Annotated in this window: 47 protein-coding genes and 1 tRNA gene (2 of these 48 running past the window's edge); 37 read left to right on the top strand and 11 right to left on the bottom strand. The window is 61.4% G+C overall.

Features of this window, described 5'->3' with window-relative positions:
• Both BUB29_RS04860 and BUB29_RS04865 read left to right on the top strand, forming a co-directional pair.
• Window positions 1-1,875: the 3' portion of a carbon starvation CstA family protein gene (locus tag BUB29_RS04860; protein WP_033523506.1), read on the top strand. It extends 540 nt beyond the left edge of the window; the window shows 1,875 of its 2,415 coding nt (coding positions 541-2,415); its start codon lies beyond the left edge, outside the window; it ends in the stop codon at window positions 1,873-1,875.
• Window positions 1,876-1,954: 79 nt separating this feature from the next.
• The gene (locus tag BUB29_RS04865; protein ID WP_051915108.1) at window positions 1,955-2,176 is read left to right on the top strand and encodes a YbdD/YjiX family protein; all 222 of its coding nucleotides are present in this window, start codon (window positions 1,955-1,957) and stop codon (window positions 2,174-2,176) included.
• A gap of 23 nt (window positions 2,177-2,199) precedes the next feature.
• On the opposite strand, the gene BUB29_RS04870 is transcribed toward BUB29_RS04865, so the two are convergent.
• Both BUB29_RS04870 and BUB29_RS04875 read right to left on the bottom strand, forming a co-directional pair.
• The gene (locus BUB29_RS04870) at window positions 2,200-2,862 is read right to left on the bottom strand and encodes a response regulator transcription factor (protein WP_033523563.1); all 663 of its coding nucleotides are present in this window, start codon (window positions 2,860-2,862) and stop codon (window positions 2,200-2,202) included.
• Window positions 2,863-2,908: 46 nt separating this feature from the next.
• The gene (locus tag BUB29_RS04875; protein WP_143155151.1) at window positions 2,909-4,150 is read right to left on the bottom strand and encodes a sensor histidine kinase; all 1,242 of its coding nucleotides are present in this window, start codon (window positions 4,148-4,150) and stop codon (window positions 2,909-2,911) included.
• Between the two features lie 126 nt (window positions 4,151-4,276).
• Between BUB29_RS04875 and BUB29_RS04880 the strand changes: the two genes are divergently transcribed.
• From BUB29_RS04880 to BUB29_RS04890, 3 genes are read left to right on the top strand one after another with little or no spacing between them, the layout of a single operon-like run.
• Window positions 4,277-5,239 (top strand): ABC transporter ATP-binding protein, encoded by a 963-nt coding sequence (locus BUB29_RS04880; RefSeq protein ID WP_173552609.1) that lies wholly within the window; start codon window positions 4,277-4,279, stop codon window positions 5,237-5,239.
• Window positions 5,240-5,250: 11 nt separating this feature from the next.
• Complete coding sequence (locus BUB29_RS04885) at window positions 5,251-6,486, top strand: ABC transporter permease (protein WP_033523507.1); 1,236 nt, start codon at window positions 5,251-5,253, stop codon at window positions 6,484-6,486.
• A complete protein-coding gene (locus BUB29_RS04890; protein WP_033523508.1) occupies window positions 6,473-7,732 on the top strand; it encodes an ABC transporter permease in 1,260 nt (419 codons plus the stop codon). The genes BUB29_RS04885 and BUB29_RS04890 overlap by 14 nt, the downstream gene beginning before the upstream one ends.
• Before the next feature lie 67 nt (window positions 7,733-7,799).
• On the opposite strand, the gene BUB29_RS04895 is transcribed toward BUB29_RS04890, so the two are convergent.
• Both BUB29_RS04895 and BUB29_RS04900 read right to left on the bottom strand, forming a co-directional pair.
• Window positions 7,800-9,161 carry a nucleobase:cation symporter-2 family protein gene (locus tag BUB29_RS04895; RefSeq protein WP_033523509.1) on the bottom strand — a complete coding sequence of 454 codons (1,362 nt, stop codon included), beginning with the start codon at window positions 9,159-9,161 and terminating at the stop codon, window positions 7,800-7,802.
• A 93-nt stretch (window positions 9,162-9,254) separates the two neighbouring features.
• On the bottom strand, window positions 9,255-9,836 hold the full coding sequence (locus tag BUB29_RS04900) for a xanthine phosphoribosyltransferase (protein WP_033523510.1): 582 nt from the start codon (window positions 9,834-9,836) through the stop codon (window positions 9,255-9,257).
• 165 nt (window positions 9,837-10,001) lie between these two features.
• Between BUB29_RS04900 and BUB29_RS04905 the strand changes: the two genes are divergently transcribed.
• The 13 genes from BUB29_RS04905 to mltG all read left to right on the top strand — a co-directional run bounded on the left by BUB29_RS04905 (window position 10,002) and on the right by mltG (window position 25,776).
• A complete protein-coding gene (locus tag BUB29_RS04905; protein ID WP_033523511.1) occupies window positions 10,002-12,611 on the top strand; it encodes an ATP-dependent helicase in 2,610 nt (869 codons plus the stop codon).
• Window positions 12,612-12,726: 115 nt separating this feature from the next.
• Window positions 12,727-14,571, top strand: a complete 1,845-nt coding sequence (locus tag BUB29_RS04910; protein ID WP_033523512.1) for an ABC transporter ATP-binding protein — start codon at window positions 12,727-12,729, stop codon at window positions 14,569-14,571.
• Between the two features lie 12 nt (window positions 14,572-14,583).
• Entirely contained in the window at window positions 14,584-16,395 is a 1,812-nt protein-coding gene (locus tag BUB29_RS04915; protein ID WP_033523514.1) for an ABC transporter ATP-binding protein, read from the top strand.
• Between the two features lie 199 nt (window positions 16,396-16,594).
• A complete protein-coding gene (locus BUB29_RS04920; protein ID WP_033523515.1) occupies window positions 16,595-16,996 on the top strand; it encodes a DUF4418 family protein in 402 nt (133 codons plus the stop codon).
• Window positions 16,993-18,210, top strand: coding sequence for an ABC transporter permease (locus BUB29_RS04925; RefSeq protein WP_033523516.1), 1,218 nt, complete (start codon window positions 16,993-16,995; stop codon window positions 18,208-18,210). Before BUB29_RS04920 ends, BUB29_RS04925 begins: the two co-directional genes overlap by 4 nt.
• 1 nt (window position 18,211) lies before the next feature.
• On the top strand, window positions 18,212-18,988 hold the full coding sequence (locus tag BUB29_RS04930; protein ID WP_033523518.1) for an ABC transporter ATP-binding protein: 777 nt from the start codon (window positions 18,212-18,214) through the stop codon (window positions 18,986-18,988).
• Window positions 18,989-19,171: 183 nt separating this feature from the next.
• Window positions 19,172-19,798 carry a 30S ribosomal protein S4 gene (gene rpsD / locus BUB29_RS04935; RefSeq protein ID WP_033523519.1) on the top strand — a complete coding sequence of 209 codons (627 nt, stop codon included), beginning with the start codon at window positions 19,172-19,174 and terminating at the stop codon, window positions 19,796-19,798.
• A gap of 154 nt (window positions 19,799-19,952) precedes the next feature.
• Entirely contained in the window at window positions 19,953-20,627 is a 675-nt protein-coding gene (locus BUB29_RS04940; RefSeq protein ID WP_033523520.1) for a histidine phosphatase family protein, read from the top strand.
• A 117-nt stretch (window positions 20,628-20,744) separates the two neighbouring features.
• Window positions 20,745-21,125 carry a DUF948 domain-containing protein gene (locus BUB29_RS04945; protein ID WP_033523522.1) on the top strand — a complete coding sequence of 127 codons (381 nt, stop codon included), beginning with the start codon at window positions 20,745-20,747 and terminating at the stop codon, window positions 21,123-21,125.
• A complete protein-coding gene (locus BUB29_RS04950; protein WP_033523523.1) occupies window positions 21,125-21,361 on the top strand; it encodes a hypothetical protein in 237 nt (78 codons plus the stop codon). Before BUB29_RS04945 ends, BUB29_RS04950 begins: the two co-directional genes overlap by 1 nt.
• 81 nt (window positions 21,362-21,442) lie before the next feature.
• A complete protein-coding gene (alaS, locus tag BUB29_RS04955) occupies window positions 21,443-24,121 on the top strand; it encodes an alanine--tRNA ligase (protein WP_033523524.1) in 2,679 nt (892 codons plus the stop codon).
• Window positions 24,122-24,131: 10 nt separating this feature from the next.
• Window positions 24,132-24,584, top strand: coding sequence for a Holliday junction resolvase RuvX (gene ruvX, locus BUB29_RS04960; protein WP_033523525.1), 453 nt, complete (start codon window positions 24,132-24,134; stop codon window positions 24,582-24,584).
• A 13-nt stretch (window positions 24,585-24,597) separates the two neighbouring features.
• Window positions 24,598-25,776: an endolytic transglycosylase MltG gene (mltG, locus tag BUB29_RS04965; RefSeq protein ID WP_033523526.1), complete on the top strand. Its 1,179-nt coding sequence runs from the start codon at window positions 24,598-24,600 to the stop codon at window positions 25,774-25,776.
• Window positions 25,777-25,923: 147 nt separating this feature from the next.
• Here mltG and BUB29_RS04970 read toward each other — a convergent pair whose 3' ends face one another.
• The gene (locus tag BUB29_RS04970; protein ID WP_033523527.1) at window positions 25,924-26,427 is read right to left on the bottom strand and encodes a hypothetical protein; all 504 of its coding nucleotides are present in this window, start codon (window positions 26,425-26,427) and stop codon (window positions 25,924-25,926) included.
• A gap of 43 nt (window positions 26,428-26,470) precedes the next feature.
• Between BUB29_RS04970 and aroC the strand changes: the two genes are divergently transcribed.
• Genes aroC through BUB29_RS04985 form a run of 3 tightly spaced genes read left to right on the top strand, consistent with a single transcriptional unit; the run spans window position 26,471 to window position 29,766 of the window.
• Window positions 26,471-27,661, top strand: a complete 1,191-nt coding sequence (gene aroC / locus BUB29_RS04975; protein WP_033523528.1) for a chorismate synthase — start codon at window positions 26,471-26,473, stop codon at window positions 27,659-27,661.
• 14 nt (window positions 27,662-27,675) lie between these two features.
• On the top strand, window positions 27,676-29,289 hold the full coding sequence (locus tag BUB29_RS04980; protein WP_033523529.1) for a bifunctional shikimate kinase/3-dehydroquinate synthase: 1,614 nt from the start codon (window positions 27,676-27,678) through the stop codon (window positions 29,287-29,289).
• Between the two features lie 33 nt (window positions 29,290-29,322).
• Window positions 29,323-29,766 carry a type II 3-dehydroquinate dehydratase gene (locus BUB29_RS04985; RefSeq protein ID WP_033523530.1) on the top strand — a complete coding sequence of 148 codons (444 nt, stop codon included), beginning with the start codon at window positions 29,323-29,325 and terminating at the stop codon, window positions 29,764-29,766.
• A gap of 134 nt (window positions 29,767-29,900) precedes the next feature.
• Here BUB29_RS04985 and BUB29_RS09820 read toward each other — a convergent pair whose 3' ends face one another.
• Window positions 29,901-30,044: a hypothetical protein gene (locus BUB29_RS09820; RefSeq protein ID WP_156098206.1), complete on the bottom strand. Its 144-nt coding sequence runs from the start codon at window positions 30,042-30,044 to the stop codon at window positions 29,901-29,903.
• A 98-nt stretch (window positions 30,045-30,142) separates the two neighbouring features.
• Here BUB29_RS09820 and BUB29_RS04990 point away from each other — a divergent pair, with 98 nt between their 5' ends.
• The 9 genes from BUB29_RS04990 to BUB29_RS05030 all read left to right on the top strand — a co-directional run bounded on the left by BUB29_RS04990 (window position 30,143) and on the right by BUB29_RS05030 (window position 45,230).
• Complete coding sequence (locus BUB29_RS04990) at window positions 30,143-31,531, top strand: DUF2142 domain-containing protein (protein ID WP_033523531.1); 1,389 nt, start codon at window positions 30,143-30,145, stop codon at window positions 31,529-31,531.
• Between the two features lie 355 nt (window positions 31,532-31,886).
• Entirely contained in the window at window positions 31,887-37,142 is a 5,256-nt protein-coding gene (pulA, locus tag BUB29_RS04995) for a type I pullulanase (RefSeq protein WP_033523532.1), read from the top strand.
• A 187-nt stretch (window positions 37,143-37,329) separates the two neighbouring features.
• Window positions 37,330-38,991, top strand: a complete 1,662-nt coding sequence (locus BUB29_RS05000) for a CTP synthase (protein WP_033523533.1) — start codon at window positions 37,330-37,332, stop codon at window positions 38,989-38,991.
• Window positions 38,992-39,188: 197 nt separating this feature from the next.
• Entirely contained in the window at window positions 39,189-40,643 is a 1,455-nt protein-coding gene (gene sufB, locus BUB29_RS05005) for a Fe-S cluster assembly protein SufB (protein ID WP_193349157.1), read from the top strand.
• A 3-nt stretch (window positions 40,644-40,646) separates the two neighbouring features.
• Window positions 40,647-41,870: a Fe-S cluster assembly protein SufD gene (gene sufD, locus BUB29_RS05010; RefSeq protein ID WP_033523535.1), complete on the top strand. Its 1,224-nt coding sequence runs from the start codon at window positions 40,647-40,649 to the stop codon at window positions 41,868-41,870.
• 21 nt (window positions 41,871-41,891) lie between these two features.
• Complete coding sequence (gene sufC / locus BUB29_RS05015) at window positions 41,892-42,671, top strand: Fe-S cluster assembly ATPase SufC (RefSeq protein ID WP_033523536.1); 780 nt, start codon at window positions 41,892-41,894, stop codon at window positions 42,669-42,671.
• A gap of 42 nt (window positions 42,672-42,713) precedes the next feature.
• Window positions 42,714-43,985, top strand: coding sequence for a SufS family cysteine desulfurase (locus BUB29_RS05020; RefSeq protein ID WP_033523537.1), 1,272 nt, complete (start codon window positions 42,714-42,716; stop codon window positions 43,983-43,985).
• 31 nt (window positions 43,986-44,016) lie between these two features.
• Complete coding sequence (sufU, locus tag BUB29_RS05025; protein WP_033523538.1) at window positions 44,017-44,574, top strand: Fe-S cluster assembly sulfur transfer protein SufU; 558 nt, start codon at window positions 44,017-44,019, stop codon at window positions 44,572-44,574.
• Between the two features lie 71 nt (window positions 44,575-44,645).
• Window positions 44,646-45,230 carry a metal-sulfur cluster assembly factor gene (locus BUB29_RS05030; protein ID WP_033523539.1) on the top strand — a complete coding sequence of 195 codons (585 nt, stop codon included), beginning with the start codon at window positions 44,646-44,648 and terminating at the stop codon, window positions 45,228-45,230.
• 126 nt (window positions 45,231-45,356) lie between these two features.
• On the opposite strand, the gene glgC is transcribed toward BUB29_RS05030, so the two are convergent.
• The 3 genes from glgC to BUB29_RS05045 all read right to left on the bottom strand — a co-directional run bounded on the left by glgC (window position 45,357) and on the right by BUB29_RS05045 (window position 47,787).
• Window positions 45,357-46,604: a glucose-1-phosphate adenylyltransferase gene (gene glgC, locus BUB29_RS05035; protein ID WP_033523540.1), complete on the bottom strand. Its 1,248-nt coding sequence runs from the start codon at window positions 46,602-46,604 to the stop codon at window positions 45,357-45,359.
• A gap of 166 nt (window positions 46,605-46,770) precedes the next feature.
• Window positions 46,771-47,643, bottom strand: coding sequence for a TrmH family RNA methyltransferase (locus tag BUB29_RS05040; protein WP_033523541.1), 873 nt, complete (start codon window positions 47,641-47,643; stop codon window positions 46,771-46,773).
• Window positions 47,644-47,699: 56 nt separating this feature from the next.
• Window positions 47,700-47,787, bottom strand: a tRNA-Leu gene (locus tag BUB29_RS05045).
• Window positions 47,788-47,896: 109 nt separating this feature from the next.
• Between BUB29_RS05045 and BUB29_RS05050 the strand changes: the two genes are divergently transcribed.
• The 6 genes from BUB29_RS05050 (at window position 47,897) to era (ending at window position 53,240) form a co-directional block, all read left to right on the top strand.
• Window positions 47,897-48,694: a 16S rRNA (uracil(1498)-N(3))-methyltransferase gene (locus BUB29_RS05050; RefSeq protein ID WP_033523542.1), complete on the top strand. Its 798-nt coding sequence runs from the start codon at window positions 47,897-47,899 to the stop codon at window positions 48,692-48,694.
• Between the two features lie 81 nt (window positions 48,695-48,775).
• Window positions 48,776-49,114 carry a histidine triad nucleotide-binding protein gene (locus BUB29_RS05055; protein WP_033523543.1) on the top strand — a complete coding sequence of 113 codons (339 nt, stop codon included), beginning with the start codon at window positions 48,776-48,778 and terminating at the stop codon, window positions 49,112-49,114.
• A gap of 13 nt (window positions 49,115-49,127) precedes the next feature.
• The gene (locus BUB29_RS05060) at window positions 49,128-50,270 is read left to right on the top strand and encodes a PhoH family protein (RefSeq protein WP_033523544.1); all 1,143 of its coding nucleotides are present in this window, start codon (window positions 49,128-49,130) and stop codon (window positions 50,268-50,270) included.
• Window positions 50,260-50,805, top strand: a complete 546-nt coding sequence (gene ybeY / locus BUB29_RS05065) for an rRNA maturation RNase YbeY (RefSeq protein WP_033523545.1) — start codon at window positions 50,260-50,262, stop codon at window positions 50,803-50,805. Before BUB29_RS05060 ends, ybeY begins: the two co-directional genes overlap by 11 nt.
• A 43-nt stretch (window positions 50,806-50,848) precedes the next feature.
• Window positions 50,849-52,261 carry a hemolysin family protein gene (locus tag BUB29_RS05070; RefSeq protein ID WP_033523546.1) on the top strand — a complete coding sequence of 471 codons (1,413 nt, stop codon included), beginning with the start codon at window positions 50,849-50,851 and terminating at the stop codon, window positions 52,259-52,261.
• A gap of 1 nt (window position 52,262) precedes the next feature.
• A complete protein-coding gene (gene era, locus BUB29_RS05075) occupies window positions 52,263-53,240 on the top strand; it encodes a GTPase Era (RefSeq protein ID WP_033523548.1) in 978 nt (325 codons plus the stop codon).
• Window positions 53,241-53,495: 255 nt separating this feature from the next.
• Here the strand turns inward: era and BUB29_RS05080 are convergent, their stop codons facing one another.
• Window positions 53,496-55,001, bottom strand: coding sequence for a substrate-binding domain-containing protein (locus BUB29_RS05080; RefSeq protein WP_234356050.1), 1,506 nt, complete (start codon window positions 54,999-55,001; stop codon window positions 53,496-53,498).
• A 224-nt stretch (window positions 55,002-55,225) separates the two neighbouring features.
• Complete coding sequence (locus tag BUB29_RS05085) at window positions 55,226-56,446, bottom strand: NADP-dependent isocitrate dehydrogenase (protein WP_033523550.1); 1,221 nt, start codon at window positions 56,444-56,446, stop codon at window positions 55,226-55,228.
• Between the two features lie 126 nt (window positions 56,447-56,572).
• On the opposite strand from BUB29_RS05085, the gene BUB29_RS05090 reads away from it, so the two are divergent.
• Window positions 56,573-57,671: the 5' portion of a GuaB3 family IMP dehydrogenase-related protein gene (locus BUB29_RS05090; protein WP_033523551.1), read on the top strand. Its footprint extends 26 nt past the window's final position; the window shows 1,099 of its 1,125 coding nt (coding positions 1-1,099); its start codon is at window positions 56,573-56,575; its stop codon lies off the right edge, out of view.

The following is a 57,671-nucleotide window of genomic DNA, read 5'->3' on the forward strand; positions in this document are numbered from 1 at the left end:
CTCATGCTGTGGATCTCCGCCAAGCGTCGCGGCCGCTCCTTCGGCCAGATGGCCACCGATGAGATGGGCAAGTTCGGCGGCACCATCCTGTCCGTATTCCTCGTGGTCATGACCGCCATCGCCATGGCGTTCCTCGCCCTGGTCGCCGTCAAGGCTATGGCATCCTCGCCGTGGGCCGTGTTCTCCATCGGCATGACCATCCCGATCGCCCTGATCATGGGCTGCTATCAGCGCTTCCTGCGCCCCGGCCGCGTGATCGAAACCACCATCCTCGGCTTCGTGCTGCTCGTCATCGACATCGTCGCCGGCGGCTACATCGCCGATTCCCCGACGCTCGCCCCGATCTTCACCCTGACCGGCAAGCAGCTCGTCATCGCGCTGGTGATCTACTCCTTCGCCGCCGCAGCACTGCCGCACTGGCTGCTCGTCACCCCGCGCGACTACCTGTCCACCCTGATGAAGATCGGCACCCTGCTGCTGCTCGTCGTCGGCATCATCGTCGCCAACCCGATGGTCAAGGTGCCTGCACTCACTGAACTCGCAGGCCTGTCCAACGGCCCGACCTTCTCCGGCAACCTGTTCCCGTTCCTGTTCATCACCATCGCCTGCGGCGCCCTCTCCGGCTTCCACGGCGCGGTGAGCTCCGGCCTGACCCCGAAGGCTTTGGAGAAGGAGAACCAGATCCGCATGATCGGCTACGGCTCCATGCTGGTCGAATCCTTCACCGCCATCATCGCCTTGATCGCCGCGATCACCGTCTCCCAAGGCGTGTATTTCTCCACCAACATGTCCGCCCTGCAGATCAGCAAGGCCTCCGGCGTGACCGTGTCCGCCACCTCCACCCCGAAGGAGCAGGCCGACGCCGCGGTGAAGGCCGTGAACTCCATGAAGGTCAGCAACATCAAGGGCGAGCAGATGCAGGTCACCTGGGATTCCGTCGATGAGAACGGCAATGCCAAGACCTACGAAGGCTCCGCGGCTCTGGAGAAGGCGGCCTCCGACATCGGCGAGAAGACCATCGTCTCCCGCACGGGCGGTGCGACCACCTTCGCCATGGGCATGGCGAGCTTCCTGAAGTCCTTCCTCGGCGGGCACAACGCCATGGCCTTCTGGTACCACTTCGCCATCATGTTCGAAGCCCTGTTCATCCTCACCACCGTCGACAACGGCACCCGCGTGGCCCGCTACCAGATCGGCGAACTGCTTGGCAACGTCCGCAAGCTCGAAAAGTTCGCGGATCCGACCTGGAAGGTCGGCAACGTGATCACCACGCTGATCGCCGTGGCCCTGTGGGGTTCCATGCTGTGGATGGGCGTGGCCGACACGAACGGCGGCATCAACGCCATGGTCCCGATCTTCGGCATTTCCAACCAGCTACTCGCCGCGGCCTGCTTCGTGCTCGTGACCGTGTGCGTCGCCAAGCTCGGTTACAAGAAGTACCTGTGGATTCCGATCGTCCCGCTCGTGTGGGATGTGGCCGTGACCTTCACCGCGGACTTCCAGAAGATCTTCGGACCGTTGAGCTACTTCACCGTCGCCGCGAACTACAAGACGCAGATCGCCAGCGGCACGCTGAGCGGCGAGGCCCTGACCAACGCCAAGGCCGCGCTGTCCAACGCGTACCTTGACGGTTTCCTCTCCGTGTTCTTCCTCATCATGATGGGCGTGTTCGTGATCGTCGGCGTGGTCGAGGTCGTGAGGATCCTCGCCCGCGGCAAGTTCGGCGTGGAAATCACCAGCGAGGAACCGTTCATGGAATCCGAATGGTTCGCCCCGACCAGCCTGATCGCCACCAAGCTGGAGAAGAAGGTGCAGCGCGAATACAGCGCCAAGCTGCAGGAGCTGCGCCAGCAGGGCGCTCAGGCCACCGCCTGATAGCGCATCGCAACGATTGGTCATCGTCGGTCCGAACGGTCGTACGTTCGGACCGACGATTTTCATTAAGGAGACGACAATGGCAAAGGGATTGGCCGGTGCGATCGCCGGCAGGATCCGCGCCGCATGGCGTGGCATCGTCTGGTACATGCGCGAAATCAGCGGCGAAGCGAGATACGACCACTATCTGGAGCATTTCGCACAGGAGCATCCGGGGGAGAAGCCCCTGAGTGAAACGGAGTTCCTGCGCGCTCGCGAGGAATACGACAAGCATCATCCCAACACCAGCTGCTGCTGTTGAACACGGCCGGCGTGGGGCGGCCATCACCTGCCGGAATTCAGCCAGACGATGGCCAGCTGCGTGCGATTGCCGAGGGCGAGCTTGTCGAGGATATCGCTGATGCGGTTGCGTACCGTCCCCTCGCTTAGGAACAGTCGCGCGGCGATCTGACGGTTGTCCAATCCCTGCGCGACCAGTGCGGCGATATCACATTCCCTGTCGCTTAACGAATCGAGCGCCCGCGCCAGTCCGGCATCCACATGACGTCCGTTCGCCGCCTCGCCTCGCGCAGGTGCGGGGGAGGTCAGCTTGTCCAGCACGTCGGCGCCCAGCACGATCTGGCCCGCCATCACCGCCTGCACCGCCGGGCATACCGAGGCGACGTCCTGTTTGACGAGATAGCCGCGTGCGCCAAGCGCCATGGCCTGCGAAATGTAGTGTCGATCGGCGAACGTGGTGAGGAAGAGGATGCGCGCGGCTTTGTCGAAATCCAGAATACGGCGTGCGGTTTCGATACCATCCGTGCCGGGCATCTGAATATCGATGAGCATCACATCCGGCCGTTGCGCAGGCCCCGACGTGTAATGCGCGTAGGCTTCATCGCCATCGGTGGCGGTCCACGGCACATCGGCCGTACCCGTGGCGCACAATATCGTCCTCAACGACGAGCAGACGATGGGATCGTCATCGGCAATCGCGACTTTCATCATATGGTCCTCCCATACGCAGATTCTAGCCTTGCGCCCCGCCCGGTCAGACTTCGGACGGCGCTGAATCACGCTTGGGAATGGAAGCGAATACGCGCCAACCCGGTCCGTTCGGTCCGTATGTGCATGTGCCGCCCAACGCCCGCACCCGGGCCTCGATATCCGCAAGCCCCATACCTCGCGAAATTTCAGGATCGGCGGATCCGGTTGTTCTCGGCCTGCCGCCGTCATCCTGCACCGCGATCTGCCAGAACGCGGGGAAATCCCGCAACACCACTTCGGCGTGGCTGGCGGTGCCGTGATGCACCGTATTCGCCAACGCCTCACGGATCAATGCGACGCAGCAACGTGCCACAGGTGCCGGTACAGCCGTGACATCGTTCGTGACCCGCACGTCCAAAGCGGACGAACATCGGGCCGCCTCCTCGACCATGGACGGGAAGTCGGTCCCCTCATCGGCCAGATCATGCACGGACTGGCGCATCATCGTCATCGTCTCATGCAGGGTGCCGCCGATCTCCTCCAGCGATCGGACCGCTTCCATGTCGCCGCGTGCCTGCGACACGATCTTCGACGCTTCGGTCTGCATGATGGCGCGGGTGAGCAGATGCCCCACATTGTCATGGATGTCGCGTGCGATGCGGGTGCGCTCATCCAACGTCGCCATGCGCGTGGCGATATCACGCTCCTCGGCGGAGGATGTCAGACGGGCCGCCATGTCCCGTGCCATGGCGCGACGTGCATCCCGCGCGTGGCGCGAGGAGCGTGAGGCGTGCGCAAGTTCACGTCTCGTATGACCGAGCAGGAAGGCGATGACGCTGAACAGGCACGCCATATAGGCCAGCGGTGCCTCCCGAGATGGGGAAACACCCATGCCGAGCGGCATGCCAGCCGCAGCCATCGCAATCAGACGAACACATGCCGGCAGCCATGCCAGCGTGGCGCACAAGGCGATCATGGTGCGAATCCGCGACGAAGCGGGGAGCCGCGTGCCATGCGTGTCGGATTCGTCATGGGATGAATCATGGCGTGAAGTACGTGCGCAGGTATACGCCGTTCCGGGCAGCGCGACCAGCAGGGAGGGGAACGCCGCCACCATAAGAGCGCAGCAGACCGAGGGCAGCCATGTCAGCTCGCTGCTGGACGACGCCAACCATTGCGTCAAACCGGCGCAGCATACGGCCAGCAGCAGTCCGGTGACGATGGCGGCCGGTACTCCGCCGCAGCACGCCGCCGCCAGCGCCACGGCCATGGCCGTGACCATCAGCTGCTCCACGATTTCCTTCACAGGGCCGAGTCTACTTCACCCGCGCCCGTGACAAATGTCACCATGCCGGGCGTTCCCGTGACCATGTTCACCGGTGTCGCACGCCATACGCCTGCAAGAATGGAAACACACGAGAAAGGAACCCACATGAGCGTCAACAGCGCGGTGCGCGTGGAACACCTGATCAAACGGTATGGCGATACACTCGCCCTCGACTATTTCGACCTCGACGTGCACGAGGGGGAGATCTTCGGCCTGCTCGGCCCCAACGGTTCAGGCAAAACCACCGCGATCAACTGTATCCTCGCCCTGCTTACCTACAGCGAAGGCTCCATCAGCGTATTCGGCGAGCCGCTGACACCCACCAGCTACGACCTGAAACGCCGTATCGGCATTGTCCCGCAGAACGTCGCCGTATTCGACGAACTCACCGTGGCCGAGAACATCGACTATTTCTGCTCGCTGTACGTGCCCGACCGCAAACGCAGGAGGAAACTGGTCGACGAAGCCATCGAGTTCGTCGGATTGGAGGAATTCCGCACATTCCGCCCCAAAAAGCTTTCCGGAGGTCTCCTGCGCAGGCTCAACATCGCATGCGGCATCGCCCATCGACCCGAGCTCATCTTCTTCGACGAGCCCACGGTCGCCGTCGACCCCCAAAGCCGCAACGCCATCCTCGAAGGCATCCAGCGGCTTAACAGGGAGGGTGCGACCGTCGTATACACCAGCCATTACATGGAGGAAGTGGAGCAGATCTGCGACCGCGTCCTCATCATGGACCATGGCAGGCATCTCGCGCTCGGCACCAGCGAGGAGCTCAAAGGCATGATCGAGCTGGGCGAACGCATCACCGTGGAAACGCTCGATCTGGGCGAACATGGCAGGAGCGCGGAGCAGGTGCTCGACCATATCAGGAATCTCGGATTCGTCATCGAAGCCGTCTACGACGGGCGTGAACTGTCCATCCGCTGCAGGCGCGGCGCGCATAATCTGCTCGACGTGCTCGATGTTCTCAAAGCCGAGAACGTGAGCATCGGCCATCTCACCTCGCGTCCGCCCACGCTCAACGACGTGTTCCTGGAACTGACCGGAACCGCCTTGCGCGACTGAAGGAGACCGCCATGTGGAACAGTTTCCTGATCTGCCTCAAAACGAACATACGAGCCAAAGCGGCGTTGTTCTGGCTGTTCGCCTTCCCGTTGATCCTCGCGACCTTGTTCAATGCGATGTTCGGTCATATCGCCGAATCCTACGAACTCGGCTCCCTGAACGTCGCCGTCGTGAAGGACGACGCATGGAGCAAGGCGGCGGGAGCGCATCTCTTCGTCGACGGCATCGCCGGACTGACCGATGGCAACGGCGGCGATGGCGAAAACGGTGGCGGCAAGGGCCTCATCACCACACGTGACGCCGCGAGCGCAAACGAAGCCGTGAAGCTTATGCGGAAGGGCACCGTGGACGGCACCATCAACGCGACCGCCGACGGCAAACTCCACCTGTCCATCAGTAAGCGGACGGCAGGCAAGGCCGACCCATCCATGGGAACCAGCTCGACGCAGATCACGCTGACCGTGCTGCGCAACCTCATCGCACGCTACAACGCCACCGACACCACCATCAGGCGCATCCTCGCCACGAATCCGCAGTCACTCACCGACCCGTCGACGCTCTCTGAACTCGGCGCCTACGATGATTACACGCGCGAGACGACCCTGACTCATTTCAAGCCTGATGCGACGGCGCGATACTTCTATGCGCTGTTCGGCATGGTAAGCCTCATGGCCATGTCGTTCGCCATCAACAGCATCACCGCCACGCAGGCTAACCTGTCGGCGCTCGGCGTCAGGCAGTCCATCAGTCCGCTGCCCAAATGGAAGCAGGTCGCGTCCGTGTTCCTCGTCAGCTGGATATGCTCGTTCGCCAGCCTGTTCGTGCTCCTGCTGTACATCCGGTACGTATGCCATATCGGCATGGGCGGGCGTGAGGCGATGGCGGTGCTCGGCATAGCGGTGGCGGCCTTCATGTCCAGCGGACTCGGTCTGTTCCTCGGCGCGATCCCCAAACTCGATGCCGGAACCAAAACGGGCATCTCCATCGCGCTGTCATGCTTCCTGTCGTTGTTCGCCGGCTTGTACGGCGTCTTCGCCATGGACCTTTCCGATTTCATCGACCGGAACATGCCGGTACTGAGCGTGCTGAACCCCGCCAAGCAGGTGACGAACCTGTTCTACGACCTCATGTACTTCGACAGCTACCGTCCGTTCTTCCAAGCGGTCGGCATCCTCACCGCGTTCGGTGCGGCATCCCTCGCCATCGCGGCCCTGCTCCTCAGGAGGCAACGCTATGACTACCTTTAAAGCCGGCTGGCGCATCGTATTCGCGCATAAGCTGTATCTGGCCATCTACATCGTCTGGCTGTACGCGATGATGGTGATGATGAGCGCCGCGGTGGTGAACAACAGCGTGCATCAAAGCGATGATGGCATCTTCTCCGAAGCCAAGGCATCGGTTGCCGTGGTGAACCGTGACGATACCGAGGCGGGGCATGAACTGGCCTCATCGTTGCGTGGGTATTTCGCCGTGTCGAACACGGTGATCGACTTGCAGGACCGTCCCACCGTTCTGCAGAACGCCGTCGCCACCGACCATGTCGATCTCATCGCTATCGTGCCGGAAGGGTACGCCTCCGATTTCATCAAGGCGTGCGAGCAGGGAACCGCGGTACCGAAAATCGGAACGGTCACCAGCTACTCGTCCGGTGCCGGCACCATGGGACGGATGGAAATCGATTCCTTCCTGAGCAATATGCGCATATCCATGACCGCCGCGAAAACGTTCGATGGTTCCGGCATGGCCAAGGCCGCGAAGCGCACGGTTGAAGACAAGCGCGCGGCCGCCGCGTCGGGGGAGAACAAGGTCGCCGTGGTGAAAGGCGATGAAGGGAAGGGCGTCGTGCCCGGACTCACCGGTTTCGCGTTCACCGTGAAACTGGTCGCCTATCTGGCCTTCACTGCCGTCACCGTGATCATCGCCGTCGTACTGTCCGCGTTCGGTGGTGCGGAACGCCGCCGTAGGCTGGATGTCACCGCGACATCGCCCAGGCGTATCGGATTGCAGCAGATACTGCTATGCGTGACGTTCTCGATGGCGGTGTGGGCGTTGTACATGCTGGTGATCTGCTGTCTGATGGCGGCGTGCGGCATGGATCTGAGAGTGATATCGGCGGGCGGTTACGCCATGGTGGCGATGGCGGTGTTCTCGGTGATCCTCGTATCCGCATGCTTCGGGTATCTGCTCTCCGCCTTTGGCATGAGCGAGAACGCGGTGAACGGTGTGGCCAATGTGGTAGGCCTCGCCATCATGTTCACCTCCGGCATGGCATTCTCCGTGTCGCTCATGCCGCAGGCGATGATCACGATCGGCAAGCTGCTGCCGGGCTGGTGGTACTGCGTGTCCATCGACAAGGCGCTCGGTGTCGGTACGGCATCCTCCGTCGACGTGGCGGGTTGGGCGTACGACACCGGATTGGTGCTGCTGTTCGGCGTCGCGTTCGTCTGCCTGGGATTGGGATTCAGCCGTCTGCGTTCCGAACGTGGCGAATAGACGTTCGATAATACGAAAAAAGGTGACCCGCCGCTGAGCGGATCACCTTTTTTCGTATGGAACGAGATCAGGCCTCGTCGTTCTGCTTCTCGGCCGGAGCGCTCAGGAAGTGCTCTTCGCCGGGCAGCACCGCGTTCAGGATCACGGCGACCACGAAGGCCACGGCGATGCAGTTCGACGCGAAGATCGACTTGAACAGGTCGGGGAAGTTCACGAAGATGTCGCTCACCTGGGTGAAGCCGATGCCGATGGTCAGCGACAGGGCCGCGATGGTGATGTTGCGCTGCGTGTACCCGGCTTCGGAGATCATCTGGAAGCCCGAAAGGATGATGTTGCCGAACATCATGATCGTGCAACCGCCGAGCACGGCCTGCGGCAGCGAGTTGAACACTTCGGCGATGGCCGGCACGAAGCTCGCGATGATCAGGATCAGACCGCCGGAAAGAATCACCTTGCGGTTGACCACTTTGGTCATGGCGACCAGACCGATGTTCTGCGCGAAGCTGGTCAGCGGCAGGCAGCCGAACAGGCCGGACACGGAGGAGATCAGGCCGTCGCCGGCGATGGCACCGGCGGTTTCACGCTCGGTGGGCAGACGGTTCAGACCCACCTTGGTCAACGCCGCGGTGTCGCCCAGCACCTCGACGGAGGACACCACGTACAGCAGCGCCAGCGAGATGATGGAACCGGGGTCGAACACCGGCTTGAACGGCATGAACTGCGGCAGGGAAAGAATGGCCAGATGCTGGAATCCGGAGAAATCGACCTTGCCCATGCAAATGGCGACCACATAGCCGACCACCAGACCGAACAGCACGGACAGCTGCTTGGCGGTGCCTTTCATCAGCAGCTGGAACGCCAGACAGGCGACCAGCGAGATCAGACCGAGCGTGAGGTTCTGCCAGGAGCCGAAGTCCTTGGCGCCGCTGCCGCCTCCGAAGCTGGTGGCGCCGACGGTGAGCAGGGAGAAACCGATCGAGGTGACGACGATCGCGGAGACGATCGGCGGCACGAAACGACGCCAATACTTGGCGGTCAGGCCGAGCACGAGTTCCAGCAGGCCGCCGACGAGGACGGCTCCGACGACCGCGCCGTAACCCTTGGAGGAGCAAATGGCGCAGGCGGCGGCGACGTAGGTGAAGGAGATGCCGGTCACCATGGGCAGTCGCGAACCGATGCGCCACGCGCCGTACAGCTGCAGGCAGGTGCCGAGGCCGGCGACCAGCAGGCCCGCCTGGATGACCGCCGCCGACTGCGCGGAATCCATCTTCGCCGCGGACGTGACGATGAAGATCGGGGCGAGGTTCGCCACGAACATCGCCATCACATGCTGCAGGCCGAACGGAATTCCCTTCCAGAACGACACCGGGGCATCCAAGGAGGTCAACGCCTCCATGGAAATGCCGCTTTTCTCTTTCTTCTCAGCCATTGTTTCCTCTCTTTTTTGACTTATGGCTTATGGGAAAACTGTGTTCGCCGCATCACCGGCCAGCACGCCGGTGGTTTTGGCGATGCCGGTACGTCAGTGACGGAATGTGATCTCACCGGTTGCGGGATCCATGGCATCGACGATGGCGAGTGAATCGACATCGTAGCCTTCGGCACGCAGCGCGTCGCCGCCACCCTGGAATCCCTTCTCCACGGCGATGCCGATGCCGGTCACGCTCGCGCCTGCCTCACGGCACAGGCCGATCAGACCGTGCAGCGCCTTGCCGTTCGCCAGAAAATCATCGATGAGCAGCACGTGCTCGCCGGCGTTCAAATACTTTTTCGACACAATGACGGGGAACTCCTTCTGCTTAGTGAAGGAATAGACGGAGGTGACGTACTGGTCGCCGTCAAGGTTGATGGACTGCGCCTTCTTGGCGAACACCACCGGCACATTGCCGAAATGCTGGGCGGCGACGCAGGCGATGCCGATGCCGGAAGCCTCGATGGTCAGGATCTTGTCGATCTTCTTGCCTGCGAAATGCTCGGCCCATGCCGCTCCCATACGGTCGAACAGGCGCACATCGCATTGGTGGTTAAGAAACGCGTCCACCTTGAGCACGTCGCCTTCCTTGACTGTTCCCTCGCTCTGAATGCGCTCTTCGAGTTCCTGCATTGATGCCTCATTTCTATCCCGGGTAGTGTGTATGCGTCGAAAGACGCCCAGTAGCTGCCACAGCTTACGCTTTTGGAATGACCAATCGCCTCGCCATGACCGTGTGATGTGGTAGTAAGGAATGCGCATAACGACGTAACCGAGTGGGATGGAGAGGAATCGGGAGTGGAACAGGAACCGGAGCTGATCGCACGTACCGCCGACGAACTCGTAGGCGATCTCAACAAGCAACAGTCCGAAGCGGTGCAGTACCGTGGTGCCGCACTGCTGATCGGCGCCGGCGCAGGATCGGGCAAGACGCGTGTGCTTACACGCCGCATCGCTTGGATTCTTAGCCAGTTCGGCGCCTGGCCAAGCCAGATTCTCGCCATCACCTTCACCAATAAGGCTGCCGCCGAGATGCGCGAGCGTCTTACCGCGCTGATCGGTCCGGTTGCGCAGCGCATGTGGGTGTCCACGTTCCATTCCGCCTGCGTGCGCATTCTGCGCCGCGATGGCAAGGCGCTTGGTCTGAAATCCGGTTTCTCCATCTATGATTCCGCCGATTCGGAGCGCTTGGTCAAGATCATCGCCACCGAGTTCAACGTGGATGTCAAGCGGTATACGCCGCGTTCGATCCTCGGACGTATCTCCGACTACAAGAACCAGCTTATCGGGTGGAGGGTGCAGCTGGCCGCGTATGCTCCGGATTTCAAACCGGGAAGCAGAAACTACAGAATCAGCAAGTTCGACAATGTCGAAGAACTGTATGCCATTATCTACGCTGAATACGAGCACCGTCTCGCCATGGCGAACGCCGTCGATTTCGACGACCTGATCGTTCGCACCGTGGAACTGCTGCGCGACCATCCCGATGTGGCCGAGTACTACCATCACAAGTTCCGTTACATTCTGGTGGACGAGTATCAGGACACCAACCACGCCCAGTATGTGCTGGTCCGCGAACTGGGAGGAGTGGATTCCTCGGAGGCGCCACAGCCGACCGCCGTCGCCGCGGGCCGTCAAGGGCCGGCCTGGATCACCGTGGTGGGCGATTCCGACCAGTCGATTTACGCTTTCCGTGGCGCGGACATCCGTAACATCCAGGATTTCGAACAGGATTTCCCGGATGCCAAGACGATTCTGCTCGAACAGAACTACCGCTCCACGCAGACCATCCTCGACGCGGCGAACGCGGTGATCGCGCATAACGAGGGTCGCAAGCCGAAGAAGCTGTGGACCGCGGTCGGCAAAGGCGAGCCGATCGTCGGCTATGCCGCCGACAACGCGCAGCAGGAGGCGGTGTGGGTCGCGTCCGAAATCGCACGCCTGCATGCCGAGGAGGGCATCGCGTATTCGGATATGGCGATCATGTACCGCGCCAACGCGCAGTCGCGTTCGTTGGAGGAGGCGTTGATCAACGCGGGACTGCCGTACCAGCTCATCGGCGGCACGAAGTTCTACGAACGTCGTGAGGTCAAGGATGCGTTGGCGTATCTGCAGGCCATCCTCAACCCGGCCGATGATGTGAACCTGCGACGCATCCTCAACGTGCCCAAGCGTGGTCTCGGTGCGCGTGCCGAAGCGATCGTGCTGGAATACGCGCGTGAGCGGGGGAGCAGCTTCTTCGACGCGTTGATGCACATGGAGCAGATCGAAGGCATGCCCACGCGTACGGCCAAGGGATTGGCGGCGTTCCGCGATCTCATGGCATCGTTGTCCGCCTTCGCGAGGGCTAACATCAATAAGCCAAGCGAGATCGTCGCCGAAGTGCTCAGCAAGTCCGGGCTGCTGGAGGAACTCCAGAAGTCGGTCGACCCGCAGGATCAGTCCCGTGTGGAGAACCTCTCCCAGCTGCAATCCACAGCCGCCGAATACGAGCAGAAGACCCCCGATGCCACGTTGGGCGGTTTTCTGGAAACCACCGCCCTGGTCGCGGATTCCGACCAGCTGCCCGACGAGAACGAGGATTCGGGCAAGGTGACGATGATGACTTTGCACACCGCCAAGGGCCTGGAATATCCGGTCGTGTTCCTCACCGGTCTCGAACAGGGCACGTTCCCGCATTCGAGGTCTTTGGAGGACACGTCGGAACTCGCGGAGGAACGCCGTCTGGCGTACGTGGGCATCACCCGCGCCAAGCGCCGCCTGTACGTCACACGCGCGGCGGTCAGGGCGCAATGGGGTCAGGCTAACGATATGTTGCCCAGCCAGTTCCTCGATGAGATTCCGGACGAACTCATCGACTGGAAGCGGCGCGAAGCCGGCTCGGAACGCATGCGCGCCGGGTGGGGCGGCGATGACGAGTTCGGCGGCTGGGAAGAGGATGATTTCCTTTCTGGTCCCGTGTTCGGGGGCGGATCGTACGGTTCCGGCTCCTCGTACGGCTCCGGGCGTTCCGGTTCGGCATCGGGCGGCTGGGGTTCGGCGGCGCCGCGCTCCGGTTCGTCGTCCCGCGGTTCCTCATACGGTTCGGGTTCCGGGTACGGTTCCTCGTCAAGGTACGGTTCGTACGGTCGCCACGGCTCGGGCTCGGCTTCGAGCTCGAACCGTTCCGGCAAGGTCAGCACGCGCCATGTCTCGCCGAAGAGCGCCCCGGCCTCGGCATTGCACAAGGACAACGGGCTGAACATCGCCGATTTCGCGGTCGGCGACCATATCACCCACGATCAGTACGGTCTGGGCAAGGTTGTGGAAGTGCAGGATAAGGGGCGTAATTCCGTGATCACCGTCGATTTCGGCACGGATGGCGTCAAACGGCTCATGCTCCGCGTCGCGCCGATCGAAAAACTGTAAACGGGAAGCCTCAAACGGCGTCGTCCCATCGTTCGCTCGTCCCCGTCCAGCCGATATGGGCGGGGATCATCATAAGTGGACGAATCCCGTAGAGAGAAGAAGGAGAGCGGGTTCCATGTACGTCGACCCGAACAGAAACACCAAGGCGGGCAACCTGCGCTGGGTGCTGCCGTATTGCAAGCCGGACTTGCCGAAAATCATCGGTTCGATCATGCTGTTCTGCGTCAACAACACCATGGCGCTCACCATTCCGCTGCTGTCCGGCCTGATCGTCGACCGTGTCATCATGCAGGGGCATGTGGATGAGCTGGGTCGGTTGTGCGCGTTGATGATCATCCTGACCATCGTGCGTGTCGGTTCCCGGTACGGATACCAGATGTGGATGGAACGATTCGGGCAGAACACGATCTACCGGCTTGTCAGCGACGAGTACGAGAAGCTGCACGAACTCGACTTCACCTACTTCAACCACACGCGTACGGGCGACATCATGAGCCGTATGACATCCGACACCGACGCCATACGCCACGCGTTGAGCTGGGTGAGCTATCAGGCGTTGGACTGCGTGGTCATGTTCGTCGGCGCCCTCGGCGTGATGTTCGCCATCGACTGGCGCCTCGCCCTCGCCCTCGCCTGCGTCACGCCGTTCATCTTCGTCCTCACGCAGGGGCTGTCCTCGCATGCGCGTCCGTTGTTCTTCGCCGTGCGCAACTCGCTCGCCTCGATGAACTCGATGGTCGAGGAGAACATCGAAGGCAACCGCGTCGTCAAGGCCTTCGTGCGCGAACCGTACGAAACCGAGAAATTCGACGAACGCAACGACGATTACATGAAGCGCAACATGGATCTCGCCCGCAACAGCCGCACGTACATGCCGTGGCTGGACGGTCTCGGATTCTCCCTGCAGCTCATCACCCTCGGGCTGGGCGGTCTGCTCGTCATCAAAGGCTATATGACGCTTGGCGACCTGGTGGCCTTCAACTCGTATCTGTGGATGCTCGACGGCCCGATCCGCCAGTCGGGATGGCTGACCAACGACTGGCAGCGGTTCAACGCATCCTGCATCAAGATCCGCAAACTACTCACCGCAGAATCGCGCATCAAAGAACGTCCGGACGCTGCCGAACGCGTCAGGAACGCGGCCGCGGGGCGCGGCGACGGCGGGGAGTCGCGGCCGAGCCGCATCGTCGGCGGCATCGATTTCGAACATGTCGGCTTCGCGTTCCCCGACGATCCATCGACGCCGATTCTCGACGATGTCGACTTCCATATCGAACCGGGCGCGAAGCTCGGCATCCTGGGGGAGACGGGCTCCGGCAAATCCACGCTCGTCAGTCTCATCTCCCGCTTCTACGATCCGACCTCCGGACGGGTGCTCATCGACGGCATCGACGCACGCGACTGGCCGCTTGCCACGCTGCGTTCCCAGGTGTGCATCGTCGCGCAGGACACGTTCCTCTTCTCCGACACCATCGTCGGCAATATCGGTTTCGGCGCCGGCGAACAACGCGAGCATGACGAGCGTTATCTGCGTCGCATGGCCGCCATCGCCGGGGCGGATGAATTCATCCGGAGCATGCCGGACGGCTATGACACCATCGTCGGTGAGCGCGGCGTCGGCCTGTCCGGCGGGCAGAAACAGCGATTGAGCCTGGCCCGCGCGTTGGCGGACGATCCGTCGATCCTCATCATGGACGACACCACCAGTGCCGTCGACATGGAAACCGAAGCGCAGATCCAACGGCATCTGAGCGAGATGGAGGGGCGCAGAACCATTGTCACGATCGCGCATCGCATCTCCTCGGTCAAGGATTCCGATCTCATCCTCGTACTCGAACACGGGCGCGTCGTGGAACGCGGCACGCACGAGGAACTGGTGGCGGCGCACGGCCGTTACTGGGAGATCTATCGCAGGCAGCTCGGCCAGCAGGCCGGTGCGCCGCAGGGATTCGAGAAGTAAGGAGGGACGATCATGGCACAACGCAACACGTTCCGTGACGACGAGGAACTTGAGGAACGGATCGATATCCACGACATCCTGCGCATCGGCATCTATCTCAAACCGTATACGGCCAAGATCGTGCGCATCCTGTGCGTGGTCGTGATGATGGGCTGCATCGCCGTGGTGGCGCCCTATCTGACCAAAATCATGATCGACAGCGCCATTCCGAACGGCGATCTGGGACTGCTCGGCAGGCTGGTCGCCGTGATGGCGGTGCTCATCGTGATCTACGAGCTCGGCTTGCGCTATCGAACCGTAGCCATCACCGAGGTCGGCCAGCTCATGCTCAAGGACATGCGGCGCGACCTCTTCACACACATCCAGACGTTGCCGTTCAGCTATTTCGATTCACGTCCGCATGGCAAGATCCTCATCCGCGTGGTGAACTATGTGAACACGCTGTCGGACACCCTGAGCTCGGGTCTGGTCAACGTGATCTCCGACGTGTTCACGTTCCTCATCACCCTCATCGTGATGTTCGTGATCGATTGGAAGCTCGCCCTGTTCAGCCTCACGCTGTTCCCGCTGCTCATCGCCTGGGTGCTGACGCTCCAGCATTTCCAGCGCCGCGCGTATCAGGTGCTCTCCAACAAGCAGAGCAATCTCAACGCGTACATCCACGAGTCGATTGCCGGCGTGAAGACCACGCAGACCTTCGCGCAGGAGGCCTCGCAGTTCAGGACCTTCCAGAAGCAGCAGGACGACGTGCGTACCGCATGGATGCGGGCGGTGCACATCCAGACGCTGATGTGGCCCGGCATCCAGACCATCTCCGTGATGACCATCACCCTGATCTACTTCGTGGGCGTCACCGGATTCGGCGCGGTGAGCGTGAGCACCGGCGTGCTCATCGCCTTCGTCGGTTACGCGAACAATTTCTGGAACCCGGTCATCAGCATCGGCAACTTCTACAATCAGCTCATCACCTGCTCCGCCTACCTCGAACGCATCTTCGAAACGCTCGACGTCAGACCCGAGATTACCGACGCCCCGAATGCCGTGGACTTGCCGCAGATCGAGGGACGCGTCGATTTCAACGATGTGGTGTTCCGCTACGAGCCGGAGGGGCGCAACATCCTCAATCTGGTCGATTTGCACGTCGAACCCGGCAGGACGATCGCGTTGGTCGGTCCGACGGGCGCAGGGAAGACCACGATCGTCAGTCTGCTCTCGCGCTTCTACGACGTTTCCGAAGGGTCGGTGACGATCGACGGGCATGACGTGCGCGACGTGACGCTTGCGAGCCTGCGCCGCCAGATGGGCGTCATGCTACAAGACACCTTCATCTTCTCCGGCAACGTGCGCGAGAACATCCGCTACGGCAGACTCGACGCCACCGATGAGGAGATCGTGGCCGCGGCCAAGGCCGTGCATGCGCATAATTTCATCATGGGGCTGCCTGACGGCTACGACACCGTGGTGGAGGAACGCGGCTCGACCCTGTCCGCCGGTCAGCGCCAGCTCATCGCCTTCGCCCGCGTGCTGCTCGCCGATCCGCGCATCCTCATCCTCGACGAGGCCACGTCGAATATCGACACCCGCACTGAGGAGGCGTTGCAGGCCGGACTGAACCATCTGCTCAAGGGGCGTACGAGCTTCATCATCGCGCACCGTCTCTCCACCATCGAGAATGCGGACGAAATCTGCTACATCGATCACGGCCGGATCGTCGAACACGGCAACCACGAGGATTTGCTCGCAGCGAAAGGCGCATACTACCGTCTGTACGAATCCCAGTACGCCATGATCAGGGCCGGGGAACAGGCCGGCGCGCGCGACTGAGGAGGCCCCGGGCGCTCCGGCGTTGGGAATGCGGCGGCATACGCGTCCCATGCTGGAGCGTCCGATACCGTAACGGTTGGTAAAAGTCAAGTCTTGTTTTCCGCGCAGCCGCTGCGCATAATGGGGAACCGTCATCGGGTCGTACCCGTGAATTCGAAACCGGTTGAAAACCGATTGATGATCCCAGAGAGAAAAAACAATGAAGAATACCGTGTTCGCTTCGCTTCCATCCGTCATCCTCGGCGCGTTGATCGCCATCGTCCCGCAGACCTTCGCCCACGCATGCATGGGACATGCCACGTTCGGCGCATGCCATTACTCCCAGCAGGCGGCCACAGGCATCGGCGTGGTCATTCTCGTGCTCGGCATCGTATCGTTCTTCGTGGCTCGCCCCATGCGCGTCGGCATCAACATCGCCATCGCAGCCGACGCGTTGCTGCTGATCGCCGTGCCGAATCTGCTGATCGGCGTATGCAAGGGGCAGATGATGCACTGCCGTATGGTCATGCTCCCCACGCTCACCGTGCTCGGCACGCTCACCATCATCTGCGCGGCGGCTGCGGCATGGGTCGAATCGCGTCCGAAGACGGTGCGCCAGTGAACTCGCATATCACGCTCCGTTCCCTTCCCGCAGAGAATCTTCGGAGAAAACCGCTGCGCACCGTGGCGTTGATCATCGTCGTCATGCTGCTCAGCGTGGCGTTGTTCGGTGGTTCGTTGCTGAGCATCAACCTCGGCAACGGCATGCGCAGCATGGAGGAGCGTCTGGGCGCCGACCTCATGGTCGTACCGCAGAACAGTGCACAGCAGGCCGAAGCCCTATTGGCCAACGGCTCGCCCGGCACGTTCTATTTCACCGAGGAGGCCGCTTCGGCGGTAGCCAAGGCCGATGGTGTTGCGCAATTCACCGAACAGGTGTACATCTCATCGTTGGCGGCCGCGTGCTGCGCTTCGAAACTGCAGATCATCGGCTATGATCCGTCCACCGATTTCGTGATCCAGCCGTGGTTGTCGTCGCAATTCGACGGTGAGGTGAAGGACGGCCAAATCGTGGCGGGAGCCGGCGTGAACGTGTCGTCCGACGGCACCATCGAACTGTACGGCCGCACATGGCCCGTGGTTGCCCAGCTTGCCAGCACCGGAACCAGTCTTGACAATTCCGTGTTCATCAACCGCGCCACCATTCCCAGCATGGTCGAGGCCTCCGCCCAGGTATCCCATCGGGTCATGCCCGAACAGTATGAGAAGAAGGCCGTCTCCGCCGTGCTCATCAAGGTCGCCGACGGTTATGATCCTCATACCGTGGCCGAATCGATCACCAAACTCGATCCCTCCTATAAGAGTCTTGGCTTCGTCTATCCGGGTGGCATCACATCCTCCGCCAAGGCCTCGCTCGGTTCCCTGGTGGGCTATACCGCGATATTCGTGGCGGTGTTGTGGGTCATGGGCGTCATCGTGCTGCTTGTGGTGTTCTTCTCGTCGGTGAACGAGCGGAAACGCGAGTTCGCGTCGCTGCGCATCATGGGGGCGACGCGCGGCATGCTGCGCGGCGTGATCGCGCGGGAGGCTCTCATCGTCTCGCTTGCCGGAGGCGTCACCGGCGTGGCGTTGGCGTCGCTGTTCGTATTCCCCTTCAGCAGCCTGATCGGCAGGCAGCTGCAACTGCCGTATCTGCAGGCCGGCCCCTTGGCGGTCATCGGCATGATTGCGGTTTCGGTGCTGTGCACGGTGGTCGTTTGCATGGGAGCGTCCATGCTGGCGATGTGCAAACTCGCCAGGCCGGAAGCGTACGTGACCCTTCGGGAAGGACAATGACATGGGTGTGGAACAGACGGAACGAAAGCATCTGTTGGTCGTCGACGATCTGACCAGGCGTTTCCGCCGTCGAGGCAAGGATTTCGACGCGGTCAGCCATGTCGATCTGGTCATGGACGAAGGTGATTTCGTCGCCATCGTCGGCAGGTCCGGTAACGGCAAGAGCACGCTGATCTCCATGATCGCAGGTCTGATCGAGCCGACATCCGGCACCGTGCGCGTGGATGGCGAGATCGTCGGCAGGATGGACGACCGTACGTTGTCGCGATTGCGCAACCAAACCATCGGCTTCGTCATGCAAAGCCAAACGTTGCTGTCCAACCTCACCGTACTCGACAATGTGGTGCTGCCCGCCACATTATTCGACGATGCCGCAGGCGCGGCCGGGCCGGCCGCGCAAAGTGACGTATCCGGGGGAGAAGCGTCCGATGCCATGCCCGAAGACGCCATCACCCCCGACCCGCTCAACGAACGTGCCATGGCGCTGCTTGAACGTCTCGGCGTCGCCGACCTCGCCGGCAGCTATCCCAAGGAACTTTCCGGTGGTGAAATGCGGCGCGTGTCGATCGCGCGGGCGTTGATGAACGGGCCGCGGCTGCTCATCGCCGACGAGCCCACGGGTGATCTCGACCAGGAAAGCACGGAGGTCGTCATGAATCTGCTGCGCGGTCTGGCCGACGAGGGGACCGCGGTCCTCATGGTCACCCATGATTCCGAGGCGCTCGGCTACGCCGACTACGCGCTTCGCATGGACGCCGGCGTGCTGTCCCGCCCCTGAGTGTATGCTGGTCGATTGGTGTCTGCCGCAAGCGGATGCCATCTGGAGTCTTAGCCCATCAACGGGTCGACGGTTCCTTGGAACCGCTCGTGTTCGCACGACGAAGCGTTGGAGAGGCCTGGCTCAACGCCGATGTCTTCGACTCGGCGTTCCGTTCAAATAACGACAGAAGGATTAATTACCATGACGAACGTTCAGCGTTCTCGCCGTCAGGTGCGTCTTTCCCGCGCCCTCGGCATTGCTCTGACCCCCAAGGCTCAGCGCATCTTCGAAAAGCGTCCGTACGCTCCCGGTGAGCACGGCCGCACCCGTCGCCGCACCGAGTCCGATTACGCGGTGCGTCTGCGCGAGAAGCAGCGTCTGCGCGCACAGTACGGCCTGTCCGAGAAGCAGCTCCGTGCAGTGTACGAGAAGGGCACCAAGACCTCCGGCCAGACCGGTAACGCCATGCTGCAGGATCTCGAGGTCCGCCTCGACAACCTGGTGCTGCGCGCTGGTTTCGCCCGTACCACCGCTCAGGCCCGCCAGTTCGTGGTGCACCGTCACATCCTCGTTGACGGCAACATCGTGAACCGCCCGTCCTACCGCGTCAAGCCTGGCCAGACCATTCAGGTCAAGGCCAAGAGCCAGACCATGGAGCCGTTCCAGGCCGCCGCCGAAGGCGTCCACCGCGACGTTCTGCCGCCGGTCCCGGGCTACCTCGACGTGAACCTGGCCTCCCTGAAGGCCACCCTGACCCGCAAGCCGGAAGCCGAAGAGGTGCCGGTGCAGGTCAACATCCAGTACGTGGTCGAATTCTACGCCCGCTGATCCGGGCCCACTTCTGTATTCATTACAGTCAAGGACATACCGTTCGAACCCCGCTCCCGTCTTGGGACGCGGGGTTTCCGCGTTTTCGGGGAGCCAAAGACGGTCTGTGGGGCGTCCGGCGGCGCCATACGCCGGTGTGGGTAGCATAGGTGACATGATTATCCACTTGCATCTCGTCCGTCATGGGCAGACGTTTTATAACCGTTACAACAAACTGCAGGGGTGGTCGAACTCCCCGCTGACCGAATCCGGCCTGGCAGACGCCGACAAGGCGGGGGAGCGGCTCTCCGGCATGGTCTTCGCCGCGGCCTACTGTTCCGACACCACACGCGCCATGACAACCGCCGAACGCATTCTCGACATCAACGAACACAACGGGAATCCTCGTCCCGAGTTGATTTGCGACATGCATTTCCGCGAACAGTTCTACGGGTATTTCGAAGGCATCGATATGAGTCAGGCATGGTATGCCGCGGGCGGCCCGCACGGCGTGAAGACCTATAACGAAATCGTCGATAAGTACGGTCTCGCCGCCACGCGCGACTGGCTGAAGGACGCCGACCCGTTCCACGACGCCGAATCCGATGCCGAATACTGGCGGCGTGTCGAGGGCGCGTTCACGTTGATCGCATCCAACGCCGCGTTGAAGGACGGCGACGATGTGCTGCAGATCAGCCACGGCAATACGCTGCTGAGCCTCGGCCATCGTTTCGGTGGCAACGATCTCGATCTGAGCGAACGCCCCGCCAACGGATCCATCACCGATATCGACTTCGACACGACCAAGCCCTTCGATGAGGCGTTGACCATCGTATCGTATGGCAAATGACAGTTAGCCTGCCTATGTCAGGCACCGTGTCGGACATTCGTGGCGGGACGGCGTCTTCGACAAAGCGGCACGTAGTGCTACTCTTGTGCGGGTAACTGATTACACAGGAGGCGCACTATGGGTGTTGGAGAGATCGCGGGCCTGATCGCCGCGATTGCGTTCGCCGTGCTGGCGGGATTCATGATCTACCCTCTGATCCGTCTGGGCAAGCTGTTCGACCAGATCGCGATCACGGTCAAGGAATCCGGCGACCATGCCATTCCGGCGCTTGATGAGGGCGTCACCACGGTACGTCAGGTCAACAAGTCGTTGGAGGATGCCAACCGCATTTCCGCCGCCGCTTCGACCACCGCCACCAATGTCGGCGCACTGGTCGACCTGTACGGCTCCTTCCTCGGCAAGCCGGTCATCAAGGCGGCCTCCGCCGTCTATGCAGCCAAGTCCACTGTCCGTTCCTTCCTCAACAAGCAGGGCGGAACCGCGGCCAAGGGGGAGTGATGTTCAAGCGATTGTTCTGGATGTCCGTCGGTTTCTGCTGCGGCGTATACACCGTGATGAAGGCGCAGGCCTACGTGAAGGCCAACACGCCGGCACCGGCGCGGCAGGCCCTGTTCGGCCCTGATATCGACAACGTGGGCCTGCGCACGCTGCAGGGCATGCTCCAGGAGTTCAACGAGACGCGTAAAAGCCGCGAAGCCGAGCTCAACAAGCAGTACGCCGACCGCCTGCGCTGATTCAATCCATACTTTTTCTCATAAGTCCAAACAGGGGGCGCAAGTGCGCCCTCGCACCAATCACAAGGAGTCCATTCGCCAATGCGAACCTCAGAAATAGCGAAGCGCTATCTCGACTATTTTGCCGCGCATGACCATCTGGTCGTTCCCTCGGCATCGCTGATCTCACCGAACCCGACCACGCTGTTCACCATCGCAGGCATGGTCCCGTTCATCCCCTATCTGATGGGTGAGCAGACAGCCCCGCATCCGCGTATGGCCTCGAACCAGAAGTGCGTGCGCACCCTGGATATCGACGAGGTCGGCAAGACCACCCGTCACGGCACCTTCTTCCAGATGCTTGGCAACTTCTCCTTCGGCGATTACTTCAAGGAGGAGGCCATCCACTATGCGTACGAGCTGCTGACCACCCCGCAGGACAAGGGCGGTTACGGCTTCGACCCGGAGAAGCTGTGGATGACCACCTTCACCGACGATGAGGAAGCGCGCTCGATGTGGAAGAACGAGGGCGTCGACCCCGAGCATATCCAGATCATGGGTATGGAAGACAACTTCTGGACCACCGGTGGCCCCGGCCCTGGCGGTCCGTGCTCCGAGATCTATGTGGACCGCGGCCCCGAGTTCGGCGTTGAAGGCGGCCCGATCGCCGACGAGAACCGATACATCGAGATCTGGGATCTCGTGTTCGAAAACTACGAGGTCGACAACGTCAAGTCCAAGACCGACCTGCATATCGTGGGCGAACTGGAGAACAAGAACATCGATACCGGTGCCGGTTTGGAACGTCTCGCCTACCTGATGCAAGGCAAGAACAACATCTACGAGACCGATGAGGTCTACCCGGTCATCGAGGCCGCCGAGCGCCTGTCCGGTCACAAGTACGGCGAGAACGAGGCCCTTGACGTCAAGTTCCGCGTCGTGGCCGATCACGTGCGCTCCGCCCTGATGATCATGTCCGACGGCGTGCGCCCGAGCAACACCGGCCGCGGCTACGTCCTGCGTCGCCTCCTGCGTCGTACCGTCAAGGCCATGCGTGCCCTCGGTGTCCAGGAAGCCGTCATGCCGACCCTGTTCCCGACGTCCAAGGCCGCCATGGAAGCCTCCTACCCGGAGCTCAACAAGACCTTCCACGACGTGAGCGAGGCCGCGTACGGCGAGGAGGACACTTTCCTGCGCACCCTCGAATCCGGCACCGAGATCTTCGACATGGCCGTCAACAAGGCCAAGGAATCCGGTAAGGATGTCGTTTCCGGCGCCGACGCCTTCAAGCTACACGACACCTACGGCTTCCCGATCGAGCTCACGCTCGAAATGGCTGAGGAGCAGGGCGTGAAGGTCGATGAGGCCAAGTTCCGCGAGCTCATGGCCGAGCAGAAGAGCCGTGCCCGTGCCGACGCCCTCAAGAAGCGCCACAACGTGGATCTGTCCGTGTACGACGATTTCAAGAAGACGCTCGTCAAGCCGATCGACTTCCTGGGCTACACCGACTTCTCCGCCCGCGCCACCGTGCTCGGCATCATGCAGGAGGGCAAGGGTTCCGTCCCCGCCGTCACCGGCCCGGCCAACATCGAGGTCATCCTCGACCGTACCCCGTTCTACGCGGAGGCCGGTGGACAGCTCGCCGATCAGGGTGAGATCCTGTCCGACGACGGGGCGGTGCTTGAGGTCGACGATGTGCAGAAGCCGATCAAGGATCTCATCGTCCACCAGTGCCGTCTGACCGAAGGTACCTTGGTGGTCGGAACCCAGGTGAACGCCAACATCGACCTGAACCGTCGTGGCGCGATCGCCCGCTCCCACACCGCCACGCACATGGTGCACAAGGCGCTGCGCGAGGAGCTCGGCCCGCAGGCCACCCAGCGTGGCTCCGAGGACGCCCCGAACCGTCTGCGCTTCGACTTCCAGTGGTCCAGCGCACCGTCAAAGCAGGTGATGAGCGCCGTGGAGGCACGCGTCAATGATCGTCTGCGCGACAATCTCGCCGTCACCACCAAGGAAATGAAGTTCGATGACGCCATCGCCTTGGGTGCCATGCACCTGTTCGGCGAGAAGTACGGCGATATCGTGCGTGTGGTCTCCATCGGCGAGGACGGGTGGAGCCGTGAGCTGTGCGGTGGCACCCACGTCGACCATGTCGGCAAGATCGGTGCGATCAACATCATGTCCGAGGCTTCCGTCGGCTCCGGCGTGCGCCGTGTCGACGCCGTCGTGGGCGCTGGTGCGTACGAGTACAACGCCCGCGAGCATGCGCTGGTTTCGCAGCTGAGCGACAAGCTCAACGCCCGTCCGGACGAGCTCGCCGAGCGCGTGAACACGCTGCTCGCCAAGCTGAAGGAATCCGATCGCCGTCTCGCCGCCATGTACGAGGATCAGCTGGCGGCCATGGTGCCGCAGCTGGTGGAGGACACCAGAAACTCCGCGGCATCCGTGAAGGTCGCTGTCAGGAACGTCGGCCACTTCGGTTCCTTCGATGCGCTGCGCAAGATCGTTCTGGACGTGCGTGCACGTCTCGGCGAGGATGCGCCCGTGGTGGTCGCCCTGGCCGGTGTGAGCGCCGACGACAAGACCATGGTGGCGGTCGCCACCAACGCGGCTGCGCGTGATCTCGGCATCAAGGCCGGCGATCTGGTCCGTGGCGCGTCCAAGATGCTCGGCGGCGGTGGCGGCGGCAAGCCGGACTTCGCCCAGGGCGGCGGCACCGACGCCTCGAAGATCGACGAGGCGCTCAAGGCGCTCGAAGCCCAGGCTGTGAAGGGCTGAACCCACAGGCATGACCTGGTTGGGTATTGATTTAGGTGACGCTCGGGTCGGACTGGCTTTGTCCGACCCGGAGCTCACCTTTGCGCATCCGATCGGCAACATCCAGGTGCATGGCGATTCATTCCGCGCCATCGAGGATGTGATCTACACGATCGAGGACGAGGACGTCGATCACGTCATCGTCGGATTACCGTTGTTGCTCAGTGGGGAAGAGGGCAAAAGCGCGAAGAAGGCCCGTCGGTGGGCGAATAATCTCGCCAAGCGGATCGGTGCATACATGGAGACCGGCGAAACCGCTTTGGAACGGGTGCCTGAGATAGAATTGATGGATGAACGGCTGACGACGGTGAGCGCACACCGTCAGCTCAGACAGGCGAATATTGCAGAGAGAGGGCACAGACCCGTAGTTGACCAACAGTCCGCTGTTGTGATTTTGCAAGCCGCATTGGATAAGAGGAAGTAACACAGGAGAAGTAATGGCAGATAATTTCAACGATTACTTCGAGGAGAACACGCAGTGGGTGACGGGCAATTCGGCGGCTCCCGTCGTGGAACCACCGAAACCGCCGAAGTCCCGCCGCGAAATGCGCAAGCGCCGTAAGAACAGGCAGCGTAAGCGTTGGCTGATCGCCGTAATCGTCATCGTCGTTTTGGGTCTCGTGGGATCGGGCGTGTATTTCGGCGTACGGCATATCAGCGCCGTCCGTGCGCAGAATGAGGTGAATGCGCGTCTGACGGAGGATTACGAGGGGCCGGGAACCGGGCAGGTGTCGTTCACCGTGGAATCCGGTGAAGACGCCCTGACCATCGGCAGGAAGCTTGTCAAGGCGGGGGTCGTGAAGTCCGCCGAGGCGTTCGCGAACGTGGTCGGCGCCAACAACGTCAACCTGTACCCCGGAACCTTCGAGCTGAAGAAGCACATGAGCAACGCCGATGCCATGAAGATCCTTTCGGATACGAGCAACGCGAAGGGCTTCTTCGATGTGAAGGCCGGCGAACGCGTCTCCGACGTCATCAAGGGTGCGGCCGAGATGAGTGGCATCGCCGAATCCGATTTCCAATCCATCGTGGACGGCGACGGTTCCGGCATCCTGCCCTCCGAGGCGAACGACAAGTTCGAAGGCTGGCTTGAACCGGGGCAGTACGACATCAAGTCGAAGACCTCCGCGAAGGAGATCCTCAAGATGATGGTCGATCGTCGCATCGCGAAGCTTGATTCGCTTGGGGCCCCCACCGGTTCCGAACGCGAGAAGATCCTCAACATGGCGTCCATCGCCGAAGCCGAAGTGAATCAGAAGGACGATTACGGCAAGGTGGTCCGCGTGATCCTGAACCGTCTCGCCAAGGACATGACTCTCGGCATGGATTCCACCGTGGCATACGGCAACAACGTCAAGTCCTCCCAGATCACCCAGAAGATGCTGGACGACTCCTCGAACAAGTTCAACACCCGCATCCAGAAGGGGCTTCCCCCCACGCCGATTTCGAATCCCGGCGATTCGGCCATTCAGGCGGCGCTCGATCCGCCGCAAGGCAATTGGCTGTACTTCGTCACCACGGATCTGAGCTCCGGCACGACCGAATTCACGGATAACGCCGACGAATTCGACAAGCTGGTGCAGAAGTACAAGGCGAACAACAAGAACGCCAACTGATCGGTTGCCTCACCATGAAGGCGGTGCCCCTCAACCGGGGGGGGCACCGCCTTCATGCATTTGCGCGCGTGGAATTGGGTGCGGCAACATGTTGACGACATGCGGGGAAGAGGCGTGACGAATCCGGGAACATCTCCCTGCACGCCGTCAAAGCATCGTCCCCACGACGACCGCGATGATGGCCGCGGCGACGATGACCGGGATGAACGGCATGCCGCCGCGTCTGTCGAATCTCCGGCCCATACCTCCGCCGTTTCCGCCGTTTGCGCCGCCAGCGGCGAAACGGTTCCAGCACCAGATGAACGGTAGTCCAAACACTCCTATGGCGAGCCACCACACGAGTATGGCCCGCAGCCCAAGCGTTCCCACGGCGAGCCCGAGAGGGATCATCGCCAATGCGTCCACGGCGTTCACGCCGCCCGCCCTCACGGCTGAAAGCAAGGCCAACACTCCGGCGCACAATGCGGTGAACAACACCGATTGCAGAATCAGGAAGAACGAATTGGCGATCGTCGCGGCGATGACGTCGGAGACGAGTTGCGCCAGCGATCCGACGACTATCCAGGAGGGGCGCACGCGTCGTCCGCGCACGTCCTTGACGCCGATCGCAAGCCCACATAGCAAACTCGGCAGGTAGAACAGGTATGGCATGCCTTAACATTAACCCAGTTATTTGCGAGTGAAAGGGAAACGTATGTTGCGTTGGCAGACGGCAGGTGAATCGCATGGCGAGGCGCTGGTGGCGATGATCGAGGGATTGCCCTCCGGCGTCGAGGTCACGAGCGGCGACGTGGTGGATGCCCTTGCCCGGCGTCGTCTCGGTTATGGCCGTGGCGCACGCATGAAGTTCGAGCAGGACAAGGTACGTCTGCTCACCGGTGTTCGTCACGGACGCACGCTCGGCACCCCGATCGCCGTCGAGATCGCCAACACCGAATGGCCCAAGTGGACCGAGGTCATGAGCGCCGACCCGCTCGACCATGAGCTGCCGCGCGAAGGCCGCAACGCCGCGCTCAGCCGTCCGCGTCCCGGTCACGCCGATCTGACCGGTATGCGCAAATACGCTTTCGACGATGCGCGTCCGGTGCTGGAGCGTTCCTCCGCACGTGAGACCGCGTCCCGTGTGGCGCTCGGTGCCATCGCCGCTGATTTCCTGGAGCAGGCCTTCGGCATCCGCACCGTCTCCCATGTGCTGTCCATCGGAGGTGTCGGCATCGAGGACCGCACCACGGCGACGCTCCCGACCCCCGACGACCTTGAGGCTTTGGACGCCTCTCCGGTGCGCACCCTCGACAAGGGAGCCGAAGCGCGTATGATCGCCCGCATCGATGAAGCCAAGGCGAACTCCGACACCCTCGGTGGTGTGATCGAGGTCATCGCCTACGGTGTTCCGGCGGGCATCGGCACCTACGTGGAATCCGACCGTCGTCTCGATGCGGCTCTGGCAAGCGCCGTCATGGGCGTGCAGGCCATCAAGGGTGTCGAAATCGGCGATGGCTTCCTTGAGGCTGAGCGTCCCGGATCCGAAGCGCACGACGAGATGGTCATGAAGGACGGGCATATCGCGCGCGTGAGCAATCGTGCGGGCGGCATCGAAGGCGGCATGTCGAACGGTCAGCCGATCGTCATCCGCGCGGCGATGAAGCCGATTCCCTCCATTCCGAAGGCGTTGCGCACGGTGGACGTGCTCACCGGCGAGGCCGCGCAGGCCATCAACCAGCGTTCCGATTCCACCGCCGTGCCGGCCGCAGCCGTTGTGGCCGAGGCCATGGTCCGTCTGACCATCGCCAAGTACGCGCTGGAGAAGTTCGGCGGCGACAGCGTCGAGGAGACGCGCCGCAACTGCGAGTCCTATCTCGCCTCCTGGCCGGAGCACATGCGGTGAGCGGCGAAAGGACCATGCCGGTGGCCGTCCTCATCGGCATGATGGGGGCGGGCAAGACCCGTGTGGGTAAGGAAGTCGCCCATATCATGAATCTGCCGTTCGCGGACGCCGATGTGTGCATCGAACGTGAAGTGGGCATGAGCATCCCCGAATTCTTCGAGCGTGAAGGCGAGCCGGAATTCCGCAAGGTCGAGGCCGACCTCATCGCCGACATGCTGGAGGATTTCGACGGCATCTTCTCACTGGGCGGCGGCGCTCCCATGACGCCGTCCACGAGGGACGCGCTGGCCGATTACATCAGCCGCGGCGGACGCGTCGTATATCTGGACGCCGACCCCGAGGAAGCCATGGAACGCGCCAATCGCGGCGGAGGGCGACCGATGCTCAACGGTGATGCCGACGCTCGTTGGAGGAAACTGTATGCGGAACGCGATCCCGTGTTCCGCAAGGTCGCGAACGTGCGCGTACGCACGCAAGGACTGACGCCGCAAATGGCGGCGAGAAAGGTCATGGATATGATCCGCGAACGTATGGTGCATGTCACCGGGGCGGGAATCGAGCCGTATGACGTGTGCATCGGCGAAGGTGCGATGAACCATCTGCCCGAAGTGCTGGGGGATGGCCCGGTGCGTGTGGCCCTGATCCACACCCAGCCGGTGCAGCGGCACAGCGATCATGCACGTACCCTGCTGCGTCAGGCTGGTTACACGGTGTCCGACATCGTGGTGCCGGACGCCGAGGCCGGCAAGACCGTGGACGTGGCCAACGGTGTGTGGCGTCGTATGGGCGATGAGGGTTTCACCCGTTCCGATGCGATCGTCGGGCTTGGCGGGGGAGCGGCCACCGATCTGGCCGGTTTCATCGCCGCGACTTGGATGCGCGGCATCCGTTACGTGAACTGCCCGACGTCCCTGCTGGCCATGGTCGATGCATCCACGGGCGGTAAGACCGGCATCAACACCGAGGCCGGCAAGAATCTGGTCGGCTCGTTCTACACGCCGGCCGGCGTGCTCGCCGACATGCGCACCCTCGTCACGTTGCCGAATGACATCTTCATCGAAGGATTGGGCGAGGTCGCCAAGTCCGGTTTCATCATGGATCCGGAGATCCTGCAGATCCTTGAGGATCACGCTGATGAATTGCGTGCCTTCGACGGGGCGACGTTCCTGGATTCCGGCCTGAAGGATGTGGTTGCGGAGCTCATCGAACGTACCGTGGGCGTGAAGGCCTACCATGTGTCCGCCGATCTCAAGGAGGCGGGGCTGCGTGAATTCCTGAACTATGGCCATACGCTCGCCCATGCCATCGAGAAACTCGAGCATTTCCGCTGGCGCCATGGCAACGCGGTGGCCGTCGGATGCGTGTATGCGGCGGAGCTGTCGCACCTGCTGGGCTACATCGATCAGGATCTGGTGGATTACCATCGTTCGTTGCTCGGCTCCCTCGGTCTGCCGACCTCGTGGAGCAACGGCTCGTGGGATGACGTGCTCGCGTTGATGCACAAGGACAAGAAGGCGCGTGGCAACACGCTTCGCTTCGTCGTACTCGACGGGATCGGGCATCCGATTCATCTTGAGGACCCGCCCGCGGATGCCGTCGAAGAGGCGTTCCGCCGGATCCAGCGATAGGAAGTCAGCGATAACAAGGGAATGGATGGAAATATGACCAAAGTCGTGGTAGTCAACGGTCCGAATCTGGGGCGTCTGGGCGTACGCCAGCCTGATGTGTACGGCAAGCAGGATCTTGAGACCCTGCGTAGGCTGTGCACGCAGTGGGGTGCGGAACTCGGGCTTGACGTGGAGGTTCGTCAGAGTGACGACGAGGCCGAGATGATCGGCTGGATGCATCAGGCGGCCGACGAGAAGACACCCATCGTGATGAACCCTGCCGCGTTCACCCACTACTCCTATGGTCTTGCGGATGCCGCCCACATGGTGATTGACGAGGGTCTGCCGCTGATGGAGGTGCATATCTCCAATCCGTCCGCGCGCGATGAGTTCCGCAAGCGTTCCGTGATCTCGCCGGTTGCCACCGGTACCATTGCCGGCATGGGATTCTATGGGTACAAGCTTGCGCTCGAAGCCGTCGCCCACCTGGTCGGGTAGATGCGCGGTCTGCCGGGCATGGCCGCAACCCCATTCAGGCGGGGTGTGCTCGTGTCCTGCGTACATATGCTCTCCCTTTCCAACCCCTGTTGAGAGCATATGTACGTTAACAACGGCTCAGTGTACGAAAACTCTCAGAAAACAGTGGTCAGCTCGCTTTCCTTTTTTCTGCGCATGAGCGCACGGTAGGTGGCGGCGCCGGTGCATGATGAGCGCAAGCCCGAGCGGGCAATGTGGTCGAAGGCCTGCCGGCTGTGGATAACCTTGGATTGTCGCATGTATACCCTCTATGAGGGTCGCCTGTCTCCCGTCGTCGGGAGCCGCCGTATGGATGAGCGGCTGAGGGCGTCCAACGGGATCTGGAGAAGGAGAAACAATGTCAATCCAATTACCGGGGGGGGTCGGTTCGACCGCCCGCCGTCTGATGCCGATGGTCGTGGCTTTGGGAACACTGCTGATGGGCGGCTGGTTCATGGCACATACGGCACCGGGGCACATCCCGGACATCTGGGCGCATGTGTATCGCATCGTGGGTATCACCAACGGCGACACATTGGCACGTCCGGTCGAATCGCAAAGTTATTTGCATAGCACCACTGGGAATGTGGGCGGATACGTTGACCAGGAGTGGATTGATTTTTCGTTGGAATATTATGACGGTTACGATCCCGCCGTCGTCAAACCGGAAACCTTGGTCTACGATGGCCGCGACGGCGCCGACGTGCCGTGCAACAACGCCGCCGTCAATTCGCCCGTGGCCTATGCGCCGCAGCTCGTAGGATTTCTCGTCGGCAAAGCCTTCGGTCTGTCTCCGCTCGCCACGTATCACTGTGCGGAGGCGCTGATGCTGGTCGTTTCGACGTTTCTTGGCGCGGTGTCAGTCATGCTGCTGCCCAAGTGGCGCATAGTCTGCGGCCTGGTAATGCTCTGCCCGTTGATGCTCCGGCATAACAGCTTCGCCATTTCCGCCGACTCATTCACTCAAGCCATGGTCTTCCTGCTCTCATGCATGGTATTCAGGGCGTTCCTGCGCAAAGTGTCCACGGCGTATTGCGTGGCATTGGCGGCGGTGTGCGTGGCCGTGGTGATGTGCAAGTTCATTTACGGGCCGTTATGCCTGCTTACGTTGCTGATTCCATGGGCGCAACACAGGCTGTCCACGGCGGCGCGGACCGATGGCGTCGGAGATGCAGTCGGTGCCATGGCGGACGAAGTTCCGCCGGATGTCCCGTTGCACCGTGACCCGCACATGTGGATTCTCGCCATCGGCGATGCGCTTGCCATCGGATGGCTGATGGTCTGGATGAAGCTGACCGGATGGTTCGTCACTACGCCGCTGATGGTTTCCTATGAGGAGATGACCGCACGCAAAACAGCGTTGCTCACCGATCCGGACACGATACTCTCGGCATTGAAGGCCGTGTTCGCTTCGATTGTGCAGGCCAAGTCGAATCTTGACAGGCCGATCGACAGTCTGGTGATCCGCCTCTGCTGGATTCTGATGCTGGCCGTACTGGTCGCCGTGCTCGCGGCAAGCGTGTTGCGCGCATTCGAACGCAGCATGTCGGCATTCTGCTGGGGTACGACGGTGATGTCGTTCGGCATCGTGATGTTGATGTATGTTGCGCTCTGGCTACAGTACACGCCGACCGATGCCAGTGCGGTGGAAGGGATGCAACACCGCTACTTCCTGCCCCTTACGGTGCTTTGCACGCTTTGCACCTGCGAATGCCTGCAGGCCATCGCAGCCCGGTTGCGGCGTTGAGTGTCCTTGGCCGGCGGGAGCACCGATGCTTCCGCCGGCCAGCGTGTTCTCCTTGACAAATGGCTGCGGGGGTGAACCCCGTTTTCGGTAACGGCCCTCACCGTATTTCCGGGCGTTCCATGCGTATGGTTCGCCGCGTGCGTAACAATGCCGTTCAACACGCAACGCCAATTCGGTTTTGTAGGTTATGTGAAATACCATAGAGAGCATTGATTGATAACGTGTGCATGACCAGAGATGAGTAATGCGGCCAGCGTCGGCCAACGGTCGGAGCAGGCTGCGGTGCCCACGTTGTCAACCAAACCGCGTCGCATGGTGCGGCGAGGAAGAATCTCGGTGACGAGGAAAGGGAAGCATGATCGCACAACGGTCGTTCAGACGAATCCTGGCGGCGAGTGTCGTCGCCGCGATGTCGTGCGCGTCGCTGATTACGGTTCCTAACGTCGCTCAAGCCGAGGAGACCAGCTCCTCCGGCAAGAAGGACGTTCAGGTGATCGCATTCCAGCAGACGTGGAACACCATCGCCAAGGAATGTACCAACACCTATGGTCCCGAAGGTGTCGCCTATGTGGAGGTCTCTCCTCCGCAGGAGTCCATCCAGGGCACCCAATGGTGGACCAGCTACCAGCCCGTGAGCTACAAGCTCGATTCCAAACTGGGCACGGAAGCCGAATTTAAGAACATGGTCAAGCAGTGCGCCACGGCCGGCGTGGGCATCATCGCCGATGTGGTGCTCAACCAGACCACCGGCTTCGATGTGGCCGCGGGGGACCAGAAGGGCGTGGCCGGCAGTGACTACAACGGTTCCACCGAAACCTACCCGGGCTTTGCCACCAAGCAGTATCCGGAAGGCATCACCGCCTCCGATTTCCATAGCTGCAAGCAGAACATCTCCGATTACACCAATCAGAAGGAAGTTCAGGAGTGCCGCCTGAGATCCATGTGGGACTTCGATTCCGAAAGCGAGAAGGTACAGGACATCCAGTCCGACTATCTCGTCTCGCTGTGGAACACTGGAGTGCGCGGATTCCGCATGGACGCCGTCAAGCACATCCACACCGATTCCATGAAGGCGATCAAGGAGAAGTTCGCCAAGAAGATCGGCAAGAACGCCAGCGACATCTACTGGATCCAGGAAGTCATCGGCAACTCCTCCGAAGCGGCGGGCATCCAGCCGAGCAACTACGTGCAGAACGGCACCGTGACCGAATTCGGCTTCAAGTCCGAAATGAACCAGACCTTCAAGGACAAGATCGCCAACCTCAAGGGCCTGAGCGACCGTCTGAGCAAGGACCTGTCGTCCGAGGACGCCAACGTGTTCGTCACCAACTGGGACACCGCCCGCAACGAGGGCGCGCTGACCTACAAGGATGGCGCCAAGTACCAGCTGGCCAACGCCTTCATGTTGGCCTATGACTACGGCACCCCGCGTCTGCTCTCCGATTACAAGTGGGACAACAACGACGACGGCGCACCCGGCGCAACCGCGACCTCCGTGCCCGACGTCGACATGGACACCGCCTGCGCCACCAACAGCTCCGACTGGAACTGCGAGCAGCGCTGGACCTCCACCCGCGGCATGATCGCCTTCCGCAACTACGTCAACGGCACCAAGGTCACCGATTGGCAGGATGACGGCGGCGACAACATCGCCTTCTCCCGTGGCAGCAAGGGCTTCATCGCCATCAACAACGGTAAGAAGGACAAGGATGCCTCGTACACCACCTCCCTCGCCGACGGCGAGTACTGCAACGTGTACGCCGCCATGGACTGCTCCAAGACCGTGACCGTCAAGAACGGCAAGGTCGAGACCACGGTTCCGGCACGTTCCGCCATCGCGTTGTATGCCGGTGCCACCAAGGCCGATCACCCGGCCGCGTCCACCGCCACCGATCCGTCCGACCCGGAGCTCAACCAGGAGGATGACGAGGTCCTGCCCGACGACAAGACCATCACCATCTACTACAAGCCCAACGATTCCAGCTGGAAGACCCCGAAGGTCCACTACGGCCTCGGCGACGACTGGAACCAGCCGGAAGCCGACATGAAGCTCGACGTCCAGGGCTACTACCAGGCCACCATCGACACCAAGGGCAAGAAGATCGACTTCGTGTTCCATGATGCCGACACCGACCAGTGGGAGAACCCGAAGGACGGCGGCAACTACCATGCCAACGCCGGTATCACGCACGTGGGCGTCGCCGACCAGTCCGCGACCGTGGGCAACCCCGAAGCCGTGAGCGGCCAGACCCGGCTCGTCGTGCACTACAAGCCCGCCAGCGCCTCGGACAACCGTGGCGTGTACGTGTGGGGCAAGGACACCAGCGGTACGGACATCAACGCCGAGAACCACGCCTTCACCGGCACCGATTGCTGGGGCAAGGTCGCCACGCTGACCTTCGACGGCAAGTTCGAGAACTTCGGTTTCATCATCACCACCAGCGACTGGAACAAGTACGGCGGCGACCGTAGCGCCAAGGTGGGTGCCGACGGCACCGCCGAGGTGTGGATCGACGGCACCAAGTACCCGGATCAGGGCGAATCGACCACCGTCGAAACGCTCGATGCCGCGCCGGCCGACTACAAGTGCACGGCCTCCACCGTCAAGGTGAAGGTCCACTACAACCGCGACGACGGCCTGTACTTCAACTCCGAGGACACCTCGACCACCGTCCCGCAGTGGGATATCTGGACCTGGTCCTCCAACTGGAACGGCGGGGCGGCCACCTTCACCTCCCATGACGATTGGGGTGAAGTCGCGGAGTACTCCTTCACCAACTACACCTACTACAACAACGAGGGTGCCTCCGACATCGGCATGCTGCGTCGTTATGGCAAGGATGCGTGGAAGGCCAAGGATCCCGATGACAACAACCACATGATCCCGTCCGATGCGCTCACCTTCGACGAGGCCAGCAACACCGTGACCGCCGAAGTGTGGATGCTCAACGGCGACGCGACGGTGTACTCCTCACGTCCGGCCCTCGGCGCCTCCATGAAGTCCGCCGAGATCTCCAACACCGACCAGCTGACGGTCAAGCTCTCCAAGAAGGTCTCCGCCGACGACATCAAGGATGACGTGACCGTCAAGGATGCCGACGGCAAGACTGTTGCCGTCAAGAGCATCAAGACCGATGGCACCAAGGTGATCATCACCACCGACAAGGAACTTGACGTCCGCGGCAAGTACACCGTCGCGGTCAAGGGCTTCGGCTCCCAGGACGCCGTCGCGGGCTCCGTGGTCCGCACCGACGCCTTCGACAAGAAGTACGCCTACAGCGGCGACGACCTCGGCGCCACCTACACGGCGGCGAAGACCGGCTTCAAGCTGTGGGCTCCGACCGCCACCGACGTCAAGCTCATCACCTACAAGTCCGACGATCCGAACGCCGACGTCGACCGCACCATCGACATGACGAGCGGTGACAGGGGTGTGTGGAGCGCCTCGGTGAAGGACCTCGCCAGCGGCACCGCCTACGCCTACCAGCTCACCTTCGCCGACGGCACAGTGAACGTCTCCGCCGACCCGTACGCCACCGCGGCGGTTGCGAACGGCGAACGTTCCGTGGTGCTGTCCAAGAAGGACATGGGCAACGCGGGCAAGCGCATGGGCGCCTTCTCCAAGACCACCGATGCGTCCATCGCCGAGATGAACATCCGCGACTTCTCGATCAGCCTGAGCTCCGGCGTCTCCGCCGACAAGCGCGGCAAGTATCTGGGCGTCGTCGAATCCGGCACCAAGACCGCCAAGGGCGCGACCTCCGGCCTCGACTACCTCAAGAAGCTGGGCGTCACCCACGTGCAGATCATGCCGATGTACGACTACGGTTCCGTCGACGAGACCGGCGACCTGAGCTACGACGCCAAGGGTGCACAGAACTGGGGCTACGATCCGGAGAACTACAACGTGCCGGAAGGCTCGTACTCCTCCGATCCGAGCAACCCCGCCTCCCGCGTCACCGAGATGAAGCAGATGGTCAAGGGCCTGCACGACAACGATATCCGCGTCATCATGGATGTGGTGTACAACCACGTCTATGACGCCGCGAACCATTCGTTCAACAAGACCGTGCCGGGCTACTACTTCCGCTACGACGACAACGGTTCGCTGGTCAACAACTCCGGTTGCGGCAACGACACCGCCTCCGAACGTGCGATGATGCGCAAGTACATCGTCGATTCGGTGACGTACTGGGCGAAGAACTACAACATCGACGGCTTCCGCTTCGACCTCATGGGTCTGATTGACACCGAGACGATGAAGGAAGTCCGCGCGGCCCTCGACAAGATCGATCCGTCCATCATCGTGCTCGGCGAAGGCTGGGATATGAACACCACGATGGACAAGAGCGAGATGACCATCCAGCCGAACGCCTACCAGGTCGCTTCGGATGGCACGAACAACGGCATCGCGTTCTTCAACGATTCGATCCGTGACGGCCTGAAGGGTTCCGTGTTCTCCGACACCGACACCGGTTTCGTCTCCGGCAAGGCCGATCAGGAGAGCCTCATCGCCCACAACGTGCTCGGATGCCAGTACGATGCCGACGCCAGCACCACCTGCTGGAATGGCAACGCGCAGGATCATTACGCGGACGCCGGCCAGGTAGTGAACTACGCCGAGATCCACGACAACATGACCCTGTACGACAAGCTCCGCGCATCCGTGCCCACGGATGATGAGGCGACCACCGAGGCCCGCGCCAAGCTCGCCGACTCCGTCGTCTACCTGTCCGAAGGCATCCCCGCCATCCAGCTGGGCCAGGAGTTCCTGCGCACCAAGAGCGGCAACGGCAACAGCTACAACGCCGGTGACGCGACGAACGCCATCGACTGGGATCGCACCACGCAGTACGCAGGCTCCGTCGACTACGTCAAGGGCCTGATCAAGCTGCGCAACAAGATAGCCGCCCTCCGCCAGACCAACTACGACGACATCAACGCCAGCGTGACCATGCTCAAGTCCGCGGACGGCGTCGTGGCCTACCAGGCGAAGGATTCCAGCGGCACCTACGTGGTGATCTTCAACGCCAACGGCAAGGCCGCCTCCATCGACGGCGTTGCTGCCGGCAAGTACGAAGTGCTCGCCTCCGACGGTACCGTGTACGGTGATGACGTCGTCAAGAGCGTCACGGTCCGCAAGGGTTCCGTCTACTCGGCCGGCGCCCTGTCCGCCACCGTGCTCAAGGTCGCTTCCGCCGATGACGTCGTCCCCGTGATCAGTGGTGTGACCGAATCGACGACCATCACCGTTGGCTCCAAGTTCGATCCGAAGGCCGGCGTCACCGCGTCGGATGACATCGACGGCGACCTGACCGACAAGATCACGATTGAAGGCAGCGTGGATGTCAACAAGGTGGGCGATTACAAGCTCGTCTACTCCGTGACCAACTCCCGCGGCAAGACCACGACGTTCACCCGCACCGTGCACGTGCAGAAGCGTGCCGTCGTCCCGGCCGCCGACAAGGGCACGAAGGGTGCCGCCACGGCATCCGGTGCCGCCGGTACCGCCGCCACCGGCGCCTCCGTGCTGGTGATCGCGTTGCTCGCGCTGGCCGCCGCAGCGGCCGGTGTGATGTTCCGCCTTCGCGGAAAGGAGGAACGCCTCTGAACGCAATGACCGATAAGCAACTCCGATAAACGCGCAGGAACCGGCCTTCCGAATGGGGGGGCCGGTTCCTGATTTTCGTTGGCATTCCGGTGTTTTCGCCTTGAATGGAGCGCAACGGATGCTCTCTGGCAATAGGCCCGATTCGCATAACACGCCGGGTCAACTGTGAATGTTAAGCTGGAGTTCCATGGTTAGAAGAACACATGGCAATCCTCAAGAGCACGTCACCAAGCATATTTTCGTCACCGGCGGCGTGGTTTCCTCCCTCGGTAAAGGCCTGACCGCATCCTCCCTCGGACGTCTGCTGCGTTCCCGCGGCATCAAGGTCCTGCAGCAGAAACTCGATCCCTACATCAACGTCGATCCCGGCACGATGAACCCGTTCCAGCATGGTGAGGTCTACGTCACCGAGGATGGCGCCGAAACCGATCTCGACATCGGCCACTACGAGCGCTTCCTCGACGTGTACCTGAGCCAGAAGGCGAACGTCACCACCGGTCAGATCTACCAGGAGGTGCTGCGCAAGGAACGCGCCGGCGAATACCTCGGCCAGTGCGTGCAGGTCATCCCGCACATCACCAACGAGATCAAGTCCCGCATGCGTGCGCAAGCGTCCGACGACGTCGACGTGATCATCACCGAAATCGGTGGCACCGTCGGCGACATCGAATCCCAGCCGTTCCTGGAAGCAGCACGTGAGGTCCGCCGCGATCTGGGTGCCGAGAACTGCATGTTCGTGCACGTTTCCCTGGTCCCGTACATCGCCGCCGCCCACGAGCTCAAGACCAAGCCCACCCAACACTCCGTCATGATGCTACGCCAGCTCGGCATCTCCCCGGATGCGCTGGTGCTGCGTTCCGACCGTCCGCTGAACCAGTCCATCAAGGACAAGATCTCCCTGATGTGCGACGTGGATTCCGAAGGCGTGGTCAACTGCGTGGATGCCCCGAGTATCTACGATGTGCCGAAGATCCTCTTCAACGAAGGCCTTGACGCCTACGTCGTGCGCGAACTCGGCCTGCCGTTCCACGATGTCGATTGGGACGAGTGGGAGGACCTGCTGGAGCGCGTACACCACCCGAAGCACGAGGTGAACATCGCCATCGTCGGCAAGTACATCGACCTGCCGGACGCCTACCTGTCCGTCACCGAGGCCATCAAGGCCGGCGGTTTCGCCAACTACGCCAAGGTGAATGTCAAGTGGGTCGCCGCCGATAAGTGCGAAACCGAGGAGGGCGCGGCGGCCGCGCTCGATCAGGTCGACGGCATCGTCGTGCCCGGCGGTTTCGGCATCCGCGGCATCGATGGCAAGATCGGCGCCCTGAAGTTCGCCCGTGAGAACAAGCTGCCGGCCCTCGGCCTGTGCCTCGGCCTGCAGTCCATGGTCATCGAATACGCCCGTCACGTCCTCGGCCTCGAGGACGCCAACTCCACTGAGTTCGAGCCCGATTGCGCGACTCCGGTCATCGCGACCATGGAGGAGCAGAAGGACATCGTCGCCGGCAAGGGCGATATGGGCCACACCATGCGACTGGGCAGCTACCCGGCCGAGCTGGAGGAAGGCTCCATCGTCGCCGAACTGTACGGCACCACGCATGTCACCGAGCGTCATCGTCACCGTTACGAGGTGAACGTGGCGTACAAGGACCAGCTGCGCGAAGCCGGTCTGCGCATCTCCGGCCAGAGCCCGGACGGTGAGCTCACCGAGTTCGTGGAGCTGCCGCGCGAGGTGCATCCGTTCTACGTGGCCACTCAGGCCCACCCGGAGTTCAAGTCCCGCCCGACCAAGCCGCACCCGCTGTTCGCCGGTCTGGTGAAGGCCGCGTTGGACCACCAGCAGGAGCACTGAGCGTCGGTGCGCCGATGAACCGCGTACGGCGGTGAAACGGCACCCGAACCGGAATGTGTTGCAGCCCACACCGAAATTTGGTGTGGGCTGTAGCTTTTTCATGACGGTTCTGTTAGGTTCTACTATGACATTGTGTGAATGACGGAGGCAAACCGGTGAGCGAACCACAAACACCAAACGCCGCGGCTGACGTGGAGATGAGCCAATACGTGGCCGATCGCACCCGCGTCAACGAGGATAAGATCAGGCAGGATGACGAGATCATCAGCCAGTTCGGCGACTACACTTACGGCTGGCATGATACGGATGCCGCGGGCGAGGCGGCGAAGAAGGGCATCGACGAGGACGTCGTCCGCGCCATCAGCGCGGATAAAGGCGAACCCGAATGGATGCTGGAGAAGCGTCTGCAAGGGTACAGGGACTTCATCAACAAGCCGATGCCGCAGTGGGGCGTGGATCTCAAGGACTTCGACGCGGACGATTTCAAGTATTACGTCAAGCCGATCGACAAGCAGGCGACCACATGGGAGGAGCTGCCTGACGAGATCCGTTCCACCTACGACAAGCTCGGCATCCCCGAGGCGGAGAAGAAGCGTCTGGTCTCCGGCGTCGCCGCACAGTACGAATCCGAAGTGATCTACAACTCGATCCAGGAGGATCTGAAGAAGCAGGGCGTGATCTTCGTCGACACCGATACCGCGGTGCGCGAATACCCCGAGATCGTGCAGAAGTACTTCGGCAAGTGCATCCCCAGCGACGACAACAAGTTCTCCGCGCTGAACACCGCGGCGTGGTCCGGCGGGTCCTTCGTCTACGTCCCGAAGGGCGTGCACGTAGACATCCCGCTGCAGGCGTACTTCCGCATCAACACCCCGAACATGGGCCAGTTCGAACGCACCCTGATCATCGCGGACGAAGGCTCCTACGTGCATTACGTCGAAGGTTGCACGGCCCCCATCTACTCCACGGATTCCCTGCATTCCGGCGTGGTCGAGATCTTCGTCGAGCCGCATGCCCGCGTGCGCTACACCACCGTGCAGAACTGGTCGAACAACGTGTACAACCTCGTCACCCAGCGCGCCTACGTGCGTGAGGGCGGCACCATGGAATGGGTCGATGGCAACATCGGCTCCAAGGCGACCATGAAGTACCCGGCTTGCATTCTGGCGGAACCGTACGCCAAGGCCAGCACCATGTCGCTCGGTTTCGCCGGCAAGGGGCAGTATCAGGATACCGGCGCGAAGATGATCCATCTCGCCCCGCACACCAGCTCCACCATCGTCGCCAAGTCGATCTCCCGCGGCGGTGGGCGTTCCGCATACCGCGGGCTCGTGAAAATCGTCAAGGGCGCCGAAGGCTCGTCGAATTCCACCGTGTGCGATGCGTTGCTGGTGGACGAGTTCAGCCGTTCCGACACCTATCCGCATGTCGATGTGCGCGAGGATGACGTGTCCATGGCGCATGAGGCGACGGTTTCCAAGGTCTCCGAAGACCAGCTGTTCTACCTGATGAGCCGTGGTCTTTCCGAGGATGAGGCCATGGGCATGATCGTGCGCGGTTTCGTCGAGCCGATCAGCCGTGAGCTGCCGATGGAATACGCGCTTGAGCTGAACAGACTTGTGGAACTGCAGATGGAAGGATCGGTGGGCTGAGCCATGACCGAAGCCAAGGAAATCACTATCCCCGTGGCGGATCCGAACGATCCGTACGCGAACCCCGCGGCGATGCCGTCCTCGGCGGACCGCAATCCACGCTCCTTCGAGGTCGGGGCGTTCCCCGAACCGAATCGCAAGCAGGAGGATTGGCGGTACACGCCGGTCGAACGCATCAGCGAATTTTTCAACGTGTTCACCCCGTCCAGCGAAACCCGGATCGAAGTCGGTATGATCGACGGATCCGCGCTTGCGGAAGGCCTTGCTTTGAGCCAAGTCAAGCTCGGTGAAGGATTGTCCGGCACGGTGTCCGAACCGTCGGATCGAGCCGCCGCCGTGGAATGGAACTCCGGCGCCACCGCCACCGTGCTCGAGCTGAAGGGCGAAATCGACCAGCCAGTGCTCGTCAAGGTGCACGGTGCGGGCATGGACCTCGACGCGTTCCATCTGGTGATCGCGGCCGCCGATGATACACACGCCGATGTCGTCGTCGAACATGACGGCGACGCCCGGCTCGCCGAGGGTGTGGAAATCGTCACCGGCAAGCATTCGAACGTGTCCACCACCTTCATCCAGGAATGGAACGCCGGTTCGAAGCATGTGGGCAACCATCGCATCCACGTGGGCGAGGGCGCTTCGCTTCGTCACTCCGTGGTGACGCTCGGCGGCGATGTCGTGCGTATCCGCATGGATCAGGATTTCGGCGGCGAACAGGGCGACCTCAACATGCTCGGCATCTACTTCGTCGATCCGGGAGAGCATATCGAACACCGTACGATGGTGGTGCACAACCACCCCGAATGCAAGAGCCGCGTGGTCTACAAGGGAGCCCTCGACGGTAAGGGAGCGCATTCCACGTGGGTGGGCAACGCGCTCATCGAACCCACCGCGTCCGGCACCGATTCGTATGAGCTCAACCGCAATCTGGTGCTCACGCCCGGTGCCATCGCCGATTCCGAACCGAACCTCGAGATCGAGAACGGCAACATCATCGGTGCGGGCCATGCCTCTTCGGTTGGCCGTTTCGACGATGAGGAGCTGTTCTACCTGCAGTCTCGCGGCATCAGCGAAACCGAGGCACGCAAGCTCGTCGTCCGCGGCTTCTTCAACGAACTCGTCGAGGAAATCGGCATTCCGGCCATCTGCGATCATCTCATGGACGTCATCGACAAGCGTCTGGCGCGCGGCGAAAGCGACGCCATGGCGCAAGTGCTCGAGGAACAGTGAAACGTAAAGGATTAAGAAACCATGTCAACGCTTGAAATCAAGAATCTGTACGCGCACGTCGAAACCAAGGACGGCATCAAGCCGATCCTCAAAGGCGTGAACCTCACCGTCAACTCCGACGAGACCCACGCCATCATGGGCCCCAACGGCTCCGGCAAATCCACTCTGGCCTACACGCTGGCCGGCCATCCCAAGTACGTGGTCGACGAGGGCGAAGTGCTGCTCGACGGCGAGGACATCCTGAAGATGACCCCTGATGAGCGTGCCAAGGCAGGTCTGTTCCTCGCCATGCAGTACCCGGTCGAGGTGCCGGGCGTCTCGATGACGAACTTCCTGCGCACTGCCAAGACCGAGGTCGACGGCAAGGCGCCCGCCATCCGCACGTGGGCCAAGGAGCTTTCGGAGGCCATGAAGCGTCTCAAGATGGATCCGAAGTTCGCCACCCGTTCCGTGAACGAGGGCTTCTCCGGCGGCGAGAAGAAGCGTGCCGAAGTACTGCAGCTGGAACTGCTCAAGCCGAAGTTCGCCATCCTCGACGAGACCGACTCCGGTCTTGACGTCGACGCGCTGCGCATCGTCTCCGAGGGCGTGAACCGTGCCAAGGAAGCCAATAAGTTCGGCATCCTCATGGTCACCCACTACACCCGCATCCTCAAGTACATCAAGCCGGATATCGTGCACGTGTTCGCCGACGGCCATTTCGTCAAGACCGGTGGTCCGGAACTGGCGGACGAGCTGGAGGAGAACGGCTACGACCAGTACCTGCCGGAAGGCGCCGATTCCGAAAGCGCACTGGCATAAGGCCGATTCCGCCCGGGGAACAACAAGCTCTAAGAGGTGTATATGGTAGATTTTGCAGCTATTCGCAACGAGTTTCCGATTCTGGATCAGGAGATCCACGGTCACCCTCTGGTGTACCTCGATTCGGCTGCGACTTCGCAGAAGCCGCAGCGCGTCATCGAAGCGGAAAGCGAGTTCTACCGGACCATCAACGCTGGTGTGCACCGTGGTGCCCACGAACTGGCTGCCCGCAGCACCACGGCGTTCGAGGACGCCCGCGCGAAGGTGGCCAAGCTGGTCGGCGCCAACGCGGAGGAAGGCGAGGAGGAGATCGTCGTGACCGCAGGCGCCACGGCCGGACTGAACCTGCTTGCCACGGCGTTCGGCAACGCGTCGCTCGGACGCGGGGGAGAAGCGGCCCGAAGATTCGCCCTGAAGCCCGGTGACGAGATCGTGGTGTCCAAGGCGGAACATCATTCGGTGCTGCTGCCGTTCCAGGAACTCGCCGCGCGTACCGGAGCCACGTTCAAGTGGCTGGATCTGACGGATGACGGACGTGTGCGCACCGACAACCTCGACGAGGTCATCACCGAACGCACGAGGATCGTCGCCGTGACGCACGTGGGCAATGTGACCGGCGCCATCACTGACATCGCCCCCATCATCAAGCGCACGCATGAGATGGGTGGCATCTTCGTGCTCGACGCATGCCAATCCGTGCCGCATCTGAAGGTCGACTTCCATGCGTTGGACGTCGATTTCGCGGCGTGGAGCGCCCATAAGATGTACGGCCCGACCGGCGTGGGATTCCTGTACGGCAAGCGCGAGATGCTTGAGGCGTTGCCGCCGGCGAGCTTCGGCGGCTCGATGGTCGAACTCGCATGGATGGACCAGCCCGCCCAGTACATGCTGCCGCCGGCGCGTTTCGAGGCCGGCACCCAGCCGGTCGCGCAGGTCGTCGCCGCGGGCGTCGCCGCGGAGTGGATGATGGCGATCGGCATGGACCGTCTGGAGGAGCATGAACGCATGCTGACCGACGAACTGTTGAAGATGGGCGACATCGACGGCATCCGTATCATCGGTCCGCGCGAGAACGTCAAGCGCATCGGCACCGTCGCGTTCGATGTCGAAGGCGTGCATCCGCATGATGTCGGCCAGTTCATCGACGCCCAGGGCATCGCCATCAGGGTCGGTCATCATTGCGCCCAGCCGGTGCATCGTCATTTCGGCCTGTACGCTTCGAACCGCGCCTCCTGCGGCGTGTACAACTCCATCGATGACATCGACGCGTTGCTCGAAGCGCTGGCCAAGGTGCGTCCGTTCTTCGAGGTGTAGCCCCGGCACATGACGAGTAAAGGAGAATCATATGTCTGATTTCGGCATGGGCGAAGACGACTTCGAACAGATGTACCAGGAGGTGATCCTGGAGGCTTCGAAACATCCGCATGGCAAGGAGAGCTTCGCCGCCGATCTGGCGCGGGAGGATGCCGGAGCCAAAACCGGCGAGATGACGGTCCGCGCATCGCACGAATACTGCACTCCGGGTGAATCGCATCAGTTCAATCCCACCTGCGGTGACGAGGCCACGGTGCATGTCGAGGTCTCCGATGCCGAACCGCACACCATCGAGCATGTGGTGTGGGATGGTCACGGTTGTTCCATCTCCCAGGCGAGCCTGTCGATCATGGTCGATCTGGTCGAGGGCAAAAGCGTCGATGACGCCATGGATCTCGAACAGTTGTTCCACCGTCTGATGGAATCGCGTGGCAAGGGCCTTGACGACGAGAACGACGAGGACAAACTGGAGGACGCCATCGTGTTCCAGGGGGCTTCGAAGTACCCGATGCGCATCAAATGCGCACTGCTCGGCTGGGAAGGCCTGAAGGATGCCCTCGCCAAGGCGTTGGCAGCGAAAAACTCGTGACATGACGCGTGTCATGGCGTAGAGTGTTCAGCAGCTATTGCAGCAACATTGCAACGATTGTGGAGTGAACGATGAGTGATACGTTGGTACCCGAGCCGCAGGCTTCCATTTTCGACGCCGTGAACGGCGTGGTCAAGGATGAGGATGCCGCACGTCGGGTGATGATGAACCCGGCTCTGGCCAAAACCGTAGGGGCCGAGGGAAAGACCCCGGCAACCGGTGCCGAAACCGAGCCCAAGGGCGGTTGCGGATGCGGTCGGCAGGAGGGGGAGTGCTGCCAGGACGATGGTGAGAATGCCATTCCCCTGAAGTTCGTGGACGATATTGGCCGTGCCACCGCAGCGGATGTTCGTGAGGCGTTGCATCAGGTCATCGACCCGGAGCTCGGCATCGATGTCATCGATCTCGGCTTGGTATACGGCATCGAAATCGACGAACTCGGCCGCGCCATCATCACCATGACGCTGACCACGCCGGCATGCCCGCTCACCGACCTCATCGAAGACGAATGCGCTTCGACGTTGGCCGGTCTGGTCGAGGAATTCCGTATCGATTGGACTTGGCAGCCGCGTTGGACGATGGACAAAATCACCCCTGAAGGCCGCGACCAGCTTGCGGCTCTCGGCTTCAACTTCGAGAACCTGCCCAAGTACTGACATTCCGTCAGCCGCCGTACCGGATGTTGTGATGGTATTCGGTACGTTCAGGCATATGGTAAGGCCCCGGCATCTCAAAGATGCCGGGGCCTTACCATATGCTTCCGGGACGTTGGCCGCGGACGATCAGTCGTCCACCACGGTTCCCTTCGGCACGACGGTGATGCCTTCGGGCGTGACGGTGAAGCCGCGGGCCAGGTCATGCTCGGTGTCGATGCCGACCGTGGAATTCTCGGTCAGGACGACGTTCTTGTCGAGAATCGCCTTATACACGCGGGCGCGGCGGTTGACGACGACGCCGTCGAACAGGATGGAGTCGACCACCTGCGACCAGGAGTGGATGTGCACGTTCGGCGACAGCACGGAATGATGCACTTCGCCGCCGGAGACGATGACGCCGGGGGAGACGATCGAATCGGTGGCGTGGCCCAGACGATCGCGGCCTGCGTGGATGAACTTCGCCGGGGGCAGGGTGCCGGAGTTCGTATAGATCGGCCAAGCCTGATTGTACAGGTTGAACTCGGGCACGTAGGCGATCAGATCCATGTGCGCATCATAGAACTGCTTCAGGGTGCCCACGTCACGCCAGTAGGCATGATCGGTGTCCGTGGAACCGGGGATCACGTTCGAATTGAAGTCGTAGACGCCGGCCTCGTTGCGGGCGGCGAAGTAGGGCGCGATGTCGCCGCCCATATCGTGCTTGGTGTCCTCGCTCTTGGCGTCCTTGGCCAGCGCGTCGAACAGCGCGTCGGTATTGGCCACGTAGTTGCCCATGGAGGCCAGGAACATGTTCGGGTCATCAGGCAGGCCTGCGCAGGTGTCAGGCTTCTCCAGGAACGATTTGATCTGGTTCGGATGCTCGGGGTCCACGTCGATCACGCCGAACTGGTTCGACTGCTCGATCGGCTGACGGATACCGGCCACGGTGAATTCCGCGCCGGATTCGATATGCTGTTCGACCATCTGGCCGAAATCCATACGATACACATGGTCGGCGCCGACAATCACCACGATGTCAGGCTGCACATCCTCGATGATGTTGATGGTCTGATAGATGGCGTCGGCGGATCCGAGATACCAATGCTTGCCGAGACGCTGCTGTGCGGGAACGGGGGAGACGTAGTTGCCGAGCAGCGAGGAGAAGCGCCACATCTGGGAGATATGACGATCCAGCGAATGCGACTTGTACTGGGTGAGCACCACGATATGGCGATAGTCGGAATTCACCAGATTCGACAGCGGGAAGTCGATAAGACGGAACACGCCGCCGAACGGCACCGCAGGCTTGGCGCGATCGCGGGTCAATGGCATCAGACGGGTACCTTCTCCGCCCGCCAATACAATGGACAGAATCTTCTGCTTGTTCTTTGCCATGTTACGTGGCTCCTCTCATGACATCATGACAATCGTGACGCTGAACAGGCAACGTCGCCAGTAGCCAGCTTCATCGCTTGGCTCCATACCGTCAATAATTGCACAAAAAACACAATATGCAAGCAACGTCGCTCGCATGTCTAGCGGTTTCCGCGAAATTCATTAATTAGTCATCAAGGCATCGTGTTGCATAAAAAGCGACGGCGCTCGAAGCGGCGACATTCAGGCTGTCGACGTCATGCGACATCGGGATCTTCACGGTCAGATCGGCGCGTGCGATGGTGTGGTGGTTCAGGCCGTCGCCTTCGGTGCCGAAGATAAGCGCCAGCTTCTCGATATGCTGTGGATCGTTCACGTCGCAGTTAAGCCGTCGCGTCAGTTCGGCGAGACTGATCGAATCATCCTCAAGCGCCATGGCCACCGTCGTGAAGCCAAGCGAACGCAGCTTCTCAAGGCCTTTGAACGGCCAGTAATGCTTGTCCTCGCCGTCGATGCGGGTCCACGGCACTTGGAAAACGGTTCCCATCGATACTCGGGCGGCGCGACGGTACAGCGGATCGCCGCACGATGGCGTGACCAACACGGCATCCACATCCAGTGCGGCGGCGGAACGCATCAGCGCACCAACATTGGTCGGGTCGACGATGTTCTCCATCACGGCGACGCGACGCGCCCCCGCGCACACCTCCTCAACGGAAGGCAGCGGCCAGCGGCGCATGGCGCTCAAAGCGCCCCGGTGCAGACGATAGCCGGTCAGGCGTTTCAGCTGTTCGGGCGATGCCACATATACGGGGATATCCGGTCCCCATTCGGCGTCGATGCGCGCGAACATGTCGGCCATACCTTCGATCCACGGTTCCTCCACCAGCAGCGATAGCGGCTCACGGTGAGCGGCAAGCGCACGATCGATGACCTTGGGGGATTCGGCGATGAACAGTCCCTTGGCGGGTTCGAGGCGATTACGCAATTGGATTTCGGTGAGATTCACGTATGCGGCGACCCGCTCGTCATCGATGGAATCAAGCTTGATGAAGCGCATGCGCGAAAACTCCTTGAGATACAACAAAACCCCTTGTTTCCAAGGGGTTTTAACTGTGCCCGAGACGGGACTTGAACCCGTACGGTCGTATAAAATAACCACTAGCACCTCAAGCTAGCGCGTCTACCATTCCGCCACCCGGGCAGGTCGCTGTTTGGCAACGAGTGATACTTTAGCACCGAATCGACTCCGTGCAACCTCGGCGTGTCGTGAGCGTGTCGACGGGCGGAACGTTGTTGCTAGCCTAGAGGGTATGACGAATGCTTTGTTCCTGTTTGACCCCGATAGAGATAACGTGCCGGTGAACTCCGACGAATCAAGCACCGGATGGAAGCTCACCCTGCCTCCGCAGGTCAAGCGCCATGCCGTGCAGGCCATGCGACTGAAGGAAGGGGACGGGTTCCAGCTTTCCGACGGTAAGGGGCTGAGGCTCGACGTCGTACTTGACGATGCGCAGAACGGCATCGCCGAGGTCGAAAGCTTCATGAGGGAGGAGCGCCCCGTCACTCGGCTGGCGCTTGTACAGGCCCTTACCAAGAACGGACATGATGAGCAGGCCATCGATATCGCCACGCAGATCGGCGCCGACGTCATAGTGCCATGGCAGGCCGATCGTTCCATCGCGAAATGGAAGACGGGCAGGACCGATCGCAAGTGGCTTTCCACGCTTCAGGCCGCGACGGAGCAATCGCGACGCGCATGGACGCCGGAACTTTCGGAATGCGTGTCCAGCAAGCAGATAGTCTCCATGATCCTACGCGCCAACGTGCATGGCGATATGGTGATCGTGCTGCATCAGGATGCCACCGACACATGGGCATCCATCGAGGAACGGGTAGGTCATCTATCCGACGCCTGCCTTGGCGACGGCAAGCCGCGAACCGTATATGTGGTGGTCGGACCGGAAGGCGGCATCAGCGAGGACGAGGTCGGCGAGTTCGTCAAGGCCGGGGCGAAAAGCGTGGTATTGGGACGTAATATCCTGAGGGCGTCGACCGCCGGACCGGTGGCGCTGTCGCTGCTCAGCAGATCGCTCGGCCGGTACGAATGATGGCGCTGGCGCGAGGAAGGCCACGCGTCTGGGCGGCGCAATAGCATAAGACTGACAAGAACCGTGTTGAAGGAGCATACGATGAGCGAAGCCGAAGATTGCCTGTTCTGCAAGATCGTCGCCGGGCAGATCCCGAGCATCAAGGTGTACGAAGACGACACCACCTACGCGTTCAAGGACATCAATCCCAAGGCCAAAGTCCATGTGCTGATCGTGCCGAAGAACCACGTCGCGAACGTGGGCGAACTGGCCCGGACCGATCCCGCGCAGCTCGCGCACATCGTCGAGGTCGCGCAAAGCATCGCCGACAAGGAATTCCACGGCGAATACCGTCTGGTGTTCAACACCGGACGCGACGCGGGGCAGACGGTGTTCCATGCGCACGCGCACGTATTGACCGGCGAAGTGCTCGACGAGTAGACGGAAGGAACCAGTGGCGACAACAACGCGCACCATCACCATTCCAACAGAACTGGACCCGGTGTCCGTGCTCGGACCGGTCGACGAAGTCATCCGCGAAATGGAGCGGGCGTTCCCCGAACTGGAATTTACAGTACGGGGCAACCGTGTCATCATCACCTCACGGTCCAAGCAGACCGAATCGGATGCCTCCAAGGCGGAACATCTCATCGACGTGATCGTGGACGCGGCCCACACCATGCCGATGGACGCCGAAACCGTGCGACGCATGATCGAGCAGGATGATGCACTCGACAACCGCACGCGGGCGACGCACCCTGGGCACGGCAAAGCCGTGGAGAACCTCAAACGCATGGAGGACGCCGAAACACGGGTGAACCGGGAACGTCGCAAACCATCCGTACCCGGCGTCATCACCTACGCAACCGGCAACCCGGTCCGTGCGAAAACCGCGGGTCAGGCGGCATACGTCACCGCAATCGAATCGCACACCATCACCTTCGGCATCGGCCCCGCAGGCACCGGTAAGACGTATCTTGCGGTCGCCAAAGCCGTCCGCGCATTCCAGGACAAGCAGGTGCGGCACATCATCCTCACCAGACCTGCCGTCGAAGCGGGGGAGAGCCTGGGCTTCCTGCCCGGCACCTTGAACGAGAAGGTCGATCCGTATCTGCGCCCCCTGTACGACGCGTTGTCCGACATGCTGGGAGCCGACCAGCTCAAACACTATATGGATGACGGCACCATCGAGGTGGCGCCGCTCGCCTACATGCGCGGCCGCACACTCAATGACGCGTTCGTCATCCTCGACGAGGCGCAGAACACCACCGAGGAACAGATGAAAATGTTCCTCACCAGACTCGGATTCAACACCAAGATGGTGATCACCGGCGATATCACGCAGGTCGATCTTGCGGTTCCCCGCTCCGGATTGGCCACCATCGAACGTATCCTCGGCGGTATCGAGGACATCGCCTTCGTGCATCTGCAGGCGGAGGACGTGGTGCGCCACCGTCTCGTCGGGCGTATCGTGGCCGCATACAACCGCCATGACGGATTGGACGGGGACCATAGACGGATGTCCCGCGCAACGGCACGCGCACGCCGGAACGAGAACGTGCGCCAGAACAAGGATGAGGGCAGCGATGAGCGTTGACGTTTCCAATGAGACAGTATGGGCCATCGATCCGAAGGTGTTTTCGGATCTGGGATTGTGGGTTATGGATCAGATGCGCGTCAGCACGCAGTCCGATCTGACGATCCTGTTCGTGGACCCCGACCCCATCGCGCAGATGCATATGCATTGGATGAACCTTGAAGGGCCGACCGATGTAATGAGCTTCCCCATGGACGAACTGCGCCCGGGCAACGACTCCACCGTCATGGAAGGCGTACTCGGCGACATCGTGATCTGCCCATGGGTGGCGGCCCAGCAGGCAGCCGCAGCGGGGCACGGCGTATTGCAGGAGATGATGCTGTTGGCGATCCACGGCATCCTGCACCTGCTCGGCTATGACCATGTGGGAGCCGAACAGGAACGGCAGATGTTCGGTCTGCAGCGGCAGTTGCTGCTGACCTTCATCGCGGTGAGGCAGGATCTGGGAACGCCCGTCAGTCTGCCAGCGGGAAGCACCGATGAACTGGCGGCATGGGACGCCGAGCACGGCTCCGACCGCGAACTGACGCATTGAGAGGAAACTCCGAGGGAGGCTGCGCCCCGGGAAAGGGAACGACATGAATGGGCCAATGACATTGATCGTACTGAGCGTGGCGCTGGTGACGGTCGTGGCGCTGCTGGTCTGGCTTTCACTATCCATGGCCGCGGCCGAAGGCGCCATCGGCCGTGTGACGCGAGCCAACCTCAACAATCGCATCTTCGAAGTGCAGACCGACCCGGACACCAACCAGTTCACCACGACCAAAAAGATCAGGCGGATCCATCAGGTGCAACGGTTCATCGCCAACCGTTATGCCACAGCGGGGTCGTGCGCGTTCTTCCGCATCACCTGCAACGTGTTGTCCGGCGTATTCGTCGCGATCGTCGCGGGAACATGGGGCGCATCCTGGTGGATCGAACTGCTGGTCGGCGTGGTGTTCGCCTTCGTCGTGGCGGTGGTGAGCATCCTGGTACGTCCGCGCGAAACCGGTGTCAACAAACCGACCGACATCATGATCAAACATGCGCGACTGGTCAACTTCGCCGTGGCCGTCACACCATTCGCCCGCGTGGGCACCAGCCAAGACGGGCGGCGACGCCGCGACCTCGACCTGTCCGACGACGAGGAACTGGAGAAAATCCAGCTGGAACAAGGACGAGCCGCCATCGACCGCATGGTCGAATCAAACGAATTCGATCCCGAAGTCTCCGAAATGATGCGCAACGTGCTCATGCTTTCGGAAACCCTCACCAGGGAGATCATGGTGCCGCGCACCGATATGATCACCATCGAATGTGACGCATCACTCGAAGACATGCTGAAACTCTGCTCGCGTTCCGGATTCTCCCGTGTGCCGGTGATCGGCGAGGACGTGGACGATCTCGTGGGCATCGCCTACCTCAAGGACGCCGTACGCGCCACCGCCTTCAACCCCGCGGCGATGAGCCGTGACGTAGCATCCATCGTGCGCGACCCCATGCTCGTCCCCGAATCGAAGCCGGTGGATGACCTGTTCCACCAGATGCAGCGATCCCGCCAACACGTGGCCATCGTCGTGGACGAATACGGCGGCATCGCCGGCATGGTCACCATCGAAGACACCATCGAACAGATCGTGGGCGAACTGGAAGATGAGCACGATCGTACACAGCACGCCGAGCCCAAGAAGATCGGCGACCGCAAATGGAGCCTGCCCGCTCGAACCCCCATCGCGGATCTCGAGGAATTGTACGAGATCGATATCGACGAGGACGACGTGGACACGGTATACGGACTGCTCACCAAACTGCTCGGACGCGTGCCCATCGTAGGAGCCTCCGCAGTGACCAGAGGCATCAGACTCACCGCGGTCGATTCCGCAGGCAGGCGTAAGAAGGTATCGACCATCGAAGTCGAGCCCAATGGAGTCGAGGGGCGCGAGGAAGATGGCAAAGCGCAGGAAAATGCCGACAACGACGAGAACAACGACCATCGCGATCACAAGGAGTGATATGACCGATACAATCACCGATGCCAATCAGGCTTCCGAACCATACCGTTCCGGTTTCGTGGCGGTGGTAGGACGACCGAACGTAGGCAAGTCCACACTGGTGAACGCCCTGATCGGCACGCAGATCGCCATCGCATCCTCCAGGCCGGAAACCACACGTAAGGCGATACGCGGCGTTCTCACCACGGAGCACGCGCAGTTGGTGCTGGTCGACACCCCCGGCATCCACAGGCCCCGCACGCTACTGGGCCAGCGTTTGAACGACATCGTCGACGAATCCCTGTCCGACGTGGACGTTGTCGCGTTCCTGCTGCCGGGAGACCAGGAAATCGGCCCCGGCGACCGTCGCATCCTGTCCCGGCTGCGCACGAACTTCGCCACCAAGCGTGAAGACGGCACCTTCGAATGGCGTGTGCCGCTGATCGCCATCGTCACCAAAATCGACGAACTCTCCCGCGAACAGCTCATCGCCAAACTCATCGAAATCAACGAATTCGCCGACTTCTCCGACATCGTCCCCGTCAGCGCCCTCAAGCACGACAACCTCGATGAAGTACGCAACGTGCTCATCGAACACACGCCGGAAGGCCCGCAGATGTATCCGGCCGAACAGCTCAGCGAGGAACGCCCCGAGGAAACCATCGCCGAACTCATCCGCGGCGCATTCCTCGAACAGTTGAACGACGAGCTGCCGCACTCCTTGGCAGTGGTCGTCGATTCCATCGACTATCCGGAAGACAACGAAACCGGCGACGCCTATGCAGGCAAAGCCCAAGTGAACGTCTCCATCTACGTGGAACGCGATTCGCAGAAGCCCATCATCATCGGCAAGGGCGCCTCGAACCTCACCGCAGTCAAGAAGAAGCTGCGCACCGCGGTGAACCGCATCGTCGGTTGCAAGGCGCGACTCGACCTGCACGTCAAGGTGGCCAAGGGGTGGCAGTCGGATCCTAAACAGCTTGAACGCCTCGGTTTTTAGTGTTTTCTGAATCCTTGGCTTTCAGAGCGGTGGTCCTGCTCGTCGGTTCAAGCTGTTCAGTATCCGCTTCGCGGCGAAGCCGCTCACCTCACCTGTCGGCGGTCCACAGGACCGCCTCCTGACGGTTCGGCCAAACAGCTTGAACGCCTCGGTTTCCAACATTCCAATAGCTAGCGTGTATTAGCTTTCTAATGTGTTGGGCCCCGCCGCGAGATAATCCGCGGCGGGGCCCAACACATGCTCGCCCGTAACCGTTTACAGACCGGCTTCGGCCATGGAAATGTAACCGGGGTCGATCAGCGTGCTTTTCAGATTGCCGGCACTGACCGCCACAAGATTCTCCTGAATGGTGGGAACCTTGGACCCGGCGATCGTCTGCTGCGTGACGTACGACATCCCATCGAGTCCCTGCCCGCTGTTCAGCCGCAGGCATACCTTCGCGATGTCGATGGCCAGATCGTTGCGGTTCTCGAGCCCCGTCATCCACTGCTTACCGTTCACCACCTGGGGAATGGTGTCGGCGTAGCTACCGTATCCGGTGATGACCGGCCAATGCGAATTGCGGTTGTTCTGTGCGGACGGCGAGGAATCATCCGACGTATCATCCTGCGCCTTGGCATCATTGTCCGGAGATTTGGAGGGTTCCGGAACCGCTTTGCGCAGCAGATCCTTGTGGCCGGCGATATTGCCCACGATGCTCGGAATGGTGATGGACGGGTTGATATCCGCCGAGGAACCCTGATATCCCATGTCTGCGAGTTTGTCGACCACGCTGGATGCCACCGCATCGTTCATCGCGATGACGCCATCGATTTTGGTCAGAACCGATACCCCATCCTTCTTGGACAGGGGAATACGACTTTCCATGGTCTTCGCGACCCCGTCTTTTTCATTGAGGTCGAACGCGACTTCCTTCCAATCCTCGTCGGTGGACTCTTTGCTCAGCGTTCCGGAAGGGCTGTATAGTTTGCCCTGCTCGTAGTAGGGTTTGAGAATCTTCCACACGCCCTTGAACGCCTCTTTCGCGAAAGCATCGTCGATTTCGGTGTTCTCGATGGTTTCGGAAGCGTCCTCGGCGTTGGTATAGGGGAGCAGCACCTCGATGGCCTTGGGATTGCCTTTGCCTACTTTGTTCAGATCGAGCTTGTTCACCAGCATATTCGCTTGCAGCTCGCCGATCTGTTCCGGTGTGGAGCAGCGGACGAAGGCGTCCGGGGTGAATCCTTCGATGGTGTTCGACACGAGTACGACATGCATACCGGCCTTCTTCGCCAACTGCAGTGCGGAACGCATGCGGCCCTCGGCCTCCTGCTGCTCACTGCTTTGCGCAACCTTGGCTACTGCCGTCTGGGAGACGTAATCCCCGTATTGACGGGAGGAGATGTTGGTCTGCGATGCGGGGGCGACGATCAGCGTGCCGCGCTTCATCTCCTCCTTGTTCTTCACGCTGGTGACATGTTCCACCACCCAGTCCTGCAGCTGTTGGCTCTGCTCATCAAGTCCGTTGGCGACATGGGTGTCGATGCTTTTCTTCGCCATGCCCTGGTGTTCAAGATCGCTGGTGATCTGGGGGACAAGCTTCGCCCACTTGTTCAGTGGTGTTTTCTGCGACATGGTGATGCCGTCGGACGGTGCGAACAACGTCACCGATCCGGCATCCGACTGTTTGACCCCATCGCCGGAATCCGATGAGGAGGGTTGCGGGGTGGAACATGCCGCCAGCGTCAGCAGCAGTGCGATGCTCGATACGGCTGCGGTCATCCGTGCCAAAAGGGGCGTGCGAACCATGGATTTCCAATCTTTCCGAAACAATGGGCCGTGCCCGATTGTAGTTGATGAAGCTGTGTTTCGCCGCATAGCCGTTCGTGCGACGGTCAGGATGGCGACATGCAAACGAAAGCGCCCTTCCCATCCATCCTGAGATGTTGGGGAAGGGCGCTTCCCTAGGGCTAATTATTTTTAGCCAATATGCGTGTGGAGCGCAATCACTCGGCGAGCGCCTTGGCGAGATTGGTGTCGAGCGCGTCCATGAAACCTTCGGTGTCGAGCCACGGCTGGTCTGGACCGATGAGCATGGCGAGATCCTTGGTCATCTGACCGCCTTCGACAGTGTCGACGATGACCTTCTCCAGCGTCTCGGCGAAATGCCTGACCTCAGGGGTGTTGTCGAGGTCGGCGCGGTGCTTGAGGCCGCCGGTCCACGCGAAGATGGACGCAATCGGATTGGTGGAGGTCTTCTCGCCCTTCTGCCAACGGCGGTAATGGCGGGTGACGGTTCCGTGTGCGGCCTCGGCCTCCACGGTCTGCCCGTCCGGCGTCATCAGCACGGAGGTCATCAGGCCGAGCGAACCGAAGCCTTGGGCTACGGAATCGGACTGCACGTCGCCGTCGTAGTTCTTGCAGGCCCAGATGTAGCCGCCATGCCACTTGAGCGAGCTGGCCACCATGTCGTCGATCAGACGGTGCTCGTAGGTAAGTCCGGCCGCTTCGAATTCCTCCTTGTATTCGGCTTCGAAGACCTCGGCGAAAATGTCCTTGAACTGGCCGTCATAGGCCTTGAGGATGGTGTTCTTGGTGGACAGGTAGACCGGGTATCCGCGCATCAGGCCATAGTTGAAGCAGGCGCGCGCGAATCCGCGGATCGAATCGTTGACGTTGTACTGCACCTGGGCGACGCCGCCATCGGCGCCGTAGTCGTACACGACGTGCTGGATGGGTTCGGAACCATCTTCGGGGGTGAAGGTGACGGTGAGGCGGCCGGCACCGGGAACCTTGAAATCAGTGGCCTTGTACTGGTCGCCGAACGCATGGCGGGCGACGACAATCGGCTTGGTCCAGCCGGGGACCAGACGGGGGACATTGCTCATGACGATCGGCTCGCGGAAGATGGTGCCGCCGAGGATGTTGCGGATGGTTCCGTTGGGGGACTTCCACATCTTCTTCAGTCCGAATTCCTTGACGCGGGCCTCGTCGGGGGTGATGGTCGCGCACTTGACGCCGACATGCTCGCGCTTGATGGCCTCGGCGGCGTCGACGGTGACCTGATCATCGGTGGCGTCGCGGTTCTCGATGCCCAGATCGTAGTAGTCGAGATTCACGTCCAGATAGGGGAGGATCAGCCGATCCTTGATGTCCTTCCAAATGACACGGGTCATTTCGTCGCCATCGAGTTCGACGATCGTACCTTCTACCTTAATCTTGGCCATAGTGCCTCCTGTTTGGCTGATGGGATGACCCAAGTCTTAGCGCATCAATGTAACGGGGAACGGCGTGATTCGACTATGTGAGACGGCCTGCGGTGCTGTCATATCCGCGCACTACGCTGAGAAACCATGTCTCAGGAAATTGAAATCGGTTTGGGTAAGAAGGCCCGCGTGGCCTATTCGCTGGATGACATCTCCATCATTCCCTCCCGCAGGACTCGCGATCCGCAGGATGTGTCGACTGGATGGCAGATCGATGCGTATGAATTCGATGTGCCGGTGATCGGCGCCCCGATGGATTCGGTCACCAGTCCCGCCACGGCCATCGCCATGGGCAAGATGGGCGCTTTGGGCGTACTGGATCTGGAAGGCTTGTGGACCCGTTACGACGATCCGACTCCGCTGCTGGACGAAATCGCGCAGCTTCCGGCGGAAACCGCCACCAAGCGCATTCAGGAGATCTACGCCGAGCCGATTAAGGCCGAGCTCATCACCAAGCGTCTGCGCGAGATTCGTGAGGCCGGCGTCACCGTGGCCGGCGCGCTCTCCCCGCAGCTGACGCAGGAATTCTATTCCACGGTGATCGACGCGGGCGTCGACCTGTTCGTGATTCGTGGCACCGTCGTATCCGCCGAACATGTCTCCACCACGCATGAGGCGCTGAACCTCAAGCAGTTCATCTATGATCTCGACGTGCCGGTGATCGTCGGCGGCGTCGCCAACTACACCGCTGCCCTGCACATGATGCGCACCGGCGCTGCCGGCGTGCTCGTCGGTTTCGGCGGCGGCGCGGTTTCCGCCACCCGTACCACGTTGGGTGTTCAGGCTCCGATGGCCACGGCCATCGCCGATGTGGCCGAGGCCCGCCGCGATTACATGGACGAGTCGGGCGGCCGCTACGTGCAGGTCATCGCCGACGGCGGCATGGGTGATTCGGGCAGCTTCGTCAAGGCCCTCGCCATGGGCGCCGACGCCGTGATGCTGGGCGCTCCGTTGGCCCGCGCCACCGAGGCTCCGGGCAAGGGCATGCATTGGGGCAGCGAGGCCCGTCATCAGACCTTGCCGCGCGGCTACCGCACCAACGTCGGCACCGTCGCCCCGCTTGAGCAGATTCTGTTCGGCCCGAGCCACATGGCGGACGGCACCACCAATTTCATCGGCGCGCTGCGTCGCACCATGGCTTCCACCGGCTATGTCGATGTGAAGAACTTCCAGCGCTGCAACGTGG

The sequence above is a fragment of the Bifidobacterium merycicum DSM 6492 genome, from assembly GCF_900129045.1.
In the GTDB taxonomy this organism is placed as follows: Bacteria; Actinomycetota; Actinomycetes; order Actinomycetales; family Bifidobacteriaceae; genus Bifidobacterium; species Bifidobacterium merycicum.

What these genes read in the sequence shown, in the direction of transcription:
- BUB29_RS04865 (WP_051915108.1), top strand. Translation starts at nt 1,955, where the DNA reads ATGGCAAAGGGATTGGCCGGTGCGATCGCCGGCAGGATCCGCGCCGCA.
- BUB29_RS04870 (WP_033523563.1), bottom strand. Translation starts at nt 2,862, where the DNA reads ATGAAAGTCGCGATTGCCGATGACGATCCCATCGTCTGCTCGTCGTTG.
- BUB29_RS04880 (WP_173552609.1), top strand. Translation starts at nt 4,277, where the DNA reads ATGAGCGTCAACAGCGCGGTGCGCGTGGAACACCTGATCAAACGGTAT.
- BUB29_RS04885 (WP_033523507.1), top strand. Translation starts at nt 5,251, where the DNA reads ATGTGGAACAGTTTCCTGATCTGCCTCAAAACGAACATACGAGCCAAA.
- BUB29_RS04890 (WP_033523508.1), top strand. Translation starts at nt 6,473, where the DNA reads ATGACTACCTTTAAAGCCGGCTGGCGCATCGTATTCGCGCATAAGCTG.
- BUB29_RS04895 (WP_033523509.1), bottom strand. Translation starts at nt 9,161, where the DNA reads ATGGCTGAGAAGAAAGAGAAAAGCGGCATTTCCATGGAGGCGTTGACC.
- BUB29_RS04900 (WP_033523510.1), bottom strand. Translation starts at nt 9,836, where the DNA reads ATGCAGGAACTCGAAGAGCGCATTCAGAGCGAGGGAACAGTCAAGGAA.
- BUB29_RS04910 (WP_033523512.1), top strand. Translation starts at nt 12,727, where the DNA reads ATGTACGTCGACCCGAACAGAAACACCAAGGCGGGCAACCTGCGCTGG.
- BUB29_RS04915 (WP_033523514.1), top strand. Translation starts at nt 14,584, where the DNA reads ATGGCACAACGCAACACGTTCCGTGACGACGAGGAACTTGAGGAACGG.
- BUB29_RS04920 (WP_033523515.1), top strand. Translation starts at nt 16,595, where the DNA reads ATGAAGAATACCGTGTTCGCTTCGCTTCCATCCGTCATCCTCGGCGCG.
- BUB29_RS04930 (WP_033523518.1), top strand. Translation starts at nt 18,212, where the DNA reads ATGGGTGTGGAACAGACGGAACGAAAGCATCTGTTGGTCGTCGACGAT.
- rpsD (WP_033523519.1), top strand. Translation starts at nt 19,172, where the DNA reads ATGACGAACGTTCAGCGTTCTCGCCGTCAGGTGCGTCTTTCCCGCGCC.
- BUB29_RS04940 (WP_033523520.1), top strand. Translation starts at nt 19,953, where the DNA reads ATGATTATCCACTTGCATCTCGTCCGTCATGGGCAGACGTTTTATAAC.
- BUB29_RS04945 (WP_033523522.1), top strand. Translation starts at nt 20,745, where the DNA reads ATGGGTGTTGGAGAGATCGCGGGCCTGATCGCCGCGATTGCGTTCGCC.
- BUB29_RS04950 (WP_033523523.1), top strand. Translation starts at nt 21,125, where the DNA reads ATGTTCAAGCGATTGTTCTGGATGTCCGTCGGTTTCTGCTGCGGCGTA.
- alaS (WP_033523524.1), top strand. Translation starts at nt 21,443, where the DNA reads ATGCGAACCTCAGAAATAGCGAAGCGCTATCTCGACTATTTTGCCGCG.
- ruvX (WP_033523525.1), top strand. Translation starts at nt 24,132, where the DNA reads ATGACCTGGTTGGGTATTGATTTAGGTGACGCTCGGGTCGGACTGGCT.
- mltG (WP_033523526.1), top strand. Translation starts at nt 24,598, where the DNA reads ATGGCAGATAATTTCAACGATTACTTCGAGGAGAACACGCAGTGGGTG.
- BUB29_RS04970 (WP_033523527.1), bottom strand. Translation starts at nt 26,427, where the DNA reads ATGCCATACCTGTTCTACCTGCCGAGTTTGCTATGTGGGCTTGCGATC.
- aroC (WP_033523528.1), top strand. Translation starts at nt 26,471, where the DNA reads ATGTTGCGTTGGCAGACGGCAGGTGAATCGCATGGCGAGGCGCTGGTG.
- BUB29_RS04980 (WP_033523529.1), top strand. Translation starts at nt 27,676, where the DNA reads ATGCCGGTGGCCGTCCTCATCGGCATGATGGGGGCGGGCAAGACCCGT.
- BUB29_RS04985 (WP_033523530.1), top strand. Translation starts at nt 29,323, where the DNA reads ATGACCAAAGTCGTGGTAGTCAACGGTCCGAATCTGGGGCGTCTGGGC.
- BUB29_RS09820 (WP_156098206.1), bottom strand. Translation starts at nt 30,044, where the DNA reads ATGCGACAATCCAAGGTTATCCACAGCCGGCAGGCCTTCGACCACATT.
- BUB29_RS04990 (WP_033523531.1), top strand. Translation starts at nt 30,143, where the DNA reads ATGTCAATCCAATTACCGGGGGGGGTCGGTTCGACCGCCCGCCGTCTG.
- pulA (WP_033523532.1), top strand. Translation starts at nt 31,887, where the DNA reads ATGATCGCACAACGGTCGTTCAGACGAATCCTGGCGGCGAGTGTCGTC.
- BUB29_RS05000 (WP_033523533.1), top strand. Translation starts at nt 37,330, where the DNA reads ATGGTTAGAAGAACACATGGCAATCCTCAAGAGCACGTCACCAAGCAT.
- sufB (WP_193349157.1), top strand. Translation starts at nt 39,189, where the DNA reads ATGAGCCAATACGTGGCCGATCGCACCCGCGTCAACGAGGATAAGATC.
- sufD (WP_033523535.1), top strand. Translation starts at nt 40,647, where the DNA reads ATGACCGAAGCCAAGGAAATCACTATCCCCGTGGCGGATCCGAACGAT.
- sufC (WP_033523536.1), top strand. Translation starts at nt 41,892, where the DNA reads ATGTCAACGCTTGAAATCAAGAATCTGTACGCGCACGTCGAAACCAAG.
- BUB29_RS05020 (WP_033523537.1), top strand. Translation starts at nt 42,714, where the DNA reads ATGGTAGATTTTGCAGCTATTCGCAACGAGTTTCCGATTCTGGATCAG.
- sufU (WP_033523538.1), top strand. Translation starts at nt 44,017, where the DNA reads ATGTCTGATTTCGGCATGGGCGAAGACGACTTCGAACAGATGTACCAG.
- BUB29_RS05030 (WP_033523539.1), top strand. Translation starts at nt 44,646, where the DNA reads ATGAGTGATACGTTGGTACCCGAGCCGCAGGCTTCCATTTTCGACGCC.
- glgC (WP_033523540.1), bottom strand. Translation starts at nt 46,604, where the DNA reads ATGGCAAAGAACAAGCAGAAGATTCTGTCCATTGTATTGGCGGGCGGA.
- BUB29_RS05040 (WP_033523541.1), bottom strand. Translation starts at nt 47,643, where the DNA reads ATGCGCTTCATCAAGCTTGATTCCATCGATGACGAGCGGGTCGCCGCA.
- BUB29_RS05050 (WP_033523542.1), top strand. Translation starts at nt 47,897, where the DNA reads ATGACGAATGCTTTGTTCCTGTTTGACCCCGATAGAGATAACGTGCCG.
- BUB29_RS05055 (WP_033523543.1), top strand. Translation starts at nt 48,776, where the DNA reads ATGAGCGAAGCCGAAGATTGCCTGTTCTGCAAGATCGTCGCCGGGCAG.
- ybeY (WP_033523545.1), top strand. Translation starts at nt 50,260, where the DNA reads ATGAGCGTTGACGTTTCCAATGAGACAGTATGGGCCATCGATCCGAAG.
- BUB29_RS05070 (WP_033523546.1), top strand. Translation starts at nt 50,849, where the DNA reads ATGAATGGGCCAATGACATTGATCGTACTGAGCGTGGCGCTGGTGACG.
- era (WP_033523548.1), top strand. Translation starts at nt 52,263, where the DNA reads ATGACCGATACAATCACCGATGCCAATCAGGCTTCCGAACCATACCGT.
- BUB29_RS05080 (WP_234356050.1), bottom strand. Translation starts at nt 55,001, where the DNA reads ATGACCGCAGCCGTATCGAGCATCGCACTGCTGCTGACGCTGGCGGCA.
- BUB29_RS05085 (WP_033523550.1), bottom strand. Translation starts at nt 56,446, where the DNA reads ATGGCCAAGATTAAGGTAGAAGGTACGATCGTCGAACTCGATGGCGAC.